This window comes from Providencia sp. M-27 (genome assembly GCF_011077905.1).
Taxonomy (GTDB): Bacteria; Pseudomonadota; Gammaproteobacteria; order Enterobacterales; family Enterobacteriaceae; genus Providencia; species Providencia huaxiensis.
Window position 1 is genome coordinate 1 of the sequence record NZ_JAALBT010000018.1, and the last position, 56,342, is coordinate 56,342.

At 44.5% G+C, this 56,342-nt stretch carries 63 protein-coding genes (1 of these 63 running past the window's edge); 11 read left to right on the forward strand and 52 right to left on the reverse strand.

Features of this window, described 5'->3' with window-relative positions; genetic code table 11:
* From G6Q48_RS18570 to arsC, 3 genes are all read left to right on the forward strand, one after another.
* Window positions 1-811, forward strand: an 811-nt coding sequence (locus tag G6Q48_RS18570) for an ArsA-related P-loop ATPase (protein ID WP_242685838.1), incomplete at its 5' end; no start/stop codon positions are given.
* 54 nt (window positions 812-865) lie between these two features.
* The gene (locus G6Q48_RS18575; RefSeq protein ID WP_166267946.1) at window positions 866-2,155 is read left to right on the forward strand and encodes an arsenic transporter; all 1,290 of its coding nucleotides are present in this window, start codon (window positions 866-868) and stop codon (window positions 2,153-2,155) included.
* Window positions 2,156-2,165: 10 nt separating this feature from the next.
* Complete coding sequence (gene arsC / locus G6Q48_RS18580) at window positions 2,166-2,582, forward strand: glutaredoxin-dependent arsenate reductase (protein WP_094963199.1); 417 nt, start codon at window positions 2,166-2,168, stop codon at window positions 2,580-2,582.
* A gap of 300 nt (window positions 2,583-2,882) precedes the next feature.
* On the opposite strand, the gene malG is transcribed toward arsC, so the two are convergent.
* The 3 genes from malG to malE form a co-directional block, all read right to left on the reverse strand.
* The gene (gene malG, locus G6Q48_RS18585; RefSeq protein ID WP_094963198.1) at window positions 2,883-3,773 is read right to left on the reverse strand and encodes a maltose ABC transporter permease MalG; all 891 of its coding nucleotides are present in this window, start codon (window positions 3,771-3,773) and stop codon (window positions 2,883-2,885) included.
* A gap of 15 nt (window positions 3,774-3,788) precedes the next feature.
* A complete protein-coding gene (gene malF / locus G6Q48_RS18590; protein ID WP_094963197.1) occupies window positions 3,789-5,327 on the reverse strand; it encodes a maltose ABC transporter permease MalF in 1,539 nt (512 codons plus the stop codon).
* Between the two features lie 66 nt (window positions 5,328-5,393).
* Window positions 5,394-6,584, reverse strand: coding sequence for a maltose/maltodextrin ABC transporter substrate-binding protein MalE (malE, locus tag G6Q48_RS18595; protein WP_094963196.1), 1,191 nt, complete (start codon window positions 6,582-6,584; stop codon window positions 5,394-5,396).
* A 354-nt stretch (window positions 6,585-6,938) separates the two neighbouring features.
* Here malE and malK point away from each other — a divergent pair, with 354 nt between their 5' ends.
* The 4 genes from malK to G6Q48_RS23215 all read left to right on the forward strand — a co-directional run bounded on the left by malK (window position 6,939) and on the right by G6Q48_RS23215 (window position 10,959).
* Window positions 6,939-8,048 (forward strand): maltose/maltodextrin ABC transporter ATP-binding protein MalK, encoded by a 1,110-nt coding sequence (malK, locus tag G6Q48_RS18600; protein WP_094963195.1) that lies wholly within the window; start codon window positions 6,939-6,941, stop codon window positions 8,046-8,048.
* Window positions 8,049-8,089: 41 nt separating this feature from the next.
* Window positions 8,090-9,391, forward strand: coding sequence for a maltoporin (locus G6Q48_RS18605; RefSeq protein ID WP_094963194.1), 1,302 nt, complete (start codon window positions 8,090-8,092; stop codon window positions 9,389-9,391).
* A gap of 64 nt (window positions 9,392-9,455) precedes the next feature.
* On the forward strand, window positions 9,456-10,358 hold the full coding sequence (gene malM, locus G6Q48_RS18610; protein WP_094963193.1) for a maltose operon protein MalM: 903 nt from the start codon (window positions 9,456-9,458) through the stop codon (window positions 10,356-10,358).
* A 268-nt stretch (window positions 10,359-10,626) separates the two neighbouring features.
* Window positions 10,627-10,959, forward strand: coding sequence for a DUF2628 domain-containing protein (locus G6Q48_RS23215; RefSeq protein ID WP_094963192.1), 333 nt, complete (start codon window positions 10,627-10,629; stop codon window positions 10,957-10,959).
* A 250-nt stretch (window positions 10,960-11,209) separates the two neighbouring features.
* On the opposite strand, the gene malT is transcribed toward G6Q48_RS23215, so the two are convergent.
* The gene (gene malT / locus G6Q48_RS18620; RefSeq protein ID WP_094963191.1) at window positions 11,210-13,918 is read right to left on the reverse strand and encodes an HTH-type transcriptional regulator MalT; all 2,709 of its coding nucleotides are present in this window, start codon (window positions 13,916-13,918) and stop codon (window positions 11,210-11,212) included.
* Between the two features lie 421 nt (window positions 13,919-14,339).
* Between malT and malP the strand changes: the two genes are divergently transcribed.
* Window positions 14,340-16,748, forward strand: coding sequence for a maltodextrin phosphorylase (malP, locus tag G6Q48_RS18625; protein WP_094963190.1), 2,409 nt, complete (start codon window positions 14,340-14,342; stop codon window positions 16,746-16,748).
* Between the two features lie 8 nt (window positions 16,749-16,756).
* Window positions 16,757-18,844 carry a 4-alpha-glucanotransferase gene (gene malQ, locus G6Q48_RS18630; protein WP_094963189.1) on the forward strand — a complete coding sequence of 696 codons (2,088 nt, stop codon included), beginning with the start codon at window positions 16,757-16,759 and terminating at the stop codon, window positions 18,842-18,844.
* 144 nt (window positions 18,845-18,988) lie between these two features.
* Here malQ and G6Q48_RS18635 read toward each other — a convergent pair whose 3' ends face one another.
* From G6Q48_RS18635 to G6Q48_RS18845, 43 genes are all read right to left on the reverse strand, one after another.
* A complete protein-coding gene (locus G6Q48_RS18635; RefSeq protein ID WP_166268042.1) occupies window positions 18,989-19,561 on the reverse strand; it encodes a methyltransferase domain-containing protein in 573 nt (190 codons plus the stop codon).
* Between the two features lie 151 nt (window positions 19,562-19,712).
* The gene (locus G6Q48_RS18640; protein ID WP_166267948.1) at window positions 19,713-21,917 is read right to left on the reverse strand and encodes a phage tail protein; all 2,205 of its coding nucleotides are present in this window, start codon (window positions 21,915-21,917) and stop codon (window positions 19,713-19,715) included.
* Window positions 21,914-22,738: a hypothetical protein gene (locus G6Q48_RS18645; RefSeq protein ID WP_166267951.1), complete on the reverse strand. Its 825-nt coding sequence runs from the start codon at window positions 22,736-22,738 to the stop codon at window positions 21,914-21,916. Before G6Q48_RS18645 ends, G6Q48_RS18640 begins: the two co-directional genes overlap by 4 nt.
* Entirely contained in the window at window positions 22,731-25,031 is a 2,301-nt protein-coding gene (locus G6Q48_RS18650) for a phage tail protein (RefSeq protein WP_166267953.1), read from the reverse strand. The genes G6Q48_RS18645 and G6Q48_RS18650 overlap by 8 nt, the downstream gene beginning before the upstream one ends.
* Entirely contained in the window at window positions 25,024-25,227 is a 204-nt protein-coding gene (locus G6Q48_RS18655; protein ID WP_166267955.1) for a hypothetical protein, read from the reverse strand. Before G6Q48_RS18655 ends, G6Q48_RS18650 begins: the two co-directional genes overlap by 8 nt.
* A gap of 9 nt (window positions 25,228-25,236) precedes the next feature.
* Window positions 25,237-25,470 carry a hypothetical protein gene (locus G6Q48_RS18660; RefSeq protein WP_166267957.1) on the reverse strand — a complete coding sequence of 78 codons (234 nt, stop codon included), beginning with the start codon at window positions 25,468-25,470 and terminating at the stop codon, window positions 25,237-25,239.
* Between the two features lie 10 nt (window positions 25,471-25,480).
* Window positions 25,481-26,296, reverse strand: a complete 816-nt coding sequence (locus tag G6Q48_RS18665) for a phage BR0599 family protein (RefSeq protein WP_166267959.1) — start codon at window positions 26,294-26,296, stop codon at window positions 25,481-25,483.
* Window positions 26,283-27,437 carry a hypothetical protein gene (locus G6Q48_RS18670; RefSeq protein WP_166267961.1) on the reverse strand — a complete coding sequence of 385 codons (1,155 nt, stop codon included), beginning with the start codon at window positions 27,435-27,437 and terminating at the stop codon, window positions 26,283-26,285. Before G6Q48_RS18670 ends, G6Q48_RS18665 begins: the two co-directional genes overlap by 14 nt.
* A complete protein-coding gene (locus G6Q48_RS18675) occupies window positions 27,437-31,393 on the reverse strand; it encodes a tape measure protein (RefSeq protein WP_166267963.1) in 3,957 nt (1,318 codons plus the stop codon). The genes G6Q48_RS18670 and G6Q48_RS18675 overlap by 1 nt, the downstream gene beginning before the upstream one ends.
* Window positions 31,394-31,553: 160 nt before the next feature.
* On the reverse strand, window positions 31,554-32,030 hold the full coding sequence (locus G6Q48_RS18680) for a DUF6631 family protein (protein ID WP_166267965.1): 477 nt from the start codon (window positions 32,028-32,030) through the stop codon (window positions 31,554-31,556).
* 3 nt (window positions 32,031-32,033) lie between these two features.
* The gene (locus G6Q48_RS18685) at window positions 32,034-32,795 is read right to left on the reverse strand and encodes a hypothetical protein (protein WP_242685840.1); all 762 of its coding nucleotides are present in this window, start codon (window positions 32,793-32,795) and stop codon (window positions 32,034-32,036) included.
* Window positions 32,792-33,001 (reverse strand): DUF7210 family protein, encoded by a 210-nt coding sequence (locus G6Q48_RS18690; protein WP_166267967.1) that lies wholly within the window; start codon window positions 32,999-33,001, stop codon window positions 32,792-32,794. The genes G6Q48_RS18685 and G6Q48_RS18690 overlap by 4 nt, the downstream gene beginning before the upstream one ends.
* A gap of 3 nt (window positions 33,002-33,004) precedes the next feature.
* Entirely contained in the window at window positions 33,005-33,469 is a 465-nt protein-coding gene (locus G6Q48_RS18695) for a phage tail terminator protein (protein ID WP_166267969.1), read from the reverse strand.
* On the reverse strand, window positions 33,463-33,897 hold the full coding sequence (locus G6Q48_RS18700; RefSeq protein WP_166267971.1) for a phage protein Gp36 family protein: 435 nt from the start codon (window positions 33,895-33,897) through the stop codon (window positions 33,463-33,465). The genes G6Q48_RS18695 and G6Q48_RS18700 overlap by 7 nt, the downstream gene beginning before the upstream one ends.
* Entirely contained in the window at window positions 33,897-34,274 is a 378-nt protein-coding gene (locus tag G6Q48_RS18705) for an HI1506-related protein (RefSeq protein ID WP_166267973.1), read from the reverse strand. Before G6Q48_RS18705 ends, G6Q48_RS18700 begins: the two co-directional genes overlap by 1 nt.
* A 56-nt stretch (window positions 34,275-34,330) precedes the next feature.
* The gene (locus G6Q48_RS18710; RefSeq protein WP_166267975.1) at window positions 34,331-35,254 is read right to left on the reverse strand and encodes a Mu-like prophage major head subunit gpT family protein; all 924 of its coding nucleotides are present in this window, start codon (window positions 35,252-35,254) and stop codon (window positions 34,331-34,333) included.
* A 3-nt stretch (window positions 35,255-35,257) separates the two neighbouring features.
* Entirely contained in the window at window positions 35,258-36,388 is a 1,131-nt protein-coding gene (locus G6Q48_RS18715; RefSeq protein ID WP_166267977.1) for a phage protease, read from the reverse strand.
* 212 nt (window positions 36,389-36,600) lie between these two features.
* Window positions 36,601-37,188: a phage virion morphogenesis protein gene (locus G6Q48_RS18720; RefSeq protein WP_166267979.1), complete on the reverse strand. Its 588-nt coding sequence runs from the start codon at window positions 37,186-37,188 to the stop codon at window positions 36,601-36,603.
* Entirely contained in the window at window positions 37,188-37,562 is a 375-nt protein-coding gene (locus G6Q48_RS22935) for a hypothetical protein (protein WP_166267981.1), read from the reverse strand. Before G6Q48_RS22935 ends, G6Q48_RS18720 begins: the two co-directional genes overlap by 1 nt.
* Window positions 37,559-38,785, reverse strand: coding sequence for a phage minor head protein (locus G6Q48_RS18730; protein WP_166267983.1), 1,227 nt, complete (start codon window positions 38,783-38,785; stop codon window positions 37,559-37,561). Before G6Q48_RS18730 ends, G6Q48_RS22935 begins: the two co-directional genes overlap by 4 nt.
* Before the next feature lies 1 nt (window position 38,786).
* A complete protein-coding gene (locus G6Q48_RS18735) occupies window positions 38,787-40,253 on the reverse strand; it encodes a phage portal protein family protein (RefSeq protein WP_166267985.1) in 1,467 nt (488 codons plus the stop codon).
* Window positions 40,253-42,037 (reverse strand): hypothetical protein, encoded by a 1,785-nt coding sequence (locus G6Q48_RS18740; RefSeq protein WP_207393055.1) that lies wholly within the window; start codon window positions 42,035-42,037, stop codon window positions 40,253-40,255. The genes G6Q48_RS18735 and G6Q48_RS18740 overlap by 1 nt, the downstream gene beginning before the upstream one ends.
* A 105-nt stretch (window positions 42,038-42,142) precedes the next feature.
* Window positions 42,143-42,340: a hypothetical protein gene (locus tag G6Q48_RS18745; RefSeq protein WP_166267986.1), complete on the reverse strand. Its 198-nt coding sequence runs from the start codon at window positions 42,338-42,340 to the stop codon at window positions 42,143-42,145.
* Window positions 42,333-42,836, reverse strand: a complete 504-nt coding sequence (locus G6Q48_RS18750) for a DUF1804 family protein (protein WP_166267988.1) — start codon at window positions 42,834-42,836, stop codon at window positions 42,333-42,335. The genes G6Q48_RS18745 and G6Q48_RS18750 overlap by 8 nt, the downstream gene beginning before the upstream one ends.
* 3 nt (window positions 42,837-42,839) lie before the next feature.
* A complete protein-coding gene (locus G6Q48_RS18755; RefSeq protein ID WP_166267990.1) occupies window positions 42,840-43,061 on the reverse strand; it encodes a hypothetical protein in 222 nt (73 codons plus the stop codon).
* Between the two features lie 11 nt (window positions 43,062-43,072).
* Entirely contained in the window at window positions 43,073-43,306 is a 234-nt protein-coding gene (locus G6Q48_RS18760) for a hypothetical protein (RefSeq protein ID WP_166267992.1), read from the reverse strand.
* Window positions 43,303-43,485 carry a hypothetical protein gene (locus G6Q48_RS22940; RefSeq protein WP_166267994.1) on the reverse strand — a complete coding sequence of 61 codons (183 nt, stop codon included), beginning with the start codon at window positions 43,483-43,485 and terminating at the stop codon, window positions 43,303-43,305. The genes G6Q48_RS18760 and G6Q48_RS22940 overlap by 4 nt, the downstream gene beginning before the upstream one ends.
* Window positions 43,486-43,489: 4 nt before the next feature.
* Complete coding sequence (locus G6Q48_RS18770; RefSeq protein WP_166267996.1) at window positions 43,490-43,927, reverse strand: hypothetical protein; 438 nt, start codon at window positions 43,925-43,927, stop codon at window positions 43,490-43,492.
* Window positions 43,917-44,162 (reverse strand): hypothetical protein, encoded by a 246-nt coding sequence (locus G6Q48_RS18775; protein WP_166267998.1) that lies wholly within the window; start codon window positions 44,160-44,162, stop codon window positions 43,917-43,919. Before G6Q48_RS18775 ends, G6Q48_RS18770 begins: the two co-directional genes overlap by 11 nt.
* Window positions 44,163-44,166: 4 nt before the next feature.
* Window positions 44,167-44,637 carry an N-acetylmuramoyl-L-alanine amidase gene (locus G6Q48_RS18780; RefSeq protein ID WP_207393056.1) on the reverse strand — a complete coding sequence of 157 codons (471 nt, stop codon included), beginning with the start codon at window positions 44,635-44,637 and terminating at the stop codon, window positions 44,167-44,169.
* Between the two features lie 98 nt (window positions 44,638-44,735).
* On the reverse strand, window positions 44,736-45,182 hold the full coding sequence (locus G6Q48_RS18785) for a Mor transcription activator family protein (RefSeq protein ID WP_166268002.1): 447 nt from the start codon (window positions 45,180-45,182) through the stop codon (window positions 44,736-44,738).
* Complete coding sequence (locus G6Q48_RS18790; protein ID WP_166268004.1) at window positions 45,160-45,606, reverse strand: phage protein GemA/Gp16 family protein; 447 nt, start codon at window positions 45,604-45,606, stop codon at window positions 45,160-45,162. Before G6Q48_RS18790 ends, G6Q48_RS18785 begins: the two co-directional genes overlap by 23 nt.
* The gene (locus tag G6Q48_RS18795) at window positions 45,590-45,814 is read right to left on the reverse strand and encodes a hypothetical protein (protein ID WP_166268006.1); all 225 of its coding nucleotides are present in this window, start codon (window positions 45,812-45,814) and stop codon (window positions 45,590-45,592) included. The genes G6Q48_RS18790 and G6Q48_RS18795 overlap by 17 nt, the downstream gene beginning before the upstream one ends.
* Window positions 45,807-46,196, reverse strand: coding sequence for a hypothetical protein (locus G6Q48_RS18800; RefSeq protein WP_166268008.1), 390 nt, complete (start codon window positions 46,194-46,196; stop codon window positions 45,807-45,809). The genes G6Q48_RS18795 and G6Q48_RS18800 overlap by 8 nt, the downstream gene beginning before the upstream one ends.
* Window positions 46,193-46,612: a hypothetical protein gene (locus tag G6Q48_RS18805; protein ID WP_166268010.1), complete on the reverse strand. Its 420-nt coding sequence runs from the start codon at window positions 46,610-46,612 to the stop codon at window positions 46,193-46,195. Before G6Q48_RS18805 ends, G6Q48_RS18800 begins: the two co-directional genes overlap by 4 nt.
* Entirely contained in the window at window positions 46,599-47,132 is a 534-nt protein-coding gene (locus G6Q48_RS18810; protein WP_166268012.1) for a hypothetical protein, read from the reverse strand. Before G6Q48_RS18810 ends, G6Q48_RS18805 begins: the two co-directional genes overlap by 14 nt.
* Window positions 47,125-47,292: a hypothetical protein gene (locus G6Q48_RS18815; RefSeq protein WP_166268014.1), complete on the reverse strand. Its 168-nt coding sequence runs from the start codon at window positions 47,290-47,292 to the stop codon at window positions 47,125-47,127. The genes G6Q48_RS18810 and G6Q48_RS18815 overlap by 8 nt, the downstream gene beginning before the upstream one ends.
* The gene (locus G6Q48_RS18820; RefSeq protein WP_166268016.1) at window positions 47,285-47,536 is read right to left on the reverse strand and encodes a hypothetical protein; all 252 of its coding nucleotides are present in this window, start codon (window positions 47,534-47,536) and stop codon (window positions 47,285-47,287) included. The genes G6Q48_RS18815 and G6Q48_RS18820 overlap by 8 nt, the downstream gene beginning before the upstream one ends.
* A gap of 99 nt (window positions 47,537-47,635) precedes the next feature.
* Window positions 47,636-47,836 (reverse strand): hypothetical protein, encoded by a 201-nt coding sequence (locus G6Q48_RS18825; protein WP_166268018.1) that lies wholly within the window; start codon window positions 47,834-47,836, stop codon window positions 47,636-47,638.
* The gene (locus G6Q48_RS18830) at window positions 47,829-48,005 is read right to left on the reverse strand and encodes an ANR family transcriptional regulator (RefSeq protein ID WP_166268020.1); all 177 of its coding nucleotides are present in this window, start codon (window positions 48,003-48,005) and stop codon (window positions 47,829-47,831) included. Before G6Q48_RS18830 ends, G6Q48_RS18825 begins: the two co-directional genes overlap by 8 nt.
* Window position 48,006: 1 nt before the next feature.
* On the reverse strand, window positions 48,007-48,645 hold the full coding sequence (locus tag G6Q48_RS18835; RefSeq protein ID WP_166268022.1) for a DUF3164 family protein: 639 nt from the start codon (window positions 48,643-48,645) through the stop codon (window positions 48,007-48,009).
* Window positions 48,635-48,829, reverse strand: a complete 195-nt coding sequence (locus G6Q48_RS18840) for a hypothetical protein (protein WP_166268024.1) — start codon at window positions 48,827-48,829, stop codon at window positions 48,635-48,637. Before G6Q48_RS18840 ends, G6Q48_RS18835 begins: the two co-directional genes overlap by 11 nt.
* 8 nt (window positions 48,830-48,837) lie before the next feature.
* A complete protein-coding gene (locus G6Q48_RS18845) occupies window positions 48,838-49,107 on the reverse strand; it encodes a hypothetical protein (RefSeq protein ID WP_166268026.1) in 270 nt (89 codons plus the stop codon).
* Window positions 49,108-49,154: 47 nt separating this feature from the next.
* Here G6Q48_RS18845 and G6Q48_RS18850 point away from each other — a divergent pair, with 47 nt between their 5' ends.
* Window positions 49,155-49,517 carry a hypothetical protein gene (locus G6Q48_RS18850; RefSeq protein ID WP_166268028.1) on the forward strand — a complete coding sequence of 121 codons (363 nt, stop codon included), beginning with the start codon at window positions 49,155-49,157 and terminating at the stop codon, window positions 49,515-49,517.
* Here G6Q48_RS18850 and G6Q48_RS18855 read toward each other — a convergent pair.
* Genes G6Q48_RS18855 through G6Q48_RS18865 form a run of 3 tightly spaced genes read right to left on the reverse strand, consistent with a single transcriptional unit; the run spans window position 49,510 to window position 52,738 of the window.
* Entirely contained in the window at window positions 49,510-50,406 is an 897-nt protein-coding gene (locus G6Q48_RS18855; protein ID WP_166268030.1) for an AAA family ATPase, read from the reverse strand. The genes G6Q48_RS18850 and G6Q48_RS18855 overlap by 8 nt on opposite strands.
* A gap of 10 nt (window positions 50,407-50,416) precedes the next feature.
* Window positions 50,417-52,459 (reverse strand): Mu transposase C-terminal domain-containing protein, encoded by a 2,043-nt coding sequence (locus G6Q48_RS18860; RefSeq protein WP_242685841.1) that lies wholly within the window; start codon window positions 52,457-52,459, stop codon window positions 50,417-50,419.
* A gap of 12 nt (window positions 52,460-52,471) precedes the next feature.
* Window positions 52,472-52,738: a helix-turn-helix domain-containing protein gene (locus tag G6Q48_RS18865; RefSeq protein ID WP_166268032.1), complete on the reverse strand. Its 267-nt coding sequence runs from the start codon at window positions 52,736-52,738 to the stop codon at window positions 52,472-52,474.
* 150 nt (window positions 52,739-52,888) lie between these two features.
* Between G6Q48_RS18865 and G6Q48_RS18870 the strand changes: the two genes are divergently transcribed.
* Window positions 52,889-53,485: a helix-turn-helix domain-containing protein gene (locus G6Q48_RS18870; RefSeq protein WP_166268034.1), complete on the forward strand. Its 597-nt coding sequence runs from the start codon at window positions 52,889-52,891 to the stop codon at window positions 53,483-53,485.
* Window positions 53,486-53,767: 282 nt separating this feature from the next.
* Here G6Q48_RS18870 and G6Q48_RS18875 read toward each other — a convergent pair whose 3' ends face one another.
* The gene (locus G6Q48_RS18875) at window positions 53,768-55,837 is read right to left on the reverse strand and encodes a peptidase domain-containing ABC transporter (protein WP_166268036.1); all 2,070 of its coding nucleotides are present in this window, start codon (window positions 55,835-55,837) and stop codon (window positions 53,768-53,770) included.
* A gap of 242 nt (window positions 55,838-56,079) precedes the next feature.
* Window positions 56,080-56,342, reverse strand: the 3' end of a protein-coding gene (ybfF, locus tag G6Q48_RS18880; protein ID WP_102138475.1) for an esterase. Its footprint extends 514 nt past the window's final position; 263 of the gene's 777 nt are visible here — the last part of the coding sequence; the start codon falls outside the window, past its right edge — the gene reads right to left on this strand; the stop codon is at window positions 56,080-56,082.

A 56,342-nucleotide genomic window follows, 5' to 3' on the forward strand; every position in this document is an offset into this window, starting at 1 on the left:
CTTGTCAGAACTGGTTGGCGAAATATCTCAGCAACAGCATGGGCTGATTATGTTAATGGGCAAAGGTGGTGTAGGGAAAACAACGATTGCGGCATCAATTGCAGTTAAATTGGCAGAAAAAGGGCTTGATGTACATCTGACCACATCTGATCCAGCTGCGCATATTGAATCAACCCTCAATGGTGTTTTACCCAATCTTCAAGTTAGCCGAATTGACCCTATCGCTGAAACTGAGCGTTATCGTAATTATGTCTTAGAAACCAAAGGGAAAGATTTAGATGAAGAGGGGCGTGCATTACTAGAGGAAGATTTACGCTCTCCATGCACAGAAGAAATAGCGGTATTTCAGGCATTTTCTCGCATCATTAGAGACGCGGGTAAACGTTTTGTCGTCATGGATACTGCGCCGACTGGACATACATTATTACTTCTAGATGCAACAGGGGCATACCATAAAGAAATTGCTAAAAAAATGGGCGAAAAAGGCCACTATTTAACACCGATGATGCAATTACAAGATCCTGAACGCACCAAAGTTATTATTACGACACTCGCTGAAACTACGCCTGTGCTTGAGGCGGAGAACTTACAAAATGATTTAATACGGGCAGATATACATCCGTGGGCGTGGGTGATCAATAACAGTCTATCTATCACGGAAACAACATCACCATTGTTACTTTCAAGAGCAGAACAGGAAGTCGCTCAGATTGAAAAGGTGACATCAACATTGGCAAAACGTGTTGCTATTGTTCCTTTGCTTGAAACAGAGCCTGTGGGGATATCTGCATTAAGTCAGCTCGCAGAATAAGTTTTATTTTCTAAAAATAAAAGGTGCGGAAAAGCACCTTTTCATGAGGTTTTTATGTTTATTGCCGCATTCATTTTTATTTTAACGATCACCTTTGTTATTTGGCAGCCCAAAGGACTGGGTATTGGCTGGAGTGCTACGGCAGGGGCCGTTTTAGCCCTTATTTTTGGCGTCATTAGCTTTCAAGATATTCCGATAGTTTGGAATATTGTGTGGAATGCCACAGCGACATTTGTTGCAGTCATTATTATCAGCCTACTTTTAGATGAAAGTGGTTTCTTTGAATGGGCGGCATTACATGTTGCCAAGTGGGGCGGGGGTAAAGGAAGACTGTTATTCAGCTATATTGTGTTACTTGGTGCAACGGTGGCTGCTTTATTTGCCAACGATGGTGCGGCATTGATATTAACGCCCATTGTGATTGCAATGTTACTTGCGCTTGGTTTCAATAAAGGCACGACGTTAGCCTTTGTCATGGCGGCAGGGTTTATCGCAGATACAGCAAGCTTGCCGCTGATTGTCTCGAACCTCGTTAATATTGTTTCTGCGGATTTCTTTAATATTGGATTTACTGAATATGCATCGATTATGGTGCCAGTAGATATTGCAGCAATTGTTGCAACACTCGTGATGTTGCATTGGTTTTTCCGTAAAGATATTCCTAAACAATATGATGTAACCAAACTGAGTGAACCGACTTTAGCCATTAAGGATATGACTACCTTTAAAGCGGGTTGGTTAGTACTGGTGTTATTACTGGTTGGTTTTTTTGTTTTAGAGCCTTTGGGGATTCCGGTTAGTGCGATTGCCGCTATTGGCGCCTTAATTCTTTGGGTGATTGCAGCCAGAGGCCAAACGATTAATACCAAAAAAGTCTTACGTGGTGCACCGTGGCAAATCGTCATTTTCTCTTTAGGTATGTATTTGGTTGTTTATGGTTTAAGAAATGCAGGGTTAACCGATTATCTTTCTGAAACGCTCAATTACCTTGCGGATAAAGGGTTATGGGTAGCAACAATTGGTACGGGATTTATCACTGCATTTTTATCCTCAATAATGAATAACATGCCAACGGTATTAATTGGTGCGCTATCTATTGAAGGGAGTGACGCGACGGGGTTAATCCAACAAGCAATGGTTTATGCCAATGTGATTGGTGCCGATTTGGGGCCTAAAATCACACCAATAGGGAGTTTGGCGACATTGTTGTGGCTTCATGTTTTATCACAAAAGAACATGACCATTACATGGGGATATTATTTCAAAACAGGGATTATCATGACGATCCCGGTGCTCATAGTCACACTTGTTGCGCTAGTGCTCCGACTTTCACTATTAAATTAAAGGTAACCCAATGAATGATATCACCATCTACCATAACCCCAATTGCGGTACTTCGCGCAATACCCTTGCAATGATCCGCAATAGTGGTGTTGAGCCAACGATTATTTACTATCTTGACACGCCGCCGACTAAGGATGTGTTAGTAAAACTTATTGCCGATATGAAAATCACGGTAAGGGCATTACTGCGAAAAAATGTTGAACCATATGAGCAATTAAATTTAGAACAAGATAACTATACAAATGACCAACTCATTGATTTTATGTTGCAGTACCCGATTCTGATTAATCGGCCGATTGTCGTCACTCCACTAGGCGTAAAGTTGTGCCGGCCTTCTGAAGTGGTATTAGATATTTTACCAAATAGGCAACAAAGTGATTTTATCAAAGAAGATGGTGAGGTTGTGATTGATAAGCAAGGTAAATAAGCGGGGAACTGTTTATAGGCTAATCGATTTATATTGAATGCTTGTTTCTATACGGAAAAATTAAGCTGAGCTGAGTTAATCACATTTATATAAATGTGATTCTGAGTCATTGATGAAATTCCGCCAAGAGTGGCGATTGCATCGATATTAAGTTGAATGATTAGCTATCACTGAGCGCCAAATATTGACCGGAGAGTCACTATTAAAATAGCTATCTCCGGTTTGCTTATCGTAACAAAATCGCAGTTTTTATCATGTTGAAGGCCACTTAAGCTGTATGCCTTCAACGCTTTTGTGCTGTTATCCTTTAACCCCACCTGCGGTTAAGCCATTAACTAGCCAACGTTGTGCGAGTAAAAAGACGACAGTGATTGGAATGGCGGAAAGTACCGCGGCAGCCGCGAAGTCGCCCCATAAGTAGTTCTGTGGGTTGAGATATTGTTGCATTCCGACAGCGAGCGTATAGCTTTCAACATCACGCAATAATAATGAAGCAACGGGAACCTCTGTGATCGCAGCAATAAACGATAAAATAAACACGACGGCTAAAATGGGAACGGATAACGGGAGCAAGACTAATCTAAAGGCTTGCCACGGTGTTGCGCCATCTAAAGCGGCGGCTTCTTCCAGTGAGCCATCGATAGTTTCAAAATAGCCTTTAATCGTCCAAACGTGTAAAGCAATACCGCCCAAATAAGCAAAGATAACGCCACCGTGGGTATTCAAACCAATGATGGGGATGTATTGCCCTAGGCGATCAAATAGGGCATATAAAGCCACAAGAGAGAGTACGGCAGGGAACATTTGGAAAATTAACATTCCCTTTAATATTGTAGACTTACCTTTAAATTTCATGCGTGCGAAAGCATAAGCGCAGGTGGTTGATAGGGTGACGATACCAATCGCGGTAACACCTGCCACCTTTACGGAGTTCCACAGCCATAATAAAACGGGAAAAGGCGGTGGAGTGACTCTACCATCAGCATGTTCAATGCTAAAGCCAAGAGCCAGACGCCAGTGATCCCAAGAGATATGTTCAGGAATTAAACTCCCTGTTGCAAAGTTGCCGGGGCGTAATGAAATCGCGACCACCATTAGAAGTGGAAACATAATGGCAGCGATAAAAACCAGTAAAAATAAATGTGTAAATGCAATGCGCCATTTCTGTGATTTAGCTTGTACCATCGACATAGTTTGGCTTCTCCGTTAATCAAATTTCATGCGGGTTGCTTTAAGGTTAATAATGGCTAAGACACCAACAATTAAGAATATCAACGTGGCAATAGCTGCGGCTAAACCAAATTCTTGCCCACCACCGCCTTCAAAAGCAATCCGATAAGTGTAGCTTACCAGTAAGTCTGTATAACCCGCAGGGGTTGTTGTTCCGATGCGATCTGGACCACCATTCGTCAGTAGTTGAATGAGGACAAAGTTATTAAAGTTAAAGGCAAAACTGGCAATCATTAATGGGGTTAGTGGTTTAAGTAATAAGGGCAGCGTAATGTAAAAGAAATTTTGCAAAGGCCCCGCACCATCCATTGCTGATGCTTCGTATAAATCCTCTGGTATGGCTTTAAGTAACCCCATGCATAAAATCATCATATAAGGGTAGCCCAACCATGTATTGACGATAATAATCATTAATCTTGCAGTATTTGGGTCACTAAACCAGTCTGGTTTTATACCAAACAAGGTGCTCAATACCATGTTGATTTCACCAAAACTTTGATTAAATAACCCTTTGAATATCAAGATGGAAATGAACGCAGGAACGGCATAAGGTAAAATGAGTAGCAGCCTGTAGATTGCTTTCCCTTTAAGTTGCTCCCATTGAATTAGGCAGGCTAACACCATGCCAACCGCGACAGTTAAAACGACGGTCAGTACGGAAAAAACAATGGTCCATAGGAAAATCGCAATAAAGGGTTTTTGAATACCTTCATCCGTAAATACGCGAGCGAAGTTGTCCCAATTAACGGTGACCGTATAGCCAGGAGTAAGGCGTTCGCCTGTCCATTCACCTAAATTATTAATTGCTTCATAATAACCAACTTCATTATTTGGTCGATAAACAACCCCAGTTTTATTATTTGTTAGCAAGCCATCTGCCGCTAAGGTGTATAACGGGTTTGTACTGGAAAATTGGCGTAGAGAGCTAATCACTAATTTAGCACCATTAGGCATCACCGCAGTGATATCAGCCAGTTTTTGCCTGTTTTGCGTGACCGTTCGCAGTGTTGCGCGTTCACCTTCTGGCACTTTTGGCGTTTCTTCTAGCGAAATTTGTTGTTTACCATCTAACGAAAAAGGGGCGGAGCTGAATAATTGCTCACCATCTTTAAGCACGAGCTGCCATTGGTTATCTCGTTGATATAAATTGAAATTTAATGCTTTTCCTGTTTGAAATGACCTATCTAATAGGACTTCTTGTGCTCGCTCAAAGGTGAGTTGGTTGGTGCTGCTATAGTTGGTAAACGCGATGGCGATTGTGGCAACTAATGGGAAAAGCACAAATAAGGCCATTCCAGCCAAGCCTGGGTATACATAGCGCCATGCATAGGTTTTACGATTAGCATAAATATATAACCCCACGGAGCACAATGTTAGGGTTAAAATGGCAAACAGGTATTCCCCTTGTGCATACATTAAAACCACAAGGTAGCAGGATAATAAGCCAAGTAGGCTAACAAGAGACCATTTGACCAAATGGTTCTGCCACCAATGAGGTCGTTTTACGACATCCATGAAGTTGTTCCTCGACAATGGAATGCTTGATGACCCCGCTAAACCTTAACGGGGTCGTTAGGCAAATTATTTCACGATACGTTTTTGCGCATCATTTAATGCATCAGTGACCGTTTGGCGCTCAGAAAGCGCATTCAGGGTTGCAGTACGAACGGCATACCAAAAAGCAGACATTTGAGGGATGTTAGGCATGATTTCACCATTGCGCGCATTTTGCATGGTAGCGGCAATACGTGAGTCTTGTTCCAGTTTCTCTTGGTAAGATTTTAAGGCGACAGCACCGAGTGGCTTATCTTTATTAACGCTTTCTAACCCTTCATCTGTTATTAGGTAATTTTCGAGGAACTCTTTGGCGAGCTCTTTATTTGGGCTGGCTGCGTTGATCCCAGCACTGAGAACACCGACGAAAGGTTTTGACGGCTGTCCGTGGAAGGTCGGTAAAACAGCGACGCCATAATTGATATTGCTTTTATCGATATTTCCCCAAGACCAAGGACCATTGATGGTCATCGCGGTATTGCCTTTATTGAAGGCCGCTTCTGAAATGGAGTAGTCAGTGTCTGGGCTGATATGTTTATTTTTTACCATATCAACGATAAATGAGAGCCCTGCAACCGACCCTGCATTATTAACCCCGATATCTTTAACATCGTATTTGCCATTGACGGACTTAAATGCGTATCCGCCATCAGCGGCAATGAGTGGCCATGTGAAGTAAGGTTCTTGTAAGTTGAACATGATGGCACTTTTGCCTTGTTCACGCAGTTGTTTATCCAGCGCTGGGATTTCTTCCCATGTTTTAGGCGGGTTAGGGACTAAGTCTTTATTGTAGATGAGCGATAAAGACTCAACGGCAATAGGATAGGCAATGAGTTTTCCGTCAAATACCGTTGCATCCCATGCAAAATCAAACACTTTGTCTTTAAATGTTTGGTCAGGGGTGATTTCAGCTAATAAACCCGATTGTGCATAACCGCCAAATCGGTCATGGGCCCAGAAGATAATATCCGGACCATCTCCTGTTGCTGCCACCATAGGGAATTTTTCTTCTAACTTGTCAGGGTGCTCGACACTGACTTTAATACCGGTACTTTCTTCAAATTGCTTACCAACTTCAGCTAAACCATTATAGCCTTTGTCACCATTGATCCAGATGACGAGTTTTCCCTCTTCCATTTTTGCTAATGCAGAGGTAGAGAATATTGCTGTAATTAATGTTGAAAGCACGAGTAGGCGAGTGCTAGTTTTTGTTTTCATGTTCCCGTCCTGTAGTTGTGATAGAGAGCAGTACTGTTTTAAGTTTGCGTTGTCAAAACGATATTCTCATCATCCCCCACTCTACGCCTCCACCTGTTGCATTGTGATCTAATTAACATAATTGCTATTTCTGCAATCAAGGTCACAACAATCAGGTGGAATATCATGGCCTAGCGCCCAAAAATCATCAATAGCTTACGTAATTTTCTCATGACGGTTCAATTTTATCCTTCTTTCTCCTCCCTCCATAAAAAAGTACGGACGGATGATTATTCATTTTCAACAATCCGTTATAGTCCCTGCCATTGAAATATACTTGTTTGCAAACAGTAAGATGTCATGAGGATTAGAAGTATGGCGAGTGTGCAGTTACAGAATGTGACTAAGGCGTGGGGGGATGTCGTGGTATTGAAAAATATCAATCTCGATATCCAAGAGGGTGAGTTTGTTGTTTTTGTTGGGCCATCAGGCTGCGGTAAATCGACGTTATTGCGGATGATCGCAGGCCTTGAAGATATCACTAGTGGTGATTTATTCATCGGCGAAACAAAAATGAATGAAATACCACCTGCAGAACGCGGTGTTGGAATGGTTTTTCAGTCTTATGCACTCTATCCGCACCTGAGCGTTGCCGAAAACATGTCGTTTGGTTTGAAATTATCCGGTGTTAGTAAAGCGATAAGAAACCAACGAGTCACACAAGTCGCCGAGGTTTTGCAACTGGCTCATTTACTTGAGCGACGGCCTAAAGCGCTATCCGGCGGGCAACGTCAGCGTGTCGCCATTGGGCGTACCTTGGTTGCGGAGCCAAACGTATTTTTATTGGATGAACCGTTATCTAACCTTGATGCGGCTTTGCGAGTGCAAATGCGTATTGAAATATCCAAGCTGCATAAACGGTTGAAACGCACAATGATATATGTGACTCATGACCAAGTAGAAGCGATGACTCTTGCCAATAAAATTGTGGTACTGGATGCCGGAAGAGTGGCGCAAGTGGGTAAGCCTCTGGAGCTTTACCATTATCCTGCTGACCGTTTTGTTGCAGGGTTTATTGGATCGCCAAAAATGAATTTTTTACCTGTAAAGGTAACTGCCACCGCAGTAGAACAAGTTCAAGTTGAATTACCCAATAACCAAAAGATTTGGCTACCTGTTGATAGCTCAAATGTTCAAGTCGGTAGCCGGATGTCTTTAGGGGTTCGCCCTGAACATCTTTTACCGAGCAACATTGCCAGCATTGTTTTAGAGGGGACTGTGCAAGTTGTTGAGCAGTTAGGTAATGAAACACAAATCTATATTCAGATCCCTGCTATCTCCCAAAACCTTGTATATCGGCAAAACGATATTGTGTTAGTTGAGGAGGGGGCCTCATTCGCCATTGGTCTGCCACCTGAACGCTGCCACCTATTTCGAGAGGATGGTACTGCGTGTCGTCGGTTGCATAAAGAACAGGGCGTTTAACACTATCCCTACATAATAAAAGCAACTCTAGGAGTATTAAAATGATAACTTTGCGTAAGCATTCGTTAACTATGGCTATTCTTGCAGCAACAGTTCCACTACAGGCATTCGCAGTTGATTTCCACGGTTATGCGCGTTCTGGTATTGGTTGGACGGGAAGCGGTGGAGAGCAAAAATGTTTTCAAGTCACAGGTGCACAAAGTAAATACCGTTTAGGTAATGAATGTGAAACTTACGCAGAGTTAAAATTAGGGCAAGAGGTATGGAAAGAAGGCGATAAGAGCTTTTATTTTGATACGAATGTCGCTTATTCCGTTTCGCAGCAGAATGACTGGGAAAGCACTAGCCCCGCTTTTCGTGAGGTTTTTGTGCAAGGGAATAACCTGATCGACAGTTTACCAGAAGCTGATATTTGGGCGGGTAAGCGTTTCTATAAACGTCACGATATTCATATGATTGACTTTTACTATTGGGATATTTCAGGTCCAGGCACAGGGATTGATAATATTGATTTAGGTTTCGGAAAACTGGCGTTAGCGGCGACTCGCGCTTCTGAAACGGGTGGTTCCTACAACTTCATTAGTAATCAGCAACGTAAGTATGCAGATCGTACTGCAAATGATACCTATGATGTCCGTCTATCAAACCTTGAAGTCAACCCAGGTGGTGTTCTAGAACTGGGAATCGACTATGGGCGTGCAAACCCTTCTGATGGTTACCATTTAGAAAATGATGCCTCAAAAAATGGTTGGATGTTCACTGCGGAACACACTCAAAGTGTTCTCAATGGCTTCAATAAATTTGTTGTTCAGTACGCAACGGATGCGATGACATCTCAAGGGAAAGGTGTGGCGCAAGGCTCAAGTATTAACAATGACGGTAAGCTATGGCGGTTTATTGATCACGGAGGTATTTCCCTCGGTGATAAATGGGACTTAATGTATGTCGGAATGTACCAAAAACTCGACTTGGATAATGGCAAAGGAACGGATTGGTGGACGGTCGGTGTCAGACCTATGTACAAGTGGACACCAATAATGAGCACATTATTTGAAGTTGGGTACGATAACGTGAAATCCCAAGAGGTTGGCTCACATAATAGCCAATATAAAATGACGTTAGCCCAGCAATGGCAAGCCGGAGATAGTATTTGGTCTCGTCCCGCCATTCGTTTCTATGTAAGTTATGCAAAATGGGATGAAAACTGGGGCTATGCGAAAAATAGCAGCGGCGATATTACCAATAATGCATTCCGAGATAATAGCGGTAAAGGCACGTTAACCAATAGTCGTGGTGATAATGACGAATTCACTTATGGCGCTCAAATGGAAATTTGGTGGTAATTACAAAGGGAAGGTAGCGATATCTTCCCATTTATTATCAATGCGATGATAGGTGAAAAATATAATGAAAAAGAAACTTTTAGCGCTGTGTTTAAGTATGGGGTTGCTGGCGGGGGTACCTGCTATCAGTTTCGCAGAAGTGAATATCGTGCCGCAAGATTTATCAGCAGCACCCAATATAGCGACAACTGCATTACAGCAACTATCATGGATACCAGTTAATCCAGCTGAAAAATCAATTATTGATTTAGCTCAACAAGGGCAATCCCTTAATTTCGCCAATATTAGTGGCCCTGTTGCTGCTTATAGTGTTCCTGCCAATATGGGTGAGTTAACCATAAACTTGAATAGCGAAATAAACCGCCATCAAGTGTATTCGCCTAATGTGTTGGTTTTTGACCAAAATATGACGCCTTTTGCTTATTTCCCTAGCCAATATTTTACTTATCAAGAGGCCAGTGTCATGGAAGGTGATAGCCTGAGTGGCACAATTAAACTGACTCCTGCATTAGGCCAAAAACAGCTTTATTTACTGGTGTTTACCACACCGGATGATTTAAAGAACACGACAACTCAAATTGACCCAGCAAAAGCTTACGCGAAGGGTGTCGGAAATGCGGTGCCTGATATTCCAGACCCCATCGCTAAGCACGTAACTCAAGGTAAGTTAAAGCTAAATGTCGCTTCAAATTCGAATTCAAGCGTGTTGATTGGTGCACTATTTGGTTCACCTAAAGTTGCCCCTGTCACTGTGGGGGATACTGCAAGTACATCGGTTGCAGTGGCTACTCCGCCAGTAAAACAAGCCGAAATTTTATCCGGTACAGAAGATTACTTTAATCAGGCTATTAAAAAATCGATTGATAACGGTGATATAGATAGTGCATTGAAATTGCTTGATGAAGCTGAACGTTTAGGATCCAAATCGGCACGTAAGACATTTATTGAAAATGTGAAAAAGCCATAAATTTAAATACCTCGTTGTTGTTCTATGTCCTCTAAGTGCGCGTAATGCGCACTTTTTTAATGATGCGTCGAGCGTGGTGCTGTCTGTTTGCTGTGCTGGCCGTTCCTGCATTAACATGAACCAACTTCGTATGTACGGGGGTGTTCCAGTCTCCTATTCGATTCTAGATTGATCAGAGTGAATACGTTGTAATCGAACTGAAGCTCGCTATAAGCTTATTTTTTATTGTACATTGCAAGTAAAATTTAACTTATGTGATGAAAGAATTATGGATAATTCAATAAATGCTAACCTTAAATATATAACGTTTACGAAAGGTACGAACACCGTTATAGTCAAAAACGGATTCTCATGGACGGCATTTTTCTTTGGTTTTTGGGTGTATCTGTATAGAAAAATGTGGGGGTCTTTTGCTCTGTGGTTAGTTGTTGGTCTTATATTTATAACGTTGTCGCTTGGTGCGAACGGTATTGCAGAAAGTACTGGTGACACTAGGCTAGCATCGGTGATCTTTTTAATTAGAATTTTATATTCTGTGTATCAAGGTGCCACAATCAACAAAAACTATATGTTTAGATTAAAAATGCAAGGGTACGTTTGATAGTGGTGTAATGTGCGGTTATCACGAACTGAGTATCTGATGATAGTGTACTTAGCCTGAACTATATCAGTCACAACACCATTCCTCTCAGTCTTAATAAATCCAATAAAAATGCTGACATGGCAAGCTAAATTGTTTAGTTAAAGTGCTTATCGAGTTATTCATTCTAATTTTTTCAAGGTTGCCTAGTGCGGCCTCTTTTATTAGTGGTGTGAGAGGATGACAGGAGTGTTCCTGTCTTCTACTCGATTTAAACCGCATTATAGCCCATGGTTTGCAGTAATTGGCGAGCGAGTGCCACTGCTTCTTGGCGATGAAGCACGCCCAGTTTTTGATACAGATTGCGAATATGTGTTTTTATTGTGGTCGAAGCCACGTTAAATTCATTGGCTATTTGCACATTGCTATAACCTGAGTAAATCAACCCAAGGACTTGCCATTCGCGTTGAGTTAGCGGGCTAATTCTTATTAACTCAGGAACTTGAGGATGGGTTAATAAGCGATTTACAAAGTTTTCATCAAAGTGAGCAAACTTGTGGCGATGATGTTGATTGATTTCACGTAAAATATGCTGTGCTCTGTGTCTTTCTAGTTCAGAAAGGACATTAAGCTGTAGCAACAAGCGCAATTGCTGCGCCATCGATTCACCTTCAATGACAAAATAGCTCAGAAAACCAGTACGACCCGCAAGATTAAGGGCTTCAATCAGTGTCGATTGGGCGGCATTTTTGTCATTTTTCTGCCAATAAAGTTGATTAAGCAGCAGTAAATTGCGATTTAAATCACTCACTAGCTCCAAATTGCGCGCATTAAGATTCAACTCTTCAAGGATTTCAAACGCGGAGTCATATTCACCAAGTAGAATTTGGGCACGGGCAATATTACGCCATTGACGTTGTAAAAAATGATTACTTGCCAAAGCGGGTTTTAATGTTTGTTGTAACCAGCTTTCAGCGGCAGTTTTATCATTGATTAACTGCCAATAAATGACTCTCGCTTCATCAGCATTTGAGACCCAGTCATCATGATAGATCCCATTGCTGAGTAAATTTTCGATTAAATGCAAATGACTGCGAGCGTTATCAATATCACCACGAACGAGCGCATTGAGTACAACTAAAACAACACATTGCAGCTGTTGTTGAGGTTGGTAATTTGACAGTACTTTCATGCCTAAACGTGCTGCACTTTCCGATTCTTCGAGTCTTCCCCAAGCCCACATTAATTGTGAGCGAATACGTAAGAGAAATTCATGCATAGGCAATTGTTCTAGATGTTGTTCATGAATTAACTCAGACGCTTTTTCTTGAATATCATAGGCTGATTGCAGAAACCCACGCGCGAATAAAATCTCACTTTGTTGCAGCATGCTCCATAGAACATAGTGCCAAGTTGAATGGCGATGGGCCATGGCTTCGATTTCTTGCATCATGCTAAGGGAACGCTGTAAATTCCCCGTGCAATGATGAACTTCACCGAGTACAGATGTTGCAATGATATGCCCATAATAGTTGGTTTCAGGAAGCAAATTGAGCGCGGAGTGTGCCAGTTTCTCTGCTTCATTTGGGTTACCCTTATTGATAGCAACTTGGGCGCGTAGCGCGTCAAATTCACCCCGTAGCGCATGGTCGAGTTCTTTGGTCATTTCTCGCTCGGCGCTATCCAATAAAGTATTCACTTCACCATAGCGATGCTGGCTTTGCATTAACCAAGCTTGTAATAAAATAAGCTTAGGATTATCCAATAGCATTTCCCACGGTATAGCCTGTAATGAGCTTTCGAGTAATGATAATTCACTTTGATGGAATAGCTCCCATGCATGCTGTAGTAGGATGTCCCGTAACATTAATGGATTTTCAGCGGCGAGAGCGTGGTGGATAGCTTCGCTCGGGAAACCCAGTGCCATCCAGCCTTCTGCGGCAGCGTGATGCAGTTGAGGAAGTTCGCTGGCGAGTTCCCATTGGCAACGCTGCCTCAAGAAACTACTAAATAAGGGATGGTAATTAAACCAATCACCGTAGCTATCCATTCGTTGTAAAAATAGCCCTTGGCGTTCGATATCTTCCAATTGCATTTGGCCATTTTCCGTACCAGAAATACGCGCAATTAATGCATCATTCATTGAGCGCAATAATGAACTGGTCAGAAGTAAACGGCGCATTTCCCCATTTACATTGTCGAGAACCTCATCCACTAAATATTCATTTAGGTGACTGGAATTAATCCCTGATAATCGACGTGCGGAGTGTTTTGCTGCATGGGAGTCTTGCTTAGCTGATAGGGCGATTAACTGCAATGCCGTAACCCAACCCGCAACATCATCACATAACCGTTGGCATTCGCTTGTTTCCAGTGGGATTTCAAGGCGATTATCAAAAAATTGTTTGGCTTCTGGATGGGTGAAGGCTAAATGCTGACTGTCGATTTCAAGAAGCTGCTCTTGCACTCGTAAATTAGCAACACCTAACTGAGGGACATTGCGGGAGGAGATAACAAGTGTCAGGTTATCAGGTTGGTGTTTCAAAAAAAAACGCATAGCATCATGAATGGCTGGGTTATTGATCAGATGATAGTCATCAATGATTAGCCAAATGGGGTGCTGCCATTGTGTTAATTCGATAAAAAGCAATGAAAACAATGAGTTTAAATTAGCGTATTGGCGTTTTTGTGCCATTGATTCGCTATTTGGGCAACAACCTTGGGTGGCTTGTTGGATTGCCGCAATTAAATAATGGGCAAAACGTTCCGATTGGTTGTCTCCATCATCGAGTGTGTACCAACCGATATGTTGTTTCTCGGTTGCCCAATGGGAAAGTAACGTCGTTTTTCCGTACCCCGCAGGGCTAGTGACTAAAATAAGGCGGTAATGTGTTGTTGACCCTAATAAAGTTAAAAGTCGCTCGCGCACCACCGTATTTTGATGGCGGACAGGACGGCTTAACTTAGACGGAATTAACATACTCAGTGGGGTAACCATACGGAAGAAGTACTCGCTCGTGATATATCAAAGTTCTTTATATAACTTCTATCAGATTCTAGATTTATGCAAGCATGTTAGATCATTGATCATGACAAAGGTGCGCAGTATCACAATTTACTCTGATTTCGTTAGAACGCATTTTTAGCGTGAGGCAATAGAACAATATCGAAAAGCTTTTATGGGGGGATGAGGCGATCAAGAATATTGAGATAACGGTTAGATGGGATAGGAGGAATGATAAAGATTTAAATTAACTTTTTGATTTTAATTTATTTTTTGTTTTATTTTTCTCCTCCTCCTACCTACTCCCGATAGAATTTTGTCTGGGATGAGGAAGGGGGTTAAAGCGCTCTGCATACTAGGCCAATACATTCTTACTAATAATGAGGTCTGGTTATTTATGTCGCATCTTACCTTCAACAAAACACAATTTCAGGCAGCACTAAAACGTCAATGGCAATTTTTAGGGCTGGAGTCAGAACAGGAAATGACTTCCCACCAATGGTGGCAGGCAATTAGTCATGCTGTTGCTGAGTTATTGGCAGCGAATCCTAAAAAATCCACATCCTCCACACTTCGTCATGTGAATTATATTTCAATGGAGTTTCTGATTGGGCGCTTAACAGGAAATAACTTGTTAAACCTAGGTTGGTACCAGGAAATTGCAGATATATTAAAAGAATACCATATTGAGTTAAGTGATTTACTTGAAGAAGAAGTTGATCCGGCATTAGGGAATGGCGGATTAGGGCGGCTTGCAGCTTGCTTCTTAGACTCAATGGTCACTGTTGGTCAACCTGCGATTGGTTACGGCTTGAATTATCAATATGGCTTGTTTAAACAGTCATTTGTGGATGGTAAGCAAGTGGAAGCCCCTGATAATTGGCAGCGTGATAGCTATCCATGGTTTAGACATAATGCTGAGTTAAATGTACAAGTAGGTATTGGTGGCAACGTCACACAAGATGGTCATGTTTCACGTTGGGAACCTGCTTTTATCATACAGGGTGAAGCGTGGGATTTACCGGTTGTCGGTTATTTGAATAATGAAACGCAGCCTTTACGTTTATGGCAAGCGTCACATGCTCAACCATTTAATTTCGAATTATTCAATGAAGGACACTTTTTAGAGGCAGAAAAAACAGGGGTAGACGCGCAGAAACTGACCCAAGTTTTATACCCAAATGACAATCACTTAGCAGGAAAACAATTACGTTTAATGCAGCAATATTTTCAATGTGCTTGCTCTGTTGCGGATATTTTACGCCGTCACCATCGTGAAGGCAGAGCGATAGCGTCATTACCTGAATACGAAGTGATTCAATTGAATGATACGCACCCAACGATTGCTATTCCTGAAATGATGCGTGTATTGCTGGATGAACACCTGCTCGATTGGGATACCGCATGGAAAATCACGAGCCAAACATTTGCTTATACTAATCACACTCTGTTGCAAGAAGGGCTTGAGTGCTGGGATGAAAGCATTATGCAGCCGTTGTTACCTCGTCATATGCAGATCATTCATGAAATTAATCAGCGGTTTAAAAAATTGGTCGAACAAAAATGGCCAACTGACCAGACGGTTTGGCCTAAAGTTGCTGTGGTTTATGAAGGGCAGGTACGCATGGCAAACTTGTGCGTCGTATCTTGCTTCGCGATTAATGGTGTTGCCGCGTTGCACTCTAAGTTAATCACGACAGATTTATTCCCTGAATATAATCAGTTATGGCCTGAGAAATTTCTGAACATCACCAATGGCGTCACACCACGTCGTTGGATTAAACAGTGTAACCCTGAGTTAGCAGCGTTAATTGATGAGACGGTTAAGCATGAATGGGCTAATGACCTTGAAGCGATCAACGTCTTGGAAGAACATGTTGACGACCGCCAATTCCAGCAAAAATACCGTGCAATTAAGCAACGTAATAAGCAACGATTAGCAGAGTTTGTCAAAGCGCGTACAGGTATCGTGATCAATCCGCAAGCCATGTTTGATATTCAAATCAAGCGGTTGCATGAGTATAAGCGTCAGCACCTTAATTTATTACATATACTTGCTCTGTATAAAGATATTCGTGAGAACCCAACAACACCACGCGTACCTCGCGTATTCTTGTTTGGCGCTAAAGCGGCACCTGGCTATTATTTGGCTAAGAATATTATTTATGCCATCAATAAAGTTGCTGAAGCGATAAACAATGACCCAATTGTGGGGGATCAACTTAAAGTCGTCTTTTTACCTGATTACTGTGTTTCTGTTGCCGAAAAACTTATCCCAGCAGCGGATATTTCTGAACAAATCTCAACGGCGGGCAAAGAAGCTTCAGGAACGGGTAATATGAAGTTAGCGTTAAATGGGGCATTGACGATGGGAACACTGGATGGTGCAACGGTGGAAATTGCAGAACAAGTGGGCGCAGAAAATATATTTATTTTTGGACTGACTGTTGATGAAGTTAAGCAACTGAAAGCGAACGGGTATGACCCACTCACATGGCGTAAAAATAATCCTGTACTGGATGCGGTTCTCACTGAATTAGAAGATGGCACCTACAGTGACGGTGATACGCAAGCCTTTGCACAGTTGGTACAGAGTCTGGGCAAAGAAGGCGGAGACCCTTATTTATTGATGGCTGATTTTGCGAGCTACGTTGATGCACAACAAAAAGCGGCAACGTTATATCAAGATCAAGATGCATGGACACGAACAGCCATCTTAAATACAGCACGCTGCGGCATGTTCAGTTCAGACCGTACCATTGCTGATTATCAAGCGCGTATTTGGCAAGCAAAGCGTGAGGCATAGGAGAGAATATGCAGTGTGAAAGAAAGAATGTTGAAAGGCTCTCGCCAGACATCGCTGCAAACTATATTAATGCCTATGGTCAGTTGCAGGATATTGAATTAGATATCCAGCAAAAGTTGTTTGATGCTATGGGGGGGGAGGCCCCCCATTTAAAACAACAAAGTCTGCCTTTGCCAACCGTAAAAGTCATTCGTGAGAATGATGAAATCAGTATCGCCATTCAAGGGAGTGGCGAGTTTCAATGGGTGTTTGAAACGGAAAATCAGCAATGCCAACACCAAGGAAATGTGTTGGCTGGGCATCCGCTAGTGTTGCCTGCAAATCTTACTGTGGGTTACCACAGTTTGCTCCTTAAGCAGCAAGAAAAGCAATGGCATTGTACGGTGATTGTGGCACCAAAGCGTTGTTATATACCGGCTGAAATTGAGAAGGGCAAAAAGCTGTGGGGCGCGAATATTCAGCTCTATACATTACGATCAAACCGTAATTGGGGGATTGGTGACTTTGGTGATCTTCAGCATTTAGTCGGGGAAATAGCGACTCGAGGCGGTAGCTTTGTGGGCTTAAACCCCATTCACTCATTATTTCCAGCAAACCCAGAAAGTGCCAGCCCATACAGCCCATCTTCACGTAGTTGGCTCAATATTATCTATATTGATGTGGATTCGGTTGCTGACTTTCAATTAAGTGAGCAAGGAAAGCGCTGGTGGGATTTAGCGGAAACGCAGGCTCGTTTACACTCCGCTAGAACGAGTGATCTTGTTGACTATTCGACGGTTACTGAATTAAAACTAACGGCATTAACCTTTGCTTGGCAACAATTTTCATTACGAGAGAAAGCAGACTCATTACGTTTAGCTTTTGAACAGTTTGTCGATGAACGTGGTGAGAGTTTATATTGGCAAGCCGCCTTTGATGCACTACATGCGACCTTGATGGCGCAAAACGAAGCTTATTGGGGATGGCCTGTTTGGCCTGAGGAGTATCGCCATGCAGACTCTCCATCAGTAAAACAATTTTGCACAGAACATCAAGATGAAATCGCATTTTGGTCGTGGTTGCAATGGTTGGCATGGCAGCAATTTTCTGACTGTTGGCAACGTTGCCGTGATGCCAATATGCCAATAGGTTTATACCGAGATTTAGCCGTTGGTGTTACCCAAGGAGGGGCTGAGACGTGGTTCGACAGCAAGTTATATTGTACTCAAGCCTCTACTGGTGCTCCGCCTGATATCTTAGGGCCGCTAGGGCAAAATTGGGGAGTGGCGCCTTTTAACCCATACACCTTAGTAGAACGTGCTTATGCGCCTTTTATCGACTTAATACGTGCAAATATGGAAAATTGCGGGGCATTGCGTATTGATCATGTGATGTCATTATTACGTCTTTGGTGGGTGCCCGAAGGAGAAAGCGCAGCGCGTGGCGCCTATGTGCGTTATCCCGTGGATGATCTTCTGGCTATCTTGGCATTAGAAAGTCAGCGTATGAAGTGCATGGTTATTGGCGAAGATCTTGGTATCGTCCCTGAGGAAATCGTCAGTAAACTGCATGACTATGGTGTGTTTTCATACAAAGTGTTGTGGTTTGAGCATGACGACCAACGTCAAGCCCGACCTCCTGAAATGTGGGCGGAGCAAGCGATGGCTGTCATATCGACACATGATATGGCAACACTAAAAGGATATTGGGAAGGGCATGACTTTGTATTGGGTGAGCAATTAGGTCTTTATCCCGATGCCAACATGTTAGCTCACCTAAGACAGGATCGCGAGGCGGTAAAACAGGGCTTGTTAACCGCGTTAAGGTCGAGAAACACGGATAATCCACTTGCGAACGGGCATTTATCGGCAGATGAAGTATCACAAGATCTTGTCGAGCAATTACATCGTTTTGTCGCGGGCTCAAGCAGTGCATTATTGGGGTTACAACCGGAAGATTGGTTAGGAATAAAGGAGCCCGTAAATATCCCCGGAACCAGTTATGAATACCCTAACTGGCGCCGTAAGCTCACGAATACTTTAGAAGAGATGTTTGCCAGTCAGCACGTTAATCGCTTAATCGAAGAGGTGGATAAACAACGTAACCCTTTGAGTTAACTTTTATTTTTTTTTGGTGGATATGTCCTGTTGTTGGGGCATATCCATTCAAAACGCGACATTTCTTATTTTTTGCCCGCGACGAGTATAACGCAATCACCGAGATAGCAAAGGTGCAACATTTTACCCATTGTTAAGAATGTGCTAGCGGTGTGCGCTAATAATTAAAAAAGGTGAATAGCGATTAAAAATTTCAGCTTCTGGTTTTGCCAATAGGGCTTCATTAATGACTTTGGGCTCTTTAAGTGCATCGATAACAAATCCTGCGTTGAGTAACCCCATAATATAACTTTCGACAGTTCGGTGATATTTAATGACGTTATCAACAAACCATGAGGTATGACGTATAGATTCATCCTGATAATTATCGACAGGCATACAGATAAACTCACCAGACTCATTTTTCATAAATGAAGATGCATGAGCCGTACACATTGGATGTTCAACCGAAAATATAAATTTCCCGCCCTCTTTGAGGTGAGAATAGACCTCGCTTGCAAGCTGATTAAAGTTTTCGATATAGTGGATTGCAAGAGAGGAAATAATAAAGTCAAAATGTTCAACGAATGTCATAGGATCAGTCATTGACGCATGAATATACTCAATATCATCAGTATGGGTCAGCTTTTTGGCTTGTTCTATCATGTTACTTGAAAGCTCAATACCGTAAACTTTTTTCGCCCCTTTATGTAGCGCGGCGAAATATTTTGCATAAATAAGTAATCAATTCCGCATTATATAGACTCGGTTAAATTGCTGATTTTGCACTATGCAAAATTGATCACTACTGATTAACCCATGAAGCGCTGAGCAGAAAAAGCATCCATCTTCGCTTTTTAATATTAATTAAAGCGAATATACTTCGTCCTTACAAATCCGAACCGCGAATAATCGTACAATACCAGCGGCTATCTAAATCCTTTTCAGCTTTTATTACATCACCCACGTTTAATTTATAAGATGCGACAATTGTGCCCGTAGGCGTGTTGCCCCTTAAATTTCCTAGATTTGATAGGTCGATACTTGTATTTGAATCAGCAACTTTGATAAATATCTTTTGGTTGGCAAAGGCCCCTGTAAAATCAGTGTATTTTGTTGCTGTGGTATTAGCAGTTTTATGGAAATACCCATTTCTTACACTCGGCTTGGGGTTGCCACTTTCAAGTAGATTCCATTTATAAACAGATAACGCACCATCTAAAGGCACATTGTAAAGTGGCATATTAGAAGATGTGCTAAGAACAGGAATACCAACTTTGCACGTATTGCTTGTTGTGTTGATTGTCACAAACATCCGAGTCGGTATCTTGTCTTTAGCTAAACCCTTCGGAGCAACTCTTACACCAGCCAAATGATTTTTACCGTTACCAAATACATACGCTGATGAGAAGTTATCTTGAGTCCCATCGCTATACGTAACTTGAATCCCAAGATAACTCTTACTGTACTGGGTATCATTCATCCAACAGCTGAATGTTAAATTACTAAGCCCTTTAAAGCAGCCTTCATCACCAACATCAAACCTGAGCGTTGTGTTTGATGCCAGTGCATACATCGGTCTAGATTGATAGTAAGAGCTAATGCCAGAAACACCACCAGACACAACAATCCATTTATCAGGCTCGCATGAGATTAAGTTATTAACCTGCGCCCCTGTGATATTGGGCTGGAAAATAACGGCTTTCGTTGCATCACCCCCACCAGATTTTGTTGTCACTTTTAGGTTGCCATTAATCGCCACCTGCGGGTGAACAAACGTACTTGCGTCACTCTCGAAGTAGCCACCGTTAATACTCACCATTGCCATTGGGGACAGTGACGTAATATCAAACATGTCGAATGTTTCAGCGCCATCGTTCCAAAAAATAGGGTTGTTTAATATTAACGACGTGCCTTTTTCCAGCTTGAACACTTTAGCATTCGGAGTGGTTCTTTGATTATATAGCATCAAGTCATTGAATATGTTTTCACCAACAATGCCAGCCGTTTTATCAACTTGAATAGCAATTTCAAAACCAAGTATTGAGCACCCGCTATGTATTAAAGATGTAGACCATCCGTTTAAATCAACATTAGATCCAGCCCAACGGATACCAATTTTCGGCCTGTTAATGTGGATACCAGACGGCTGCACATTAAACACAGGTCGATACGTCGTGTCATAATATAATCCTGTGTACTGACCTTCCTTTTCTGCTCTTGTTGCAGTTCGGTCATCTTCTTTTGTTGTCTGTATTGTGAAGTTACCGAAGTATCCATCTGTCGCACCCCACAATGCAGGGTCATCACTGCCAAGCTCAACCACATTCCCTGCGTAGCTTGGAGACACTTCTAATATCCCACCATTAAGATTAAACACTTTCCCTTTAAATCTAATCGGGGCATCCAAAAATAACTTTTCACCCACACCCAAAGTAACCGTTTTACCATTTTCGTACGCATAATTAATAGCGTCTTGAAGTGCTTTAGATGATGAAGCCTGTCCGTCATATAAGTCAAAATAAGACTCAGCGCCAAACATCCGAGGCGTGACCCAATCAATAGCATCTCTTAGTGTGCCGACAGGTAGCCCAATCATTGAGCCATCGCCCACCTGAAGTTTATCAAAAAAGTTTTGCACAAATAGCTTATTAGCTAGGACTTGTCCATGATCAACAATGAGCTCAACGGCGGCCACGTTATCAATTTTGATGACAATATTGATATAGATTTGGCTTCTCGCCCCTGAAAGTGCCGAGGGAACATAGGTTTCAGGGTATTTGCCCACTGCAACCAGACCGCCTTTGCCATCAAACAATCCAATTTCTCGCGCTGTCCAATCCCCATCAATCCCGTGCGGAATAATCGCTTCTGCAATCACTTGCCCCTGAAGCTCTTCATCCGTACGCAAGTCATTCAAGTCACCTCGCCACTGCTCGTTGCGAAGGTTCGTTTGCGTTTCGGTTGGGTCGTAATATTCCCCCGCGCCATCCCCCACGGCCATATATGGGATTTTTAACGGTTGCTGTGCAGCCAAGGCCTCTGCTAGGGCGGTTTTACCGTAGTTTGTGAGTATCGTATAAAAAGGTGTCATGATGCATCCCTCGGGTAAACCGTCGTAATTGTGCCGCCTACGGCACCAGTGGTAATCATTGGCGACAATTCGCCTTGTGATGAATGGGTGATTGGGCGACTAATGACGTAGCGGCCATATTGCCCAAACAAGTCATTTGCAGGCCGAGTAGTATCGAGTAGCACATCCGCATTGAGTTCAAAGCTGCTGAGGGTTGTCGCGTTATTAATCAGCTCTAACGCATCCGTGACATCAAATTGCAATCGGTACAGTTCGACCAATACGGGTGACATTTCTTCAGCCAAGTTAATGGCTTCATAACGTAACATTAGCTCTAATGGCTTATTGGTTAGAAATGGCACGGTGTCATTACCCGCATATTTGTAATGCACGGTAATGGGCTGTGTAATCGGGGTTTTTAAGATATCGAGCGCCCCAAAAACCGTATTGATACGATAGTCAACACCGTCAACCAAACCAGGTATCACCACATCCCATACGTTCACTTGCAGTAGTGCGTAACGACCTCCCGCAACCACACCCATTGGGAGTGTTTCTTTTGTGGCGTGAGCCTTGGGAGATAAAGACCGACCAAATACAGCAAGTGCGATATTCTCAGGTGAAAACGTGAAAAAGTTTGCACTCACTTGGCACGATTGGTGTGTAATGTGCTTTTGGGTGTTATGCACAATGCCTTGCTGTGCGTGCTGTTTCATCTGCGAGCGACTCGCAAAAGAGACCGTGAGCTGGTCAACGTCGCCGACCCACCGTAAATTGAGCGGCTTACCATGCTGGCGAACCGCCAGTGACACTTTACCTTGACCGTAGAAGTAATCAGACATCAGTCACCTCCGCTTCACTCGGTTCTTCAGGGATTTCAGGTTCAATGACAATTAGCCCGACAGGCATTAACGTGGTAAAGGTCTCCCGCGAACGGCGGCCGTTGCATTCTGACCAAAGCTGCAAATAGTGAGCCTGCGCAGGGCGTGAGGTGGTTTTGGTGTCATAAGGCAAAACCACCTGGTTATCGGTTAATACCAACGTCCAGACTGGCTCTGCCTCCCCTGGTGCCGTTAACGTGAGGTGATACTGTGTACCTGGCTCGGGGCCGATATCGTCCATCAAACAATCAATGAGTCGGTCAACTTGTAATAAGCGGTCACGGTGCGCCCACGTCATCGCGTATTCATCGGCTTTCGCGACGGTCACGGGATAACGTTGGTCATTAATGGCAATGCGCCCAGGCAAATACGGGCGAGACTGACGGCCTGTAAAGGTGAGTGAAGAGATTTGGGCCAATTCAGGCTTTAAGGTTTCGATGGTAGTTTTGGTGAGCAAGCGCCAATTGAGGGATTCGCTTTCCAAATACTCTTGCGTACTGCCTTCAATCCCTTCAGACAAGAAACGTAATACCGTTCCGCCATTGTGATGAACAGGGAGCGTGTCACCACAGCCGCGCCCGACAATCAGGGTTTTATTTCCTTCATCCACCGCATCAATGCGGATAAGCTCATCACCCAACCACGCAGGGCTGCCAACCGTTGGCACTAAATTAGATTCAATCAAGAGTTGGGTATCGAGCGCATTCACCGCTTGACGTAAAATGCCGCTAGGTGTCCAATCAGGCTCACTGACGGTCTGCCACTCCATGCCGTCACTTTGGGTTTGCAATAAGTAGCTAATGGCCATGTTATTGGGTTTGGTGGCCATCACTGATAAGTAGCTTGATGCGGCATGAAGATAATCCAAATCCGCGGCCGATAATTGACGCGCCAATAACACATAAGGCACTTCAAAAGCGTGACTATCGGTAATGGGTTGCGCTGCGCTATCGGGTGGCACCCACGTACTACCTTGGCCGCCACTACTGTATGAGGTGGCAGGTAAGCCAAACACATCTTGCACCGCTTTGATTTTTAAGCTGCCGTTATCACGCTCTTCAATCGACCCCACACGCAACACCATGTTATCGATGTTGCGGTCAGGCAAATGCACACGAAACACCGACGCAGGCGCTAACACACCACCACGACGATCAAACTCTAAAATTAAACGGGTTAACCCTGAAGCACTCACTTCGAGGTCACGTTGTGCGGCTCGTGCGGCCAGTTCATGCGTCGGAATACCCATGTATTCTGTACTACTGGAGATTAACCCCACCGACTGAATTGCCCCCAAATTTTGGGCGTGCACCTCGCCATCGGTATGGGTCACAGGGTCGTGGTAAGTGATGACGAGTTCATTGGGTGCCGCATCACTGCTGGTGCTGTCATCGTCTTGTACGGCAATAATGCCGTTGTCATAAGTAAACAAAGGTAACTCATCGACATTGTAATCATCACGAAGTAGCCTTAACACCAATTTACCCGTGTTTAAATCCCCGTATTGGGCTGCGCCAATATGATCTAATATTTGCTGCACGAAATTATCTAAACTGGTTTGACGGTTGTAACGCAAGCACAAACCAAAGCCTTCACGGTGTAAGGTATCTGCCGCTTTGCGGTAGCTGTCGAGGTTTAAATCATCCAGTGATAGACCACGCCCCCAATCACGATTGGTGGCGCACTCCACCAAAATATGTGCCGCGTTATACGCATAAATGGTGCGTAGATTTTGGATTTGCTCAGGGGTTAGACTGGCTTCATCATCCAGTTGGCCTTCAGGATTCGACAACATAATAAAAGCTTTTTCGGGATACCAAACCTCACCATCCCACCCCTTAAGCCCACGACGCACACGGTATGACCACGGTTTGGGTGACGCGGCATAGCTGCTCACCATCCCTGAAAATAAGGTAGTCACAAGGCCACGAAAACCAGGCACCAAACCTGTCAATAATTTGCGTAAGCGCTCTGTAGGCGTTTGGTCAGGCTCGCCCATCATCACTTCAAGCGTGCCGCGAATGCCGCCTTCACCGCCTGTATCTGTACCCCCAAAGAGATTTGGCTTATCGATATAGACCGAGGTGCTTTCACTGATTTGGCCTTGGGTGCCTGCAAACACGGTTTTCTTGTCAGCCGAAATCGCCACAATCTCATCGACTGGCCCACGCCCCAAACCCGCTTGAATATCCCAATAATAGGTATACCCAACGGTTTGTTTTTTGCTGCCACCACCTTTACCGCCGCTACCCATCAATCTCTCCTTGGCGTGCTTCAGCCTGTTCAATAATATAAATAGCCAAGGCATCCCCCGTACCGCGTAAGGTTTCAGAATCAATAAATTTATCGCGAATAAAGGCATCAAAATCGAGGTTGTAACGCTTGAAAAATGCTCTCAACCCCAAAGCACAACCACCGCCACGGCGAATATCATTCATGGTTATTTTCATTACACACCTCTACTTACGAATAGCTTCATAGTCGTAATTGCCATACGCCAAAACAAACCAGTCATCTGTCCAGCAATCCCCAAAAAACACACATTGCGGCGTACCTTCTTTCGGTTGTGGGTAATCCCAATCTTCTGAAGAAGCCGCTTCAGGTTTTGACGAACGTTGTTTGGGGGCCATGACTGTGCTTAAAAAATACGAGGCCACAATCACCGCCACATATTTTGCTACCGTCCACCACATAGGATTCTCCTTAAAATAACTTCATAATTTCGTAAGGGGATTTCCCTGGCATGTGCGGTTGGCCGCCATAGTTCAGTGTGTTATTGAATTTGTCATTACACGTCTGAATGGTGCGGTCACAGCCTGGGAACAGATTGACTTTCATACCAACGGCAAGGCGATCAGTGCCACCAAACAAGGACAACTGGTTTCCGCTATGAACGCGCAGGCCACGGCGTTCGGTGTAACCGTCATCGTCCCATTCGATGTAACCTCCGCTAAAATAGCCCTCGGCAAATGAGCCAGGGAACGCAACCGTGATAGTGGCACCATCGAGGGACACAATCGGCACGGAAGGCGCCATCACGGTGAGCGGATTAACGCGGCAATGATGGTCATACAGCGCATACGGACAGGCACGACCATAGGTCAGGCGTAAACCGCTACGGGTAAAGGTACTGCCGACGCTCGCGGTAATGAGTTTGGTTTGGTCAGCGCTTTGGCGTTTAACTTCTTTGATGGTGCCAAGCCACACGGTGCGAAACTCGCCCGTGTCATCTTCGACATGCCAACGGTGAATAAGCACTCTCAGGGGGCTGGATGGCGGTACACCACGGAACAATTGCGCCACCTCCGACACTGACGGGACTGTCACTTCAAGGCTACCGCCTTCACCTGTACGAATGCCGTTATCACTGATGGCCAATGGCAACCACGTTTTGCCATCCAGCTCAATGGCTTGGTCGGCATTGGTGTAGTAAAAGCCTTTGGCATCATTGCGCATAAAGGCATACAAGGAGACAGGCAAGCCATTGGCGGTTGAATATTCATGCTTATTCCAACTCATCACGAACTCCTCTAAAAACGGTTGAAACCTCAGCCACACCATCACGGCCACTGTGATACGTAATCGTTATGTCATCCGTGTTTTGGCGGCATAAGGTCATAAAGCTGATGCATTGGATGTACTCGATAGCTGGCAATGCCACATCAAGCTGAAGCTGCTCAAACTCACCGATTTGCTGCATGTTCACTATGCGACCATAAATCAATGAGCCGTCAACGAGCTGCACCGCTAAATCGCGGCGACCCTGTTGATATTGAATAAGCGATAACCCCGTGTTGATGACCGAGAGTTGATGCCCGTTCACCGCAATAGTCGTTAAGTCGTCGGTTTGATGCGAGACCCACACCGCACGCTGACGACCTCGTAACGCCATTAAGCGCTGACGCAATAGCACTTGATTTTCGATACCCGCCAAGAGCCATTGATGGTGCTGAAGGTAAAATGCGCGTTTGGCCGTATCCGTCCGAAATGGCAAGCCGTAGCCGTTATCCAGTTCTAACAATTGGCGTTGGTACTCGGCTTTACGGTCTTCTTGCCAATCGGCAGGAAAATCCCATACAGGAAAACCGCGATAACTTACTGGTGGCATCGATGCCGAGAACGGGTTGGCTTGCTGCAATCGGAAACGGCATTGCAGCCGTGAAAGTGAATCCGTAAAGCGCGTGATAGGCGGCATGTCGGTCAGCATGGCTAACGCAACGGGATATATTACCGCACCCGCGTACCAGACTTGATTTAACGCGGAAACGGTAACTGTATCCGCCGACAACGCGATAATCGGTAATAGTGCCACTTGCTCATGTTGCACCAGATAAAGGTGACTGATACCCGCTAACAATACATCAGCGTGAGGGTACGCAATCACCGTTTGCCCGACCGCTAAATCGTTTTGCAGTAATGCGCCTTCCGTAAATAACGGCAGTGACCAAACGCCTGCGCCGTGCATGGCGAGTTGATTTTCAAGCTGTTGACGCGCCACATCACCGACTAACACGGAAAACTCAAACTGGCGACGGGGCGTCATGCGCCTTGCCACGCGCTGCTCGGCACCCGTAGGCGAAATATGCACATCCGTTTTCCAAGAGAGCGTTTCGGTTACACGCTCTGACCAATCAGGTGAATACATCCATAATGGGTTCATTAATCTACCCCCAAGGCTTGGCGTAAGGTTTCTTTATGACTGGTGACAAACGTCATAAACGTGCGCTCACCCGCCACGCTATTCATGGCTGAACTCAATACCTCATTCGGATCAAGGATGAGTTTTTGTTGCAGATTAACGGGGGATGCACCCGTGCTTTGTGTCTCAGGTAGCGCCAACGGTGATGGCAATTTAGGCGCATTAAAGCGCGGGGCAGACACCAGGCCGCCATCCGCAAAGCCTGGCAAGACGCCTTGATTAATGGCATGAAGAAAACTTAATCCCCATTTATCAACGGCTGCCGCCTTGATCACAAATTCCCCATCGGACAATCGTGTCAAAATACTGTCGGAGGTTTTTGTACCAGGGCCAGTGACATGACCGCCTTCTGCAAAGCCCATTCCTAACCCTTTTAGGCCAGCACTAAAGGCACTTGAAGCGCCACCTGCGGCACTGGCGGTGCCAATGGCCGTTGCCAACGCCGTCGCGCCAGCGGCAAATGAAGCGGTTAATGCGGTCGTTAGGGCAGTCGTGCCTGCGGTAAAAGCAGTCGCATACATTGTCGCACCTGTGGTGGATGCGGTGGTGATTGAGGTGGCGTACATGCCCGCGCCTGCGGTGTCCGAGGCGGTTTTGGCGGCGGTATCTGCACTACTGCTAAAAAGTCCGCCAAGGCCTTCCATGGCCATCGATGCCAGATTACGCGACGCGACTTGTGCCATGGCACTCACCACACTTTTACCCAAGTTCAGCACCGCATCACTCAGCGCCAATGTGCCGTTAGCCAAACCATTGAGGGTGTTTTCAACCCCATCTTGGAAGCCATCCTTAAACGCACTAACTAACTCATCCGTGGTAGATTGCAAGACAAGCAATTCATTCTCCAGCTCAGCCAGCATGGCTTGCATTTGATGGCCTGTTTCACCTGGTAACTGCGCCATCTCGTGCATGAGGGGTAAATGTTGCTGTAATTGCTGGCCGACTTGTTGATGCAGTTCAACCAATTGACGACGGCCGTTCAACTCAGAAATCAGTCCCACATCGACTTGCGTTTGGATACGACTTTCTTGTTGATTGCGCAGTTGTTGAATGCGGTCAATTTCAGCCTTGAGCGCATCCGCGCGGGCTTTCGCTTCCTGCGCAGGGAGTAACTTATCTAACCAGGCTAACCCTTCCGCATTGCCTGTTTGGGTAAACTCTTTACGCAAAGCATTGGTACTGGTTCGAAGCGTTAACAACGTTGCACCGAGTTCATCACCACTGGCTTGCATAAATTGCGCCTGAAGCTGCGCATTTTTCGCCGCGTTCGCATCGGTCACTTGCTTACGCTCTTCGGCGGCAATCACCGCAAGGGCGGCTTGTGCCCGTTGCAGTAAGGCGCCCCTTAGCCCACGTTCGGCCAATTCATACGCGCGCACTTGCGCTTGCGTTTTGCCCATCGTGGCTGCTTGCTTTTCCAGCCCCTTAACGTAGCTTTCTGTCGCCTTGGCTGCCGACTCCGCTTGACGTGCTGCGGATGACGCAGAACGTTTATCCTCATTCGCTTTGTCAATCTTATGTTGTAAATCAATGAGCTTCTCGAAACGCTCCCGTAACCCGTCGATTTCCTCGGTACGTCCAGCCGCTGAAGCAGCCTGAATAATCTTGTCGCGCAAAAGCTCCAGTTGCTGAGCCGCGGTATACGTCGCATTGGCTAAATCCTTCTCCAGTTTAGGTTGTAAGGCGTCCATCTCAGCCGATAACTTCACCAAGGATTGCTCAGTATCGAGGGATAATTTATCCAACTCAGTCATGTAGTTGGTGCCTGGCATTGGCCCCTGAGCAAACATATTGTCTAAGACTTCGCGATAGGTGATCCCTTTTTCATTCAGGGAGTCCAAAATACGCAATTGGCGATTATCCAATTCATCCGACAACTTGACTTGGGCGTCGTTTAATTGCTCATACTTCGGCTGAAGCTCTTCAATTTGTTGATTAACGGCTTTCCATTTTTCCAACAATGGCGGCAGCGCAATACCTGCACTGTCCGTGGGTAAGGTCATGAGTGTGTCAATTTGTGCTTTGAGGTTAGCGGCTTCCCCTTGCAGCTTTTGCAAGGATTTCACATCCTCTGAGAGGGCGTTGGCGTTGCTCTTTTGCTGCGAGAGTGCATCCCCTGTTGAGACACCTTGACGTAACTTACCTTGCGCATCGATAAGCGCATAAGTTTTATGGGTTTGGTCGTCAAGCGTTTGGATCGTTTGGCGGTGCTGTTGCTCCAAAGCGCGTTCTTGCTCTTGTGCGGCAGCATACGCACTGGTTAACCCGCCCACGGCTAAAGTAACACCTGTGATGGCAATACCCATTGGGCCACCAAGCACCCCCATTAAACCACTGCCCATACGGCCTAGTAGCCCTTGTTGAAGGTTTGGCGCGCCCAATTTTGCCGCGGCAAGATTCTTTTCGGCGATAGCTTGTTGATTTAATGCGGCGGTCAGTGCCTGTTCAGCCTGCACACGTTGGGGGATATTAGACTTACGGCTAGCATTAACGCGGGCAAGTTCGGCTTGTGCGGCAGCCACGGCGGCTTTTGATTGCGCCATTTCGGCTTCCGCTAATAACACCGTTTCAAGGCGTTCAACGCGTGCCGCTTGGGCTGCACTTAATAGCGCGGCGACTTTACGGCCCGCAATCACCACGGAAACTGCCACCGCGGCCGTGGCTAAGGTGGATAAATTACCAGCAAGTCCCGAAATCACCGAGGCAAACAATTTCGTGACACCCAAAGCATCATTGGTGCCGCCCACGAACTCCACCCAACCATTCGCCAGTTGTGCCGTTGCACGGGAAATGGTCAACGGCATTTGTGCAAATTCAGCATCAATTTCGGAGGCACCATCTTTCAAGGCTTTAAAGACCACCGACGAGGTTAATAACCCTTGCTCAGCCATTTTGCGTAATTCGCCTTGGGTTTTACCCAATGATTTTTGTAACATTTCCATGATGCGGGGCATCTGTTCAGCCACGGAGTTAAACTCTTGGCCGCGTAGAACGCCAGAGGCTAAGGCTTGACTTAATTGGATAATGGCACCCGACGCCTCTTGTGTGGTCGCCCCCGATACCACTGCCGCTTTATTGATGGTACTGGTGACCTGAAGTAGCTCTGATTGGCTGGCTGAATCCTTCATGGCGCGGGCTAAGCGCGTGTAAAGCTCGGTGGTTGAGGCAATGCTTTGGCTACTTTCATTCGACAAACGAATGACCGATTGGAAGGTGAGTCTGGCTTGCTCATTAGAGGAAGTTACCAATTTGATACGGGCATTGAGGTTACTGTATTCATCGGCCGTTTGTGCCAGACCGCGAATAAAGCTTGCCCCAAAGGAAATACCCGTGATCGCAATCGCAGTGTTTTTTAAGCGGTTAAATTGCTCCGCAAGGCCATTCGTTTTATTGCCTGTTTCATCAATGGTACGGCCTGCTTGTTTGGCGCTTTGGTCAACGGCTTTAAAACCTGCCGCGCCATCGGAAATCTTACCGAGCGCATCACGTTGCGCCATAATGCGCTTGAGGTTATCGCGATAGGTTTCTTCATCAATAAGCCCCGCCTTATGAGAGGCAGCAAGCTTAGACTCCATCTCATCGAGGCTATTTAACCCTTTGAGCGTAGGGTCGATGGTTTCAAGGAGCTTATTCAAGCCCGCCGCAAGCTTTTGCACCTCTTTTTCATGCTTGGCGGTCGCTTCAGCGGCTTCGGCTTCAATTTCTTCTTTGGTTTTGGTGCTCTTATGGTGGCGATTAAACGCTTCTGATTGAGCGGCTGTCAGGGCTTGTGAGTCTGCAATTTCTTTTGCAATACGGGCGGCACTTTGGTCACTGGTCGCCTGTAAGGCTTCTTCGAGCTGCTTAATATCCGCTTTCGCGGCTTTAAAATCCGATTGGATTTTTAAACTCAGCTCTAAATCGTTGGAATTTGCCATGACTCACCCTTAAAGGGGCTTTAAAGCCCGTTTAAAATCTGTTTAAACCGATTCAAATAACTTGTGATCGTGTTGCTATTGGTTTGGCTGTACGCCATATCCTGTGTGCGATTTTGCCGTTCCGTTAACTCGCGTTTTTGCGCCTCGTTGTAAAACAACGTTAACTGGCGGGCGGTGTAGTGCGGGAGTGCGCGGAAGTCGTGCCCGTGCTCGATGAGGCAAGCGAAGACACTGGCCCAATCGACTGGCTCTTGACGGCCTGCTTGATCAGCCGCTCCATTTCGGGCTTGACCGCCTCGCGCAGAAAAAAAGGGGCATTGACACCCCACCAAGTCATTAACAGAGTCTCGCTATCATCACCGGAAAGTGCCGATACCCAGTCCAAGGGTTGACGGCAGGCAATAGACACGGCCTGCAAAACAACATCGAAGTGATCACCTAAAAAGTCATACAGGTCATCCAGTGAAATATTGCCATCGGGTGACGCGTCAAACAGGGCTTTAAGTCCCTGACTAATCGTTTTTAAGGTGGTACGGTGTTTGAGTTGCTCCGCTAAGGTGTACTCATGGACTTCCACTTCGACACCGCCAACAATGACGGTTTGATTCGGTAATAAGGTGGCGAGACTCTGACTCATGACTTAGCGCTCCTTAACGTTCGTTAAGCGACCAAAGCGACCTAATTTGTCGTCTTTGCTGCGTTTGGTGTCCATCAATAAACCTGCTTTGGTTTCTAAACCTGCAAGGCTGTTATCATTGTTAATCAGTGATAATCCCGACACGGGGTCGAATTTAACCTTGTAGAACTCAACAATGACCGGTGCGCCACCTTCCGCTAAGTTGATGCCTTCATAGCGTAAAGCGACTTCTTTTCCTTGTTCGGTGAATAATGTGGTAGTTACATTACCTTCAAACTTATAAGCCACTTCAGGTGCAGTGGTTTGGTCGGTTAAAAACTCAATCGCACCAAAGGTTTCATCCACAATGTAATCGGTATCAAGGTCAAGTGGTGTCTCGCCCACGGTAATAACCACATCGGAAACACTTGGGTGAGCCAATGAATAACGTTCACCCGCTTTAATGCCAGCAGGCAGCATTTCACCCGTGATGGAGCCTGATTGTTCATCAACAACATGACCCGCAAACAGCATTGCCAGATTCTGAGGGGATAAATCGTGCCACGTTGCACTGATTTCACCGCTTTTGCTGGATGCAATACGACGAACAACGGCTTTTTCACCACTGTATGACTCTTTGTGCTCAATATTTTCAGTGGTTAATGCAAGACTTAAATTACTTACATCCCCGACCCAACGTTGAGCCAAGGCTTGGCCTTTTTCATTACGTAAGGCAATAAAGACGCGACCTTGACCGTAATAGTACATTTCTGGTTGTTGCATCATGCTTCTCCTACAGCGTCAGACTGCGCAGTGGATCCTTGCTCTGCGGTTTTGGCTGCTTTTTTGATTGATGATTTTTGCTCCACATACTCACCAATATTTTGTAAAACCAACCAATCAGCCGCGAAAGGTGAAACGCTAATCACTTCATTAGGTTGATAGGTTTTGCTTAAATGGGTATGCGGTTTCAGTAAACGAACTTTTTTCATGAGTTACCCCTTAAAAAAGACATGAGGGATACCGACTTGGAAAACGAGCGGAAAATAGGCAAACCCGTTTTCATATTGCGTCGGAAGTGATTGCGAATGGCGAGACATCGGCAAACAGGCTTTTGGGTCTGGACTCCAGCCCGTTAAGGCGTTTATGACCTTGGTGATCAGCTCGCCACCTTCTTCCCCCGCATACTCACCTAAACCACGAGAATCGGGCAGATAAACGCAAATCATCACTATCCATAACTGGTTGATATATTGCGCCAGCTTCAAGTTGCCGCCTGTTGCTGACGGGGACGTGCCTGTAATGTCACCGTTGTACACCACGTAAGCATTAGGGGTTGCTGGGTCATCATTTTCTGCCGTGGATAAATCCGCTGCACTGAGTACCTCTAAAAATTCAGGCACTTTTTCTTGGAGTCGCTCGATGATCTTCGGGCCACAAAACAGATAATTTCTCACCATATCCCGCCACCATTACTGTCATTGCGAAACATATTTCGACCAGGGTTAAACATCACGACATCTTCAGGGGCTTGTACTGCGCCACTATCATCCAGTCCCAATGCAAGACGACCCGCAGCAATCCCTTCAAGCTGTTTAACACGCTGTTGATAGCGTTTTGTCACAGGTGAATCTTCGCCTGGGTTGTTATAAATGTAATAACGCGCAATATCGGCTGTAAGGCGGCGTAATACTTCAGGCACGCTCTTTAATGGCAGAAAATTACGTCCTTCGAGATACATATTGACTTCGGACTGCGCATCCTCAATCGCTGCTTGCACCTGTTTCTCATCTACCTCACGGCCTGAACCCGATGCCTTGCCTGCACGTACAGACATTTCGTGATCACCGAAAATGGCAATCATGTCAGCAACAGTGCAGTAGTTCATTACGCGTCCTCACTCGGCACAACGGCTTCAACAGGCTTAATTTCTAAGCAGTTATCACCGTCAAGCGCATTTAATTGCTCACGCGTTAACGTACTTAAATCAATCTGTTGTGGTTCACGGGTGAACACAAAACCAGCGCGACGGCGGGTTTCATACGGTGAATTCACCACACGAACAGACGCCCATTGCCCCTGATGGTCATCAGCGGGTTTATCCTCTGAGCTGCCATCACCTAAAATAGCGCCGCTTTCATCGGTCGTTGACAGATTGAGTGATGCACCTTCGCCACTTTCAGGTACGTTTTGAGCGTTATCCGCGGTGTTTTCAGACATTGACTTGTCTTCAGGTAAATCTTCTTTTTTGGGTGCCTTAGCCATAAAAACCTCTATTGGTCAATGTGCCGCCCGAGAACGGCACGAATGAAATTAACCGATTACACTAACCACGGTGTTTCAAGCACTTCTGACAGCTTGTAGTTCGGGTTATCTTCACCACCATTGATGGTGGCAACACCAACAACCTTACGGGCTGCACTGCTTAAATTAGGTGGCACCACCAATAAATTGCCTTTAACTGCTAATGGGCGTCCGCCATCGGCTTTCATGTTAGCCAATACCATGCGGGCTTCTTCATAGCTTTCAGGGGTGAGTGGGCGCGTGGATTTCACGCAGAACTGCCAGAACCCAAAGCCAGCCGCACCACGGGCACGCACACCGTAGAGAAATTCATCTTCCATGAAGACATGATCGCTACTTTGGTCATTGACCTTAGACTGCAAGTCCGCCTTGATACGCTCTTGAAATATCAGCGGTTTTAATGCGCGGGTGGTGTCCATCAGATACCAGGCTTCACCATCGGTTTCGTCGCCTTTAGCTTTCAGGAGGTTACTGACCGATACGGTTGTGCCTGTACCATCCACATTTTCAGCCACAGGATGGTCAGTATCGAAGAAGTTCTGGCCGTCATAGCACAGGGATGTTTCACCTTGTTTCAACAATCCAAACACCAGTTCGCTCGGATGTACTGCGGCGGCACGACCTGCTTCTTGCATAATTGGGCCATACACACCCACATTGTCATCTTCAATAGCCGTACGCGCGACACCCACGGTGGCTTCATACGTTTTATTGACGATGGCATAGCCGTCGGTTTTCATATCTTTCACGATACGTTTGCCGACCCATTCGCGCATTTGCGGGAATTGACCTAACCAGGCGTAAATATTGGTCGCGGTCGATGATGGCATGACCGTCGCAATTTTTAGGTGGTCAGGCTCAGCCATTTTCAGGCCATCTTGGAAATTCTTTTTGAAGATCACTAAAAGTGATTTCACTAACTCAGAGGTGACGATCGCCATGCTTTATAGCCCCTTTTTCGCTTCGGCATACTCAGCCGCAGTTAATCCTGAAATGGTTGCCGCTTCTAATTCAACAGCGGTTAATCCATGCTCGCCCGTTGGAGCTGTACCGCCAGATTGAAGTTTGGTCAGTGCAGCAATCGGCGCGGCGTTATCAATGAAGCTTTTCAGCGCGGCCACATCTTGTTTTCCCAATCCTTCAGCCCAAGCCTTCATAGGTGGAAGTATTTTTCCATCCTTGATAGCGGCTTCAATCAAATCTGAGACTTCACCGCCATTGACTTTCGCAGTCAGTGCGGCAATGTCCTTCTGCAACTGAGTGACTGCTTCAATCGGCACATACTTCGATAAGTCAGGCTGACCCGCTTTAGTCGCCGCAGCGGAAGCAGCGGTTTTCAAGGCGGCAATTTCTTGGTCTTTATCAGCCAATGAGGTGGATTGTGATTGATGCAGGGTGATTAATCGGCTCAGACTGGCAGTAGCCGCATCATCACCTTCACCGTCTTTCGGCAATTGCCCGACGGATTGCGTCAGTGCCTCAAGGATCTCTGCTTCCGTTGCCGTGTCCGCCAATCCTAATAATTTGCGTAGCAGCGCCAGTATTTTATCCATGGTGTTCTCCATCGGAGGGGTGGAGCCAGCCGCATACTTCGTCATGGCGGCCAGCGTGATTTCATTCATGCCATCGAGACCAGGGTTATTGGTGATGGTGACACTGAAAATGTCCGTCACCGCCCCTGAGACTTTGTCATAGGAAAAAACAGTGGAAATGTAGCGATACTCTTTGTCCGCTATCATGGCGGCGGCTTTGGGTGTCCAATCGACGTTTTCAACATATAAGCCGTCGTCTTGCCACACTAAATTAGCGCCTTTGAACCAACCCGCTGCGGGTGCGGGCTGTCCGTTCTTCTCGGTATGTAAGCTTTGATGCTCATAATCGATAAGAAAGTCATTTTTGACTAATTTAGCCCTACCAATAAGCTGTTGAGCGAGTTCAGGTGTAAGCACCCAACTTTCACATTCTTCTGGTCGAATGTCTGTTGAGCGGAACTTACCCGCAGGCAATAATTGAATTTTATTGCTGCCTGGCTGAAGCACTTGTTTGGTTAATAACGCGATAGCATGTTTTTTCATGCTGCCATGATGGCAAATAGACAAAACGGGGAAAGGATGAGAACGGTCGTCACATTAGGGGAAATAACAAAAAGTGACACGGGGTAGCATACATCCTTTTACAGATTGACAGAACCCCGTTTAAAAATCACCAGAAACGTTTAAAGATTTTTTTATGAACCAACATACCCATAAAGACTAAAACGTCTTACATTGCGTTACAGCGACATTTATCACACACTCAGTAACGAGAAGCGAATGGCATCAAAAACCGCTTGTCGGGCATTCGGTGTCAGTGATTTTGTTTCGGTGATCGGGAAGAATGGCCTTGCGGGGATCACAATTTGGTAATTGACCGCACGCGTCACCGCTAACTTATGCGAACGCTTCGCAAATACCGCTAAATTTTCATTGGATTTTTGCCCTAATAACTTGCCTTTGCGGTTGGTACGCAAGCGCACTTCGCCTTGACGCTGAATAGTTGCACCAAAGAAATGCACAGGGGCATAATTTAAGGAAGAAGCCACTTGGGCATAATCCGCGCCATAATCGCGCACAATTGAACTCAATAATGCGCCACGTTGCTCTAATATCTTCCCTGGCCAATAGCCTTTTTTACTTCGCGCGCGAATGGTTGAGGGGCGTAAATCTTGCCAGCCGCCTGGCGTGAGTCCTTCTTGGTTAAAAATGGTGTGGGTTTCTTCCAGTAGTTTATCCGCTATCAATGCCATGGTTGGGCGTGCATCATTGAGACGCAAAGCGAGCTGTGACAATGCATAACGCACTGACCTATCATCAACGGTAATCTTTAAGGCACTCATTAGCGACGCTCCCGATTGAACTGATATAACCAGCGACTTAAATTATGATCGCGAACGTCATTCATCGGTTGTTTGACTTTTCGCTTGCAAAGCCAGTAACAAACCACCGCCCAGATAGGGTACGTTAATGGCCATAGTACCAAAAATAACAGTGTGATGATGGTATAGAAGAGCGCCATCGGGATTTCTCGAATTTCCAATGACAGCACATCATCAGGCCGCAAACTCAGTATGGCGGGAATATTTTGACCGTAGATATTTGCAGACCAGGACAAACAGTCCAAGAAATTGTAATCATATCCACAGGCCACCGCCCATAGTGGTCTATCAAGAAAATGTGCCAGTGTAACGGGATAATGTTTGTAGTATCTCATCGATTGTCCTCTATCAATTGACCTGCGGTTAATGCAATGGCAAGGCTGGCTTCATTGAGCGGTATCATGGAGAGAATGACACCGCTTTTCTGCTCTAAAACCACTTGCCACCACTGACCACTCGTATCTTGGCGATAAAAACGCAGCCATTGACCTAATGAGGTGATCACTGCGGGTTGTTCAATCACTGATTGCACAAACGGCAATTGGGCTAACTCGGGCATTAAGCCTAATTGGGCTTGCCGCATGAGTTGAACGTCACTTAAATAGGCCGTGCGCGTGGGTAAACGTAAGGTGGCTTGCTGTGCGGGGGTAAATATGGCCGCAGGGAGCATTTCGCCAAATGTTTCCTTGGCTTGCGCTTGCTCAACGAGCTGCGCCAGTTCGGGGCCATCTAAACCCGCTTTCACGTATGGGCGCGATAACTCCGCATCGTATTTATCTAAGTTAGCTTTCCACACTTGCTGGCCTGGATTGATATCAAAGCCCACATCAGGATAAAAATCGACGAGCTGACCGTTAGCATCTTTAAACTGCACGCCCTGTACATTCGACGTTATTGGATTGCCGTCATCATCCAACCCAATGATCACATCTTGGTTAAGGCGCTGCTCCGTGCGACTGACCACCAAACCTTCACGTTTAATTTGCTCTTCAGAGATAAATTCAACCCGACAACGGCAATTAAACCCGTTCGGTGGGAAGATCACATTCCAAATAGGGTCTGAATGATGAAAGATAAGGTTATTGAGTTTCGCATGACTTGGACGCGTGTTTAAGTCCATCACCGCCCGATAGCGCCAGTAGGGGTAACGCTCACGACTATCAATCAATTGCTCATAACGTGCCGCCATAAAGGCTTGCTGACGTTGTGTGTAAAAGATGGTTTTGAGTCGCCCAGGGTTTCCCATCTGATGGCGAGTGATTTCGCCTGTGTCGGTGTTAATGACTTCCTCGGTTCCCCACCAACCTTTTTTCTTGAGGATAGGCGTCATTTTTTTGATGAACATGTCAGCCGTATCCCCATTGGCGACACTTTCACGCAACCCGTTCACCAAATCCTGCGCGATATCTAAGCGCGTAAGGTTGGCAAAACCAAAGGCATACGCATGGTCACGGGGCGTCATCGCATCCGTGCGAATATTTAACCCTTTGTTATCGAGATAGCGCAGGGCTTCAATCGGTTTCATGCGAAACAGCCCTTGAATTTCAACCTTATCCATATCAGTGGTCTTTCGTTGAGGTGGCAAAGGCCACAAGGCGTGATAATGCGCGCGTATCCCCTAAACAGGATGCTAACAATTGCGGTTCCATTTTAGGGAAAGCTTCTGCTAGTGCTGTCAGCAAGGCAAATTCAGAGCTTGACGACGTTCTCGCCGCTTGTAAGGCTGGCGCAAGTAAGGCCAATAAGGCATCCTGTGCGCGGGCACTGGTCGCTAAATCTTCTACACCTGCATCAATGCCCGCTTGAATGGTGTTTTGAGGTGACGTGAGTTGTTTGACCAGTGCGGCGATAGCAACATTATCCACTTGCTTCGTGAGCGCAGATTGAGAGGATTGAGTACCTTCAGCTTGTTCAACCTGGAACACTAAACGCGGCGTTCTGCGGCGGTCAGCGTTCGGACGGCGATTTAACACAATAAGAGGCCAGAAGAGATCACTTCGCAATGTCGTGGCGACTTGCTTACCGTCCGAAATGAGCAAGTCATGACGCACTTCATTGTGAATATTACCGAGGGCATTGGTGGAGGTTTTACCGTCGGCTTGCGTGGTCAACGTCCCGCCTAATATGGCCTTAGACATCGATTTTTCAGCCCAATCCGTGAGCGCCATAAATGGGGAGTGAGACGCATCTGATGCCTTGGTGAGTTCAATGACCATTTCCGCAGGGATGATCCCGCCTGCATATCGGCCCAACTCTGTCACCGCACGCATTAACTGATTTTTCTCTGCCTGACCTGTACCGCTTGGGTATTTACCAATACGCAAAGGAATACCGTAGATTTCCAGCAACTCAGCCAAACTTTGCGTGCCAAAATTACGCATTAAATACGGCCAGGCTAAGGTACGTAATAACCCTGAACGGGACACATAACCACTGCGGGATTTATGGCGGTGCTGTATCCAACCAAAGGATTGCAACGGCTCACCCTCACCATCATCGGTACGCAGGACGATTTTATTTTGGTCGGTTTTATCCAACTGGAACCACGATTGCGGCCGAAAATGAAATTGGCTGGGATACCATTCAAGACCGACATTTTCCCACGCTATTTCAATGTTGCTGAAGCCATGACCAATGGCATCGAGCATATCAATCAGTAAATCTTCCCACCCATCCAATTCAGATAAAAACTCCGTTAGCCACTGCGCATCTTGCACTTCAACGGGGGTTGGGTTTGTTGGGGGCTGAATGATGTAATTGACGGTGAGCAATGACCGCTTACGTTTTTGCATCTCTGCAAACAAATGGGCGTCTTGCTCTTCCATATCGGTAAAAAGGTCAGCTTGTGCCGATAAATTACCCATTTCAGCTTCACGTAAAATGCGTGATAACCGCTGTGGCGTCAGGCGGTGGCTGGGGTGTTCCGCCCAAATTTGACGTAACCCCGCAATTTTCGAGGTTTGCGGTTCGTGCAAGACGTCGCGTGTAATTGGGTCTCCCCACATATCGACAATCGGACTTTTCATTACCATAACTCCCGACCAAACGAACTACCGTCTGCGTCATCCATAAAATAATCATCACCGTGATGGGAGCTATCCCCACGGTTCGGTACTGGTTGCCATTCAAAGTTCCCCGCACCACGAGACACGGCAATCATCCACAAAATATGCAATGCCGATAAACCATCATAGTGATGGCCGCTTTGCGGCTCAGGCCAGGTATCTAACTCAGAAAGCAGCAAAGTCAGCTTTGGATCAAAGACAATGCCAGGCATAAACTGGTCATTAATGTAAGGCTCTAACGATTCAATACGCACTTCTAAAGGTACGGAAGCGGTGACACCGACCAATGGCAAAGCAACCCCTTGGCGCATACCCGCTTTAATGAAGGTTTGGCGTGAATGCTCATAGGCATTGTTATTTTCAAAGCCAATTGAAATACAATTAAATGCTCTTTGAACGGCGATTAAATCGGCTTCTAATTTTGAGGGTAAGCGGCGTTTAATTTCGGCTTCCATCACATGCAAACGGTGCTTTTCTTTATCCCAACCGCCCACCAAAATGGAGGATGGGTCACTGGTTTCACCTTTACCCATTGACGGGTCACACGCGCCAAAAATAAGCCAGTTGCGCCAACGTTGGGTAAAGAATTGAATGTTAATAAAGGTTTTATCTTCGTCGGTGCGTGGGTCGCCTTGCATTTCAGTGGCAAAGGCTTTGCCGTTCTTCGCACGCTGACGCATAAGCCAATACAACGTTCGGACTGACGGCCAACTAATTACCGCGCCATCATCCATCATCACTTTATTGGCTAAATAGAATTGATAGGAAGGCAACATTTCAGGGGGTAAATCGATTCCCGCCTTTGCCGCTTCCTCTTCGGCTACACCGTCATCATTGAGCATTTTTTCTTGGCACTGTTCCCACAAATCCATATGGGTGGGCAATGTTACAATGGCCTTAAAATGATGCACAATGTGCCCGATAGTGCGCTTAGCGCGACTAATGGGGTCATCTTTATCCAGCACTGTACCGACACCGATGTATTTGACTGAGCCGTCAGGTGGCCCCAAGTATTCAATGGCTTTTGATAGCCAATTCCAGCGGTTATCACGCTCTGTGGGGGATTTGGCTTCCGCATCCGTAATCAGGTCATCCCCTAGTAATAACTTAGGGCGACTTGCGCCGTGGAACGTACCACGAATGGCTTGTTCTGCACCAAACGACTCAATTTTAACGCCACTGCGTGTGACAAACTCCCCAATTTTCCACTGTGGGCCTTTGCCACAGACTTCGGGAAAATCCAGCGCTAAGGCAGCATTGACGGTTAACTCGGTTTTAACCACTTCGAGCAATTTAGCCGGTAGTTTGGTTTCAGCACCTAAAAGAATGATGTAATCAATAAAAGTTGGGCGTTCGCCTGTGATATCTAACGATGAACGGACATCATCACGTTGGTGTAATGCCTGTACGGCACACCAAACGGGACCTATTTTAGTTAGAAGTGACGATTTCGCTTCACCACGCGGGGCAATCCACCATTCAATGGCACCACCTTGGCGCGTTAACAGTTGCGGAAAACGCTGGCAAAAGTGCGCATGGAATAACGATTGTTCACCACGAATATGGTGGGGGAAGTAGGTGTACGCGAAAAAGGCAAAATCCCCATTGAGGACACGGCGACGACGCGCTCTAATTGCTTCGGGCGACGCATCCAAGCCCGTACTGAAGGCTTGAATGTCCTTACTGAGTGCTTGCTTCAGCTCGGCAATGGATTGGAGAAATTCACGGGTTTTCATTTGACTCATGGCGTTATTTCCCTAGATCAAAGAGAAGTGCAGCAAACAAAAACCAACCCCAACAGTCTGCACCATGCGCGGCGAGGAAAAAGGCAAGGAACAGTGCGATAAAACTCACCAGTGGCTCTCCTGGTTAATGAGCATCACCAACTCGTAATAACGTTGGTCTTGCGTCTGTTTGTAATCACGATCAGCTAAATATTGATGGCCACCTTTCATCACCACACAGACGTTATTGCCTTCAACTTTGATCTCGGCAATTTCAGACGCAGAGACCGCATGATTACTTTTAATCGGAATTAATTTATCCATACTTTTTTGTGATCTCCTGTCCAAACGGCTCTAAAATGTCTGCAAATGCCTGTAAGTGCTGCGGATAATTCTCTTTAATAAAGAACGATAACAACTCAACCACTTCAATGGCCGTCGCCAGTTGTGACGTTTCAGGCAGCACCTTGCGACTAGACGCAATCGCCTTGTTATAGGCATCAGAAAGGCTCCCTAACAGCTTCACACGCTCTTCAGGTGGGAGTTTTGTCTCACCGTAAGTGAGTTCATCCATTGTGGTTTTAAATTGGGTCACAAGCCCTGTGAGCATGGCTCGGGCTATTTCTTCTAAACCGCCGCCAGACATTAAGCGAGCAGACTTTAATTTGTCCCAATCATCACCCGTTTCAGCGGCGTTATTTTTCCAACGCTGCGCTGTACTGTAGGCGATACCACATTGCATTGAAGCCACTTCTAGCGACAAACCGTCAAAGACGTAAGCTCGACGTAGCTTGTCGCGCATCTCTGGCGGATGAGCCATAATTTACAGTCCTAATCGTGAACGAATGAGCGAAAACCCAATAGCAATAATCCCACCTGTCACGCCACCGGATACCGCCCCTGAAATAGCCCCTTGACGAACGGCCATCGATTTAATCTCATCAATATTGTTTTCAATATTGGTTAACTGGCCTTTAATGTCGTTTAATGCGTCCATCTCAGGGGATGAATGCGCTCGACGCTGGCGTCTGGTACGTCTTCCCATGGTAAAACTCCTTATTGTTTGTCTGCCTTGCGGTCGAGTTTGTTGTCGATAATTTGTAATTGCTGCTTGATTTCTTTCAGAATTTCCATAAAGCGGCTTTCACTTTCGCGGGCGTCATCACGTAGCTGATAATTAGCCTGTGATTTACGTAGCTCTTTAATTTCATTGAACATCCAACGAAATAGAAAACCGCCAAGAAAACTCAGTAGCGTTAAGGCAATTTGCAGCACCATTTCTAATGTCATTGGGGCTTCTCCTCAAACCAGTATGTAAGCGTATCTAACTGGTTTTTCATTCCCATGCACCACGCGCCATAGGCGGTTGCATGATGTAAAATTTCAGCCGTTGAGCCATTTTTAGGCTTCACAGGCATAGCTTTAGCGCGGTAAGTCTCGGGTGACGGCTTCACCTCGGAGGCAATCACGCATTCAGTAACCAAGGGCTTCGGTGTAGAGTTGCAAGCCGTTATCACCAAAGCAATTAGGATGACCATCACGTTGAACGGCTTCATCAATACGCTCCTTGAGCTTTTGTTGGGTTTGGGTGAGTTTCAGTTGGGTGTCATGTAGTTTTTTTTCTAAATCTTGGGTGTGTTGCTGCTCAGTGTTGAACTTGGTAAGGGCGGCTTGCAATGTCGCCACATGGCGTTCGGCGGCTTCGCGCCTCTCTTGCTCATAACCGCTAATGGCTTTTTCTTTCTGGCGTAGCTCAACATTAAGGCCGTGAATCTCACTTTGCGTGATACGTTCATGCACAAACCACCCGATAGCACCACCACATAACACCGCGATTAAACCGCCGATAATGGCACCTTGATACTGTTTTAAAGCCGATTTAAAGAGCTGCCATGTGAGGTTACTTATCATGGGATTCACCTTGCGAGACTTTATCGCGACGAAACGCCGCGTATTTAGATGCCTGCGACTGAATAACAAACGCCCCCAGATACGCCATGAGATACCACTCTTCAAGCTGTCCATTCACGGTGACCCACAACATGCAAAAGGACGAGACCAGGAATGCCCCCATCAGTGTGGTATCGGACGTGGATAAACGGCCTGTGGCGGGATTGGTGATGAGTTGAAGGAGTCGCAAGCGCATAAGGTTAATCCAAAATATGACCTGGTAACGGCGCTAAACCGACCGCTGACCAGTCAGCAACATCAAAGCCAGGGCAAATTTTATTGGAAAACTCACGGTGGCCATGTAAAGAGGCTTTCGGGTATTTGTGTACCAGTTCGGTCACTAACGCTTTTAAGCGTGTCCACTGTTTAACAGTGAACTTATCCGTGCCCGCCATACAAATGCCGATGGAGCCTGTGTTGTAACCCAACGTATGCGCGCCCACTTCGCCTTCGCGGCGGCCTGTGGTGCATGTGCCATCAATATCAATGACGTATTGATAACCGATATGACGTAATTCAGGGTTGAAGCCTAGACTCGCTTGACTACGAGCAAAGCCAAAGCCTTTATGCCAGCGGTCAATGACTTGTGAAGCGGTTTCAGTTGCGGTAGCAATCGGGCGGCCATTAGGTGTGGCGGCACAATGAAGTATGATGCGATTAATGTTAGACATAAAAGCCATCCTATTGATTAAGAGGCTTTCAGTATGTCAAATGGGAATTATTGTATAGGTAGGATGGCGGTCGCTACATTGCGACCGCGCTATAAATACTATATCAGATTTAATTGCTGTGAAGATAGATTTTGCTCAGCGATTAAGCGTTGCGCCCATCTATCCGAGACACCGTAAACAGGGCAGAGCTTGAGTAATGCAAAGTTAGAGGATTCGCCTGTTTCAAGTAGTGCGTAGTAATCATTTAAAAATCGTTGGTTACGGTAAGCCCTTAACGCGTGCATATTGCGGGGAATATACACATCTTCACCCCCAAAGTAACCTTCCAGTTTTTTAGTCACTTCCTCGCCTAAATGCTCCACTAAAACTTCACGACGACGATTATCCTTTAAGCGCTTACCCTTACGAACCCGAAACGTCATACCACCAAACTTTTTAATGAGCTTTTCGGTATCTTGGTAGCCTAATAACGTGATGAACTCACGCACAATCGGTTGAACCAGCTCTTCAATTTCAGCCAGTTCAGGTTTTGGATGACTGTTCATTCTTTGCCTCCCGAGCCTTACGGCGCTTGGCATCTATCGCTAATGCCTGCATCAGTTTGGTTAACTCACCAAAGGTCAAGAACTCTATCTTTTGGCGGTTAAACATGTGTGCAGCCATCGACTCTGCATAATTCCAAGGGCGCTGCGCATCAGCCAGTAATGCTTCGATTTTACGCAAAACAGACTCACGCGATACAGGCACGCTAGGGCGTCGGCCGTGTTTACGAGTGCTTTTACGCGGGTAGCCTTGGTCATGCAGGTAATCACGAACTTGACTTAATTCGTCCAGCGTTAACTTTTTAGCGGAATCCTTGCCTGTCATGCGAACAAGGATACTGCGATAGGTTTCATCATCTAATTTGAGATACTGTTGAGCGGCCTTTATGACACCAATTAATATTTTTTGCTTATTCATTGTAGCCATGCCATTCCTCCCGCAATTCATTTATATCAGAACAAGAACTCTCGACCCTGTTGGCTAGTTCTTCTAAATCATGAACCATGCCGCCGTCTAGCCCCTCCCATTCATTTGACATTTCATATAACCGCTTGGATATGCGCTTTAATTTAGTTAACTGATTACGAGATAGTTTTAAGTGATCAATATAGGGGTTGTTAGAATTTTTACTCATTGCAATCCTCACTAATATTCGCGTGACCTGTCACGTTGGTTAAGTTGAGCTGACGGGCATCACGTGTTAACCAACAATTAGATTGACCAATAAATAACCCTTTGCAATGGTTAGGCATTTGCTCTTTGCAGTGCTGGCAAGTGCCTAACTTTGCGTGCTGCCGCTTGAGCTGCTCAAGGTTGCACAGTAAGAGCAATGACACCAATTCGTTACGGTCATAAGGTTCACGACCTGGGTTACGATTTACACAAAGATAATCAAGCGCATCCTTTTCTAAATCCGTAAAAGTAAACTCCATGCGGTGCAAACCATCTTTGCGTTGATTCGCACGCTGGCGACGTTTACGCGCTGCTGCTTGTGAAGGTGCTCTTAAATTGGTCATAGTGAGTCACCTTTCAAAGTTACCCCTTCAATGCGCTTAAATTGACGAACAAGCGCTGAAGCCTTGCTAAAATAGGGTTGATACCATGTTAATTTTTCATAAAGATTTGGGATCTCTTTTTTAGCGCGTCTTTTACCCCAAATTTTTTCTAACTTTTTCACTTTAGTAGGGCTATAAATTGATTTTTGGCGTTTAGACCAAAATAGCGCTACCAAGGGATTAAACACATTACTATTGGGCCATCCCCATCCACTACAAATTTCACCATCTAAAAAAACGGCTAATTTTGTTTTTCCCTCACCAGCACTGACACGCCTTATACCAATTTCAGTATCTTGGTATTGAAAATCGACTGATGCGAAATAATCTTTTAGATCTCCTTCAATTTTCGCCCATTGCTCTTTACTGATGCTCATCTCGTACCCCCGCAGACTTCATGGAAGGAAACTTACCTTGGTAGCTGTAGTCCGTTGAATCACTATTGGTGCTTTTTGGGTACGCATTACAGGTTGAAGAGCATCCGCCACGCATCCAATCATTGCAGCTATCGCATAAGCACGACTTAATCACGGGATTACGTAGGCGTTCGGCAAAAGCATGGCAGCGGGCTATTTCATCCGCGATAATTTGAGTTACAACACCACCATAGTCACATTCAGTTAAGGCATTCAGCGTGTCTTGTAAGGATTCTGCCAATTTATCAACACCTTGAGCCTGTAATTCCTGAGAATACTCAGCACTAATCTGAATATCATCATCAGTCAATTTGGCATATAGCGGCTCAGTAAAACCCGCTGAACCATTGCGATTAACGTTAATTTGCGTGGAAGTACCCCAATCTTCGCCTAATGTTTGAAAAGGGAATGCATAGCAGACAGGGTGAGCAGTAATAATAAATTTTCGCTTTATCATGCTACTGGTTGATGTGTTACGCATTTTGACCATCCTCATCCACATTAAATGCAGAACAAATATGGGTTGCGGCGGTGGTGACCACTTCAAGCTGCTTTTGGCTTATCTTCAGCCCTGGCACTTGTTTGGCTAATTCATCCAATATGGCAGTAACCACTTTAATTTGTTGAATTTTATTACTCATCGCTTGAATCCTCATCAGATTCAACCTCAAAAGGTAATACGTTAAATTGAGTACACGCGAGAACAACGCCGATTTTAAAGGCTTTTTGTTCTTCCTTAGTTTTAAACTCAATATCAGGCAGGCCATTAGGTAATTTAATTGTTGCATCGGCATGATTTTTTAATAAATCACAGGCTTCATTCGCTCGACCATGCCAATCAACAATTTCTTGTTTTAATAATGCTAAATCCATTTTATCGACCATGGTAAATACCTCGTTATCAGAATTTAGGCGTAAGCCAGCCCCTGCGGGTTTACGCCATTAATTAAAAGTTTAAGTTTTTTAGTGGGTTACATTATTTAGCTATTGCGAGTTAGTTAATGAATCAATATCAACGTAATAAGGGTGAATATTGATTTCAACAATAACTCTATTACCTTCATTTTTTGCTACATCTAACGTTCTAACTGCTGGCCCACCACGTAAAAAGCGACTTTCTTGGTAAATAAAGATATGGCCAACAAGATACTTTTCGTTAAATTGCTGGGCTGTTAACTTAGACACGACGACCCCCTGATGATTTTAGGCAGTAATCAGCACGGGATTCAGCCCAATGACGGTTTGCATCTTTACGAGCACGACGTACCGCTTCAACCCAATACTTATACGCATCAGCAAAGCGACCTTGCTGTTCTGCATGAGATGCTTTAGCGGCATAATGAACAAAAGACATATCACACCCCCGCAATATCAAGAGGAATAGGCACGTACTGATCATTATCACCAACACGCTCATAAATACGGATATAGGCACGACTACCAATGACCTGTAATGCTTCACCAATGGCTTCCATAGCTTTAATCCAACGAGCATCTTTAATATCTAATCGGCGTAGAGAAAGAACCGCGCCCGTATTTACGCTTCCTTCCTTATCAACATCAAATGCCTGGTTAATAATCGAATGGATCTCAGCTTTAGCCCCCTGAACCCAATCCTTTAAACACTCGTCAATCAACTCTTTAGCGCCCTGTAAACGCTCATCAAAAGCAATACGGTCTTGCATTGCACGCTGGATTTTGTAACGGCCATCATGAGAATAGAGCGTTACATTTCCTTTTTTACCGCCCACGCTAACACCATACTGCTCTGCTGAAAGTGAAACAAAGGCCACGATATCACCAAATGCAGTAAATTTAAATTGGCGTAATAACTCACTAATTTGAATAGCCTGTACAATTAGATCACCCACTAAACCATCACGTTGAATATCAATAGGTTTAATTAAATCGACAGGGGTTAAAATACCCTTAGCATCACGCCAGTAACCTTCTGGTACATCATGTTGTGTAAATTGCTTTGGATTAGTGCTCATTGCGTTTTTCCTCAGATAATCGTAGTTTCCAAACATTTATTGCGCTATCAATACGTTGCATTAGCGAATCTGCTGTTTGCATTTCACTAAATGTTGCAGTTCCCTCAATGCTGTCTCCGGTGATCTTGAAGTCAAATTCACCAGACTTGCTCTCTTTAATAACAATGGTGATTTTTGCTGCCATAATGCCCCCTAATGAATTGATTCCGACCAAAAAACACGACATTGACCGAACTTAAAAATGCCGCATTTAACACCTGATACATAAACGTAACTTGCTTTCCCGTGGTTAATAAGCGAATCACAGTAATCATGACGCGCTACCTGAATAAGTGCCTTACCATCACGAATTGAGGTATCTAGAACAGTAAGACCTAAATCCGTTAACTCTTTAGAAACCAAGTCAGCACTCATAAACTTTGAGATAACGGACTGATTTTCTGCTGTAATTGTGATATCCATGCTAACCTCTATTAATATTCAAATTATTACTATTAAAGGTGCTAACAATGCGTAAACAGAATGAAACTAGCCGTAGTCAACTTGATGCAATCGAAGACGATCTCATAACTGCAATAACCGTAATGGATGCAATTTTCCAAACTGTGCTTGTTATTGACGACACCAACGAACCAACACAAACAAACCAAAACTTACAAAACACACTTGATGAAATAAAAGTAAAAATTCATTCAATGGTTGAGGTTCTTGCGCTTGAGTCATATGAAAACATTAACAATCTATACAGACACATAGCTCACGCTGCTGTTAGTATTGAATCCGAATATCCTGAATCTAAAACCTATGTAAAAAATCTTGATTCTTATTTAGCGCAACTACACTCAATCAAAAACAATGCAAAGCCTAATTAATCAACATCTTCGAGAATTGTTTAATCATCCCAACCGTGATTGGCGTTTTATGAATATCGCTTGAACGAGCCACACCACGCAGGTACTTAAATAAACGTCTGGCATTACCATCACAGCCTTTATAGAGAGCCGCCAGTAAATCGGGCTGCTCTTCTAATTCAGGTAACGTACTGATTGCTATTTGGTTTATATCTTCTTCGGGTAACTTATCGCCCATCTCCAATTTAAATCCTGCACGGCTATAGAGCTGCTTGTACTCGCCACGCTTACCTTTAAGGTTGATGATCAAACGCGGCATACCCACCAGAACAACACCCACACCCGATTTATCATGAATACGACGTAAGGTTTCCAGTGCGCGATAAGGCAAGTTTTCAGCTTCATCGACTAAGATCACACGACCAGAATCACGTAACGCTTTAATGATTGCCTCACTGCGGTCATGCATATTACCGCGCACATCGACGCCTAACTGATTACCTAACTCCTCTAAAATGACACGTGCGGTATAACCTGGGTCAGCTTCAATCAACACCGCATCACTGTATTGTTTGGCGTACTGTCGCACCATCATGGTTTTACCCATTCCCGCATCACCGTAGATAACGTTAATATCACCATCTAAGTGGGCAATACGGATAACTTCAATGCCTTGACTAGCGGTGCCTGTCATCACAAATTCAGGACGCAAGCGGCGGTTTTTTTCCTTTTCACGCTCACGCTCTATCATTTGGACGATTTTTGTTTCTACTGCACTGACATTGCCATCATAAATACCTTTAAGGTACTGACTGATCACAGAACCACTTAACCCTGAATTACGGGCAATATGCGCTTGCTTCCAGCCTTTTAATTCCATAAACTCAATGAGTTCTTGAAGTACATTCATGGTAAAACTCCTATTCGTTTATCGCTTTTTTGTTATTGCGTGTTAAGTCAGATTGTAAAAATGCAAAGTGCTTATCATCAGAGGTGGCAGCCTCTGATGGCAAGAAACCACTAAAATCAGGTTTATGTTCGATAACAGCACGGGTTTCTTGTTTAATAGCATCAATTTTTCCTTCAAAGTTTTTAAGTTGACGCTGAGATCTCTCTTTTTGTTTCTTCTCAATTTCGCTTATTGGTATTGCAGCGCGCTTATTACCATTCCAGATACCTTTACATATCCAACTGCCATCCATACGGTAAATGTTGATGTAATTTGCATTGTGGATATCAATGCCAATGCGAACTTTTTGCCCATCAAAATCACCAAGCTCTTCAGCAAAATACTCATTGTTGTTATGCTCAATCCAACCGCGTGAGCAGGTACGGATATATTGCGGTTTAAATAGCTCCCTTAATTCAATTTCTGATAAATATTCAATATCATCCCCCTCTACTTCAAGAAGCGCAGCGCGATACTGTGCAGGGGTTAGATACTTACCGTTATATTTTGGTAACTCACTGTGTTCATGACTATTATTGTATTTATCTATCTCTTCCTGAACCGCATCCATAAGCTGGTTCCATGAAGGCAACTTGGCTAACGCATTACTTTGACGTGTGTCTAATTGCTTATTTTGTTTTTTAGCATTAACAGCTGAATTTATATTTCTATCTAAAACACGAACCATTTCCCTATCAGCATGACTTCCGTTGTATGTAGCGAACCGTTGTGCAACTCTTAATGGAATAACACCGTTTAATCTCTCGATAATTCCGCGTGCTTGTGGATGCCCTGGAATACCTGTTAAATGCTCAATCCCCATACGTGAAAAAATCCCTAAAACTTTTTCATCAAGCATTTTGTTTTTCTGACCACCGCCATTATCTGAATACACAAATAGTGGCTTTCCATACCGACCAATCCCATGTGCATAAGCTTCTGCTACACCTATTGCATTTTCTGATTGTGACAAGCTCCACCCCACAACAAACCGAGTTCGCCCATCCAGCACTAGCGTTAACTCAGGAATAAATGGTTGCCCATGAATAGGATGAGCTATTTTCATATTCATAGACTTACCATCTGATATCCAACATCCGTTAACAGGTATCTGTGACCAGTCACGCTTTTGGTAAGGCTCTAAAGACGTTGCTGCCGAACCCGTAACACGACCACGCATTAATTCACGTTTAGGAAGCTTATCCAATGCGCGACGAACTGCGTCATAGCTAGGCATGGCGTTAAGCATTGCAGGTTGATCTGCAAATGTTTCAGTCCAATCAAGACAAAGACGGCGATAGCATTCTTTCATGTTAAAACCTATAGGATTGCGCCAATACACCAAGAATGCAGGCAGCCATCCAATATGCTCAGCTTTACGGGCTTTATGATGACCAGGAGCCAATAAAGCTAAACGCTCAGCGCCATTTGTGGTTGATTGATATACCGTTACCCACTCTTGCAATGAACGAACACTAACACCTTTGCGGCTAGTTCCTTTGCGGGCATTAGCAGCATCTGCGGCACGCTGTAAATGTGGCGGCAGAGTATGATCACGCGATTGTTCAGATATCATTTTGACTGCTGCGGTTCTGCTTGAGCCTAATCCAATCAGCTTCAACACTTCCTGTGCAAGTATGGCGCGAGCATCAGCGATATCCTTTTGATTTCCAGTTAGTTCTCCTACTTTACGGTCAAGCAATGCAGGGCACTGACGCATGAGATCTAAATTGGTTGCTAACTGTGTTGAACGTGGTGTTTTAGTTTCACTTGGTTCAACAATTACAGGGACTTGCGTTTCTAATGCTTGTTCAAAAAAGCGTGATTTAATTACTTCTTGCGCTTCTATAGGCAAGCAATCGACATGATATTCAAATGCTTTAGATCCATCTCTTCGACGTTTAAATTCATCATAACCACCAGATGCTTTATCCAAGTTATTGCGGATGTTATGCACCATACTTGGTAAGCCAGGTAATCCGATGCATTCTTGAGCTGTAACCCATATGGACATAATAAACCCCAACTAAGCGGAAGCCTGAGCTTCAGAAGAATAACGACTAGGCCAAATTACGTACGGTTCTACACCAATAGCATCCGCAATAATTTCCTCAGCTTTTGGGTAAGAGCGATAGAACACATTTCGAGCACAATTTTTCTTCACTCCCATTTTTTCTTCGATTTCCTTGATTGAAATTCCTCTTTTTTTCAAGGCAGTAAGAATTGCGTCACTCTCCCAGTCGCGCCCAAAATCAATAAACAAATGAGTCAAATCTTGTTTCGGTAACTGCATTGTGTAATCCTCTACTGTTTATCTATTTAGATAATTAAAAGAGATTATCTAACTCGTTAAAATATACGATCACAAAAAAACCGAAGTCAACAATAATCATCGGTTTTTTCGTTATTATTCACGAATTGAAATTTAAAGAGGAAATAGCTAATGAATTCAAATGATTCCAAGGAAAAGACCGATGCAACTACAAAAAACCATGAACGGATTTTTCTATTAACAGGAATAAACCGTTTTCCAGAAAGATTACGAGAGGCAATGGTTCACGCAAATATACCTAGCAACAACCAGCTTGCTAAGAAAACATACCTATCAGAATCTACAATAAGAAAGTATTTAAAAAGAGAGTCTTACCCGACATTAGATCGCTTAGCTTTAATAGCCAATGCTTGCTCATGCTCAGTGTCTTGGCTTGCGACAGGAGATGAAAACGGCGATTACATGCCATCTAATATTAACGAACATATCGTTGATATTAACGAGCAAAGGCATTCTGAACTTGAACGCGTTCTATCCTATTTATCAGAAGAACAACGGGATAAGTTTATGAAAGTGATATATACGAGGGGAATTTCAGCCATTCTGCAACTAGATGATGATCTAGATGCTAAATTTTTAACCTTAACCGAAGAAGAAAAAACTCGGTTGTTAAGCCTTCATGAAGCATTTGAAGAAGCCAAAAAAGGGGCACCTGAAGCCAGTTCCAAACACGATGTAACTAATCCAACACAAAACCAGGTCGGATAAAATCAATACGTTATCTGGCTTGGTTTTTTATGATATCAAGGTTTCAAATATAATTTACCTTGCTAATTATCAGCAATATTACTTATTTTAAGATTAGCTTTATTTTTAGAAATTAAAAGTATTTAAAAGTCTTTTAAAACCCTTTCAAATACCATTCAAAATAGTGCGAAAAATAGCGCGTTTTTTCCTATTTTTCCTCAAAATTGGCGCGGTAGTGCAGAATCGATGAATTGCCGCTAAAGCCAGACATATCAAGGCGCGTCGCCTGACCTCAGCTCATATCTAGCAGTGCAATATTGAATACCCCCCCACATGTTCAATAAGTTGCTGGTGGCTACCTTGCTCAATGATTTCCCCATTTTGCATCACAATGATCCGCTGGTGATGGCGAATGGTTGATAAGCGATGAGCAATTGTGATGATGGTTCTTCCTTTTGCAATAATATGCATATTTTCTTGAATAACGGCTTGGGACTCGTCATCTAACGCGCTAGTTGCCTCATCAAAAATAATCACTTTAGGATTAGAGAGTAGTGTTCGAGCAATAGCAATGCGCTGGCGTTGACCGCCAGAAAGGGATGTTCCTCCCTCGGCAAGAACGGTGTCGTAACCTTTGGGTAATTTCAAAATAAAATCGTGTGCTCCCGCCATTTTGGCCGCATGAACGACTTCGTCCATGGAAGCATCCGGTGAGGTTTGAGCAATATTGTGAAAAACGGATTGGCTGAATAAAAAATTCTCTTGCAGCACAATGCCAATTTGTTGACGAAGGGAGTGTAAGTTAATCGCGGATATGGGCGTGTTATCCACGAAAATGGTGCCACTCTCAGGGGTATAGAGCCGTAGTAACAATTTAGCAAGGGTACTTTTACCTGACCCGGACGTACCGACAATGCCAATGGTTTCTCCCGCTTTAATATTTAAATTAAAGTTTTTTAGAACAAACGGCATGTTTGGTTGGTAACGGAACGAAATATTTTTTAAATTTAAATGCCCTTGAAGGGGCAATTTATTTTCTTGCTGAGATTGTTCGATAGGTAAGTTGATAATTTGGGAGAGTTTTTCGATAGCGACACGGGTTCGAATGTAGTCCCCCCATAGTTTAGTGAGTTTGATGAGAGGCTGATTAGCGTGGCTAACCATCATGTGAAAGGCAATAAGCTGGCCAATCGTCATTTGCAATGCTAAAACTTCAGAGGCACCAACCCACAAAACAATCGCACTGGTGATTTTTTCAATAGCCATCACCAAATGTTCAGAACGCGAGCTTATTTGCCCTGATACAAAGTTAGTTTGGCTCATATCAGAGGTTTGACCGTCCCAGCGACGAGTAAAATTTGGTTCTACGGATAAGCTTTTCGCGGTTTCGATTCCATTAATACTTTCAGTCAAAAAAGAGGTATTGATGGCGATGTTGGTAAACTGTTGTTGTGCTGCGGATTCAATTTTAGGCGTTAACCACCAAGCTAATAAAAGATAAAATGGAATAGAACACAGAAATATTATTGTGAGTGTTGCGGAAATTAAATTCATCACGAAAATAAATACAAATAAAAATAATACATCTACACATAGAGTGAAAAAACTACTGGTTAAAAATTCACGAATAGTTTCGAGCTCTTTCACTCGGGTGACAATTGCGCCTATTTGCCTACTTTTAAAAAAGGGAATAGGTAGTCTAAGTAAATGATTAACCAGTTTTAAGCCAAGTGTCATATCAATACGGTTAACTGTATGATGATAAATGTACTCACGTAACCCTTTTAGCGTCACTTCTATTAGTGCTGCTATCATTAACCCAAAAATTAAAACATCCAAGGTGACTAAGCTATTGTGAACGAGCACCTTATCCATAATAACTTGCATAACTATAGGGGATACTAATGCGAGGATTTGCAATATAAATGAAAAGAATAGAACCCACAAAATAATGGATTTATATTTCATAAATTCAACTTGGAACCAAGTGATGTCAAATTGCCCCTGTTTAAGGCTTACCTGTAACCAATGGCCACTCCATTGTTGATTCAGTTCTTCAATACTCCATATTTCTGGAGGGGTATTTCCAAATTGCTGAACGAGCACTTGCTCTTGGTTGCGGTTAGCTAATAGAAAGGCTTCTCCTTTGACATTATATAAAATAGCAGGGCAAACTATTTTAGTTAGATTTTTATTTTTCTGATGTTTATTCCTACAGCGAATGGAGTACTTTGATTTAATAATGTTAAGTTTTTCATTGTAACCAATAGGTTTATTGAGTGTTTGTTCTAGTTCTTTAGGGTTTATTCCCCCTGACAACTTAGCAATAACACTAATAAAGTATAATGTCGATTCTAATTTGAGACTATCCATTTTCTATATTAATAAATTCCTTAAGTTATTTTAATTTTAAAGTTAAATTGTGCATTAATAAAATATACAGTAGATAACAATAAAATAGGGTGGAATTTGGATAATACAGGGTTTGTAATTCGCTGTGTATTGAAGTTAGTCTTATTATGTAGTTAATAAAGAAATTATATTTAACTACAAATATATTTAAAGATATTGAAAAGTTATATGTCTTTTCAATATCTATATTTAAATGTAATTAATTATTCGGGGATAGATAAAAAACGATGGATAGCTCTTAAAACATGGTCTGGTTTTTCTGCATGAACCCAGTGCCCTGTATCAGCGACAACCCACGCTTTGGCTTGCGGAAATTGTTGTGCGATTTGTTCTTTATATTCAGCTTGCACATAGGGGGAGTTTCCTCCGGGGATTAACAACACGGGTTTGTCCCAAGCAGGTACTGTTTCCCAACCAATAATACTTTCATAATTAGCTTTGAGAGCGGGTAAATTAAATTTCCACT

Excerpts from the sequence above, each read along its gene's own strand:
- G6Q48_RS18745 (WP_166267986.1), bottom strand. The coding sequence starts at position 42,340 with ATGGATAAATTAATTCCGATTAAAAGTAATCATGCGGTCTCTGCGTCT.
- G6Q48_RS18865 (WP_166268032.1), bottom strand. The coding sequence starts at position 52,738 with ATGCAGTTACCGAAACAAGATTTGACTCATTTGTTTATTGATTTTGGG.
- G6Q48_RS18605 (WP_094963194.1), top strand. The coding sequence starts at position 8,090 with ATGATAACTTTGCGTAAGCATTCGTTAACTATGGCTATTCTTGCAGCA.
- G6Q48_RS18875 (WP_166268036.1), bottom strand. The coding sequence starts at position 55,837 with ATGGATAGTCTCAAATTAGAATCGACATTATACTTTATTAGTGTTATT.
- G6Q48_RS18750 (WP_166267988.1), bottom strand. The coding sequence starts at position 42,836 with ATGGCTCATCCGCCAGAGATGCGCGACAAGCTACGTCGAGCTTACGTC.
- G6Q48_RS18575 (WP_166267946.1), top strand. The coding sequence starts at position 866 with ATGTTTATTGCCGCATTCATTTTTATTTTAACGATCACCTTTGTTATT.
- malQ (WP_094963189.1), top strand. The coding sequence starts at position 16,757 with ATGCAGTGTGAAAGAAAGAATGTTGAAAGGCTCTCGCCAGACATCGCT.
- G6Q48_RS18670 (WP_166267961.1), bottom strand. The coding sequence starts at position 27,437 with ATGAACCCATTATGGATGTATTCACCTGATTGGTCAGAGCGTGTAACC.
- G6Q48_RS18770 (WP_166267996.1), bottom strand. The coding sequence starts at position 43,927 with ATGATAAGTAACCTCACATGGCAGCTCTTTAAATCGGCTTTAAAACAG.
- G6Q48_RS18830 (WP_166268020.1), bottom strand. The coding sequence starts at position 48,005 with ATGTCTTTTGTTCATTATGCCGCTAAAGCATCTCATGCAGAACAGCAA.
- malE (WP_094963196.1), bottom strand. The coding sequence starts at position 6,584 with ATGAAAACAAAAACTAGCACTCGCCTACTCGTGCTTTCAACATTAATT.
- G6Q48_RS18685 (WP_242685840.1), bottom strand. The coding sequence starts at position 32,795 with ATGATGCAACAACCAGAAATGTACTATTACGGTCAAGGTCGCGTCTTT.
- G6Q48_RS18815 (WP_166268014.1), bottom strand. The coding sequence starts at position 47,292 with ATGAGTAATAAAATTCAACAAATTAAAGTGGTTACTGCCATATTGGAT.
- G6Q48_RS18700 (WP_166267971.1), bottom strand. The coding sequence starts at position 33,897 with ATGAACTACTGCACTGTTGCTGACATGATTGCCATTTTCGGTGATCAC.
- G6Q48_RS22935 (WP_166267981.1), bottom strand. The coding sequence starts at position 37,562 with ATGAGATACTACAAACATTATCCCGTTACACTGGCACATTTTCTTGAT.
- G6Q48_RS23215 (WP_094963192.1), top strand. The coding sequence starts at position 10,627 with ATGGATAATTCAATAAATGCTAACCTTAAATATATAACGTTTACGAAA.
- G6Q48_RS18660 (WP_166267957.1), bottom strand. The coding sequence starts at position 25,470 with ATGTGGTGGACGGTAGCAAAATATGTGGCGGTGATTGTGGCCTCGTAT.
- malF (WP_094963197.1), bottom strand. The coding sequence starts at position 5,327 with ATGGATGTCGTAAAACGACCTCATTGGTGGCAGAACCATTTGGTCAAA.
- G6Q48_RS18755 (WP_166267990.1), bottom strand. The coding sequence starts at position 43,061 with ATGGGAAGACGTACCAGACGCCAGCGTCGAGCGCATTCATCCCCTGAG.
- G6Q48_RS18780 (WP_207393056.1), bottom strand. The coding sequence starts at position 44,637 with ATGTCTAACATTAATCGCATCATACTTCATTGTGCCGCCACACCTAAT.
- G6Q48_RS18790 (WP_166268004.1), bottom strand. The coding sequence starts at position 45,606 with ATGGCTACAATGAATAAGCAAAAAATATTAATTGGTGTCATAAAGGCC.
- G6Q48_RS18740 (WP_207393055.1), bottom strand. The coding sequence starts at position 42,037 with ATGAGTCAAATGAAAACCCGTGAATTTCTCCAATCCATTGCCGAGCTG.
- G6Q48_RS18705 (WP_166267973.1), bottom strand. The coding sequence starts at position 34,274 with ATGGCTAAGGCACCCAAAAAAGAAGATTTACCTGAAGACAAGTCAATG.
- malT (WP_094963191.1), bottom strand. The coding sequence starts at position 13,918 with ATGTTAATTCCGTCTAAGTTAAGCCGTCCTGTCCGCCATCAAAATACG.
- G6Q48_RS18730 (WP_166267983.1), bottom strand. The coding sequence starts at position 38,785 with ATGGATAAGGTTGAAATTCAAGGGCTGTTTCGCATGAAACCGATTGAA.
- G6Q48_RS18850 (WP_166268028.1), top strand. The coding sequence starts at position 49,155 with ATGCGTAAACAGAATGAAACTAGCCGTAGTCAACTTGATGCAATCGAA.
- G6Q48_RS18775 (WP_166267998.1), bottom strand. The coding sequence starts at position 44,162 with ATGCGCTTGCGACTCCTTCAACTCATCACCAATCCCGCCACAGGCCGT.
- G6Q48_RS18855 (WP_166268030.1), bottom strand. The coding sequence starts at position 50,406 with ATGAATGTACTTCAAGAACTCATTGAGTTTATGGAATTAAAAGGCTGG.
- G6Q48_RS18795 (WP_166268006.1), bottom strand. The coding sequence starts at position 45,814 with ATGAGTAAAAATTCTAACAACCCCTATATTGATCACTTAAAACTATCT.
- G6Q48_RS18720 (WP_166267979.1), bottom strand. The coding sequence starts at position 37,188 with ATGAGTGCCTTAAAGATTACCGTTGATGATAGGTCAGTGCGTTATGCA.
- G6Q48_RS18710 (WP_166267975.1), bottom strand. The coding sequence starts at position 35,254 with ATGGCGATCGTCACCTCTGAGTTAGTGAAATCACTTTTAGTGATCTTC.
- G6Q48_RS18655 (WP_166267955.1), bottom strand. The coding sequence starts at position 25,227 with ATGAAAATAACCATGAATGATATTCGCCGTGGCGGTGGTTGTGCTTTG.
- G6Q48_RS18650 (WP_166267953.1), bottom strand. The coding sequence starts at position 25,031 with ATGGGTAGCGGCGGTAAAGGTGGTGGCAGCAAAAAACAAACCGTTGGG.
- G6Q48_RS18860 (WP_242685841.1), bottom strand. The coding sequence starts at position 52,459 with ATGTCCATATGGGTTACAGCTCAAGAATGCATCGGATTACCTGGCTTA.
- G6Q48_RS18695 (WP_166267969.1), bottom strand. The coding sequence starts at position 33,469 with ATGGTGAGAAATTATCTGTTTTGTGGCCCGAAGATCATCGAGCGACTC.
- G6Q48_RS18810 (WP_166268012.1), bottom strand. The coding sequence starts at position 47,132 with ATGCGTAACACATCAACCAGTAGCATGATAAAGCGAAAATTTATTATT.
- malP (WP_094963190.1), top strand. The coding sequence starts at position 14,340 with ATGTCGCATCTTACCTTCAACAAAACACAATTTCAGGCAGCACTAAAA.
- G6Q48_RS18640 (WP_166267948.1), bottom strand. The coding sequence starts at position 21,917 with ATGACACCTTTTTATACGATACTCACAAACTACGGTAAAACCGCCCTA.
- G6Q48_RS18690 (WP_166267967.1), bottom strand. The coding sequence starts at position 33,001 with ATGAAAAAAGTTCGTTTACTGAAACCGCATACCCATTTAAGCAAAACC.
- arsC (WP_094963199.1), top strand. The coding sequence starts at position 2,166 with ATGAATGATATCACCATCTACCATAACCCCAATTGCGGTACTTCGCGC.
- G6Q48_RS18800 (WP_166268008.1), bottom strand. The coding sequence starts at position 46,196 with ATGACCAATTTAAGAGCACCTTCACAAGCAGCAGCGCGTAAACGTCGC.
- G6Q48_RS18870 (WP_166268034.1), top strand. The coding sequence starts at position 52,889 with ATGAATTCAAATGATTCCAAGGAAAAGACCGATGCAACTACAAAAAAC.
- G6Q48_RS18835 (WP_166268022.1), bottom strand. The coding sequence starts at position 48,645 with ATGAGCACTAATCCAAAGCAATTTACACAACATGATGTACCAGAAGGT.
- G6Q48_RS18645 (WP_166267951.1), bottom strand. The coding sequence starts at position 22,738 with ATGTCTGATTACTTCTACGGTCAAGGTAAAGTGTCACTGGCGGTTCGC.
- G6Q48_RS18680 (WP_166267965.1), bottom strand. The coding sequence starts at position 32,030 with ATGAGTCAGAGTCTCGCCACCTTATTACCGAATCAAACCGTCATTGTT.
- G6Q48_RS18805 (WP_166268010.1), bottom strand. The coding sequence starts at position 46,612 with ATGAGCATCAGTAAAGAGCAATGGGCGAAAATTGAAGGAGATCTAAAA.
- G6Q48_RS18675 (WP_166267963.1), bottom strand. The coding sequence starts at position 31,393 with ATGGCAAATTCCAACGATTTAGAGCTGAGTTTAAAAATCCAATCGGAT.
- malK (WP_094963195.1), top strand. The coding sequence starts at position 6,939 with ATGGCGAGTGTGCAGTTACAGAATGTGACTAAGGCGTGGGGGGATGTC.
- G6Q48_RS18665 (WP_166267959.1), bottom strand. The coding sequence starts at position 26,296 with ATGAGTTGGAATAAGCATGAATATTCAACCGCCAATGGCTTGCCTGTC.
- G6Q48_RS18820 (WP_166268016.1), bottom strand. The coding sequence starts at position 47,536 with ATGGTCGATAAAATGGATTTAGCATTATTAAAACAAGAAATTGTTGAT.
- G6Q48_RS18840 (WP_166268024.1), bottom strand. The coding sequence starts at position 48,829 with ATGGCAGCAAAAATCACCATTGTTATTAAAGAGAGCAAGTCTGGTGAA.
- malG (WP_094963198.1), bottom strand. The coding sequence starts at position 3,773 with ATGTCGATGGTACAAGCTAAATCACAGAAATGGCGCATTGCATTTACA.
- malM (WP_094963193.1), top strand. The coding sequence starts at position 9,456 with ATGAAAAAGAAACTTTTAGCGCTGTGTTTAAGTATGGGGTTGCTGGCG.
- G6Q48_RS18735 (WP_166267985.1), bottom strand. The coding sequence starts at position 40,253 with ATGAAAAGTCCGATTGTCGATATGTGGGGAGACCCAATTACACGCGAC.
- G6Q48_RS18785 (WP_166268002.1), bottom strand. The coding sequence starts at position 45,182 with ATGAACAGTCATCCAAAACCTGAACTGGCTGAAATTGAAGAGCTGGTT.
- G6Q48_RS18715 (WP_166267977.1), bottom strand. The coding sequence starts at position 36,388 with ATGAAAAAACATGCTATCGCGTTATTAACCAAACAAGTGCTTCAGCCA.
- G6Q48_RS18845 (WP_166268026.1), bottom strand. The coding sequence starts at position 49,107 with ATGGATATCACAATTACAGCAGAAAATCAGTCCGTTATCTCAAAGTTT.
- G6Q48_RS18760 (WP_166267992.1), bottom strand. The coding sequence starts at position 43,306 with ATGACATTAGAAATGGTGCTGCAAATTGCCTTAACGCTACTGAGTTTT.